The 57,671-nt window shown below is 69.2% G+C and carries 49 protein-coding genes and 1 riboswitch (1 of these 50 running past the window's edge); of the genes, 36 read left to right on the forward strand and 13 right to left on the reverse strand.

Annotated features, from left to right (window positions below; all coding sequences use genetic code 11):
- The 5 genes from GVN21_RS00005 to proB all read left to right on the forward strand — a co-directional run.
- Positions 1–1,696, forward strand: a 1,696-nt coding sequence (locus GVN21_RS00005) for a DNA translocase FtsK (protein WP_166572643.1), incomplete at its 5' end; no start/stop codon positions are given.
- 72 nt (positions 1,697–1,768) lie between these two features.
- Positions 1,769–2,407: an outer-membrane lipoprotein carrier protein LolA gene (locus GVN21_RS00010; protein WP_166572644.1), complete on the forward strand. Its 639-nt coding sequence runs from the start codon at positions 1,769–1,771 to the stop codon at positions 2,405–2,407.
- Between the two features lie 278 nt (positions 2,408–2,685).
- Entirely contained in the window at positions 2,686–3,744 is a 1,059-nt protein-coding gene (gene obgE, locus GVN21_RS00015) for a GTPase ObgE (protein ID WP_166572645.1), read from the forward strand.
- 15 nt (positions 3,745–3,759) lie between these two features.
- Positions 3,760–4,182 carry a hypothetical protein gene (locus GVN21_RS00020; RefSeq protein ID WP_166572646.1) on the forward strand — a complete coding sequence of 141 codons (423 nt, stop codon included), beginning with the start codon at positions 3,760–3,762 and terminating at the stop codon, positions 4,180–4,182.
- Positions 4,182–5,291 (forward strand): glutamate 5-kinase, encoded by a 1,110-nt coding sequence (gene proB, locus GVN21_RS00025; RefSeq protein WP_166572647.1) that lies wholly within the window; start codon positions 4,182–4,184, stop codon positions 5,289–5,291. Before GVN21_RS00020 ends, proB begins: the two co-directional genes overlap by 1 nt.
- On the opposite strand, the gene GVN21_RS00030 is transcribed toward proB, so the two are convergent.
- Positions 5,288–7,087 carry a monovalent cation:proton antiporter-2 (CPA2) family protein gene (locus GVN21_RS00030; protein ID WP_166572648.1) on the reverse strand — a complete coding sequence of 600 codons (1,800 nt, stop codon included), beginning with the start codon at positions 7,085–7,087 and terminating at the stop codon, positions 5,288–5,290. The genes proB and GVN21_RS00030 overlap by 4 nt on opposite strands.
- A 143-nt stretch (positions 7,088–7,230) precedes the next feature.
- On the opposite strand from GVN21_RS00030, the gene GVN21_RS00035 reads away from it, so the two are divergent.
- The 3 genes from GVN21_RS00035 (at position 7,231) to GVN21_RS00045 (ending at position 9,568) form a co-directional block, all read left to right on the forward strand.
- Entirely contained in the window at positions 7,231–7,941 is a 711-nt protein-coding gene (locus GVN21_RS00035; RefSeq protein WP_166572649.1) for a CoA transferase subunit A, read from the forward strand.
- Positions 7,941–8,573 carry a 3-oxoacid CoA-transferase subunit B gene (locus tag GVN21_RS00040; protein WP_166572650.1) on the forward strand — a complete coding sequence of 211 codons (633 nt, stop codon included), beginning with the start codon at positions 7,941–7,943 and terminating at the stop codon, positions 8,571–8,573. Before GVN21_RS00035 ends, GVN21_RS00040 begins: the two co-directional genes overlap by 1 nt.
- 212 nt (positions 8,574–8,785) lie before the next feature.
- Positions 8,786–9,568: an SDR family NAD(P)-dependent oxidoreductase gene (locus GVN21_RS00045; protein WP_166572651.1), complete on the forward strand. Its 783-nt coding sequence runs from the start codon at positions 8,786–8,788 to the stop codon at positions 9,566–9,568.
- Between the two features lie 113 nt (positions 9,569–9,681).
- Here GVN21_RS00045 and GVN21_RS00050 read toward each other — a convergent pair whose 3' ends face one another.
- Positions 9,682–10,620 carry an XdhC family protein gene (locus GVN21_RS00050; RefSeq protein ID WP_346764191.1) on the reverse strand — a complete coding sequence of 313 codons (939 nt, stop codon included), beginning with the start codon at positions 10,618–10,620 and terminating at the stop codon, positions 9,682–9,684.
- Positions 10,621–10,743: 123 nt separating this feature from the next.
- Here GVN21_RS00050 and GVN21_RS00055 point away from each other — a divergent pair, with 123 nt between their 5' ends.
- From GVN21_RS00055 to GVN21_RS00065, 3 genes are read left to right on the forward strand one after another with little or no spacing between them, the layout of a single operon-like run.
- A complete protein-coding gene (locus tag GVN21_RS00055; RefSeq protein WP_166572653.1) occupies positions 10,744–11,793 on the forward strand; it encodes a hypothetical protein in 1,050 nt (349 codons plus the stop codon).
- Positions 11,790–12,665, forward strand: coding sequence for a bifunctional regulator KidO (locus GVN21_RS00060; RefSeq protein WP_166572654.1), 876 nt, complete (start codon positions 11,790–11,792; stop codon positions 12,663–12,665). Before GVN21_RS00055 ends, GVN21_RS00060 begins: the two co-directional genes overlap by 4 nt.
- A 38-nt stretch (positions 12,666–12,703) precedes the next feature.
- Entirely contained in the window at positions 12,704–13,405 is a 702-nt protein-coding gene (locus tag GVN21_RS00065; RefSeq protein WP_166572655.1) for a glycosyltransferase family protein, read from the forward strand.
- Positions 13,406–13,548: 143 nt separating this feature from the next.
- On the opposite strand, the gene GVN21_RS00070 is transcribed toward GVN21_RS00065, so the two are convergent.
- Positions 13,549–15,384 carry a TonB-dependent receptor gene (locus GVN21_RS00070; RefSeq protein ID WP_166572656.1) on the reverse strand — a complete coding sequence of 612 codons (1,836 nt, stop codon included), beginning with the start codon at positions 15,382–15,384 and terminating at the stop codon, positions 13,549–13,551.
- Between the two features lie 127 nt (positions 15,385–15,511).
- A riboswitch (cobalamin riboswitch) is annotated at positions 15,512–15,714 on the reverse strand.
- A 91-nt stretch (positions 15,715–15,805) separates the two neighbouring features.
- On the opposite strand from GVN21_RS00070, the gene GVN21_RS00075 reads away from it, so the two are divergent.
- A complete protein-coding gene (locus tag GVN21_RS00075) occupies positions 15,806–16,135 on the forward strand; it encodes a hypothetical protein (protein WP_166572657.1) in 330 nt (109 codons plus the stop codon).
- A gap of 42 nt (positions 16,136–16,177) precedes the next feature.
- On the opposite strand, the gene GVN21_RS00080 is transcribed toward GVN21_RS00075, so the two are convergent.
- Complete coding sequence (locus GVN21_RS00080) at positions 16,178–16,999, reverse strand: LytTR family DNA-binding domain-containing protein (protein ID WP_166572658.1); 822 nt, start codon at positions 16,997–16,999, stop codon at positions 16,178–16,180.
- On the opposite strand from GVN21_RS00080, the gene GVN21_RS00085 reads away from it, so the two are divergent.
- The 18 genes from GVN21_RS00085 to GVN21_RS00170 all read left to right on the forward strand — a co-directional run bounded on the left by GVN21_RS00085 (position 16,988) and on the right by GVN21_RS00170 (position 37,491).
- Complete coding sequence (locus tag GVN21_RS00085; RefSeq protein ID WP_166572659.1) at positions 16,988–17,503, forward strand: DUF2141 domain-containing protein; 516 nt, start codon at positions 16,988–16,990, stop codon at positions 17,501–17,503. The two genes, GVN21_RS00080 and GVN21_RS00085, sit on opposite strands and share 12 nt — an antisense overlap.
- 23 nt (positions 17,504–17,526) lie before the next feature.
- Positions 17,527–18,990, forward strand: coding sequence for a carotenoid oxygenase family protein (locus tag GVN21_RS00090; RefSeq protein WP_166572660.1), 1,464 nt, complete (start codon positions 17,527–17,529; stop codon positions 18,988–18,990).
- A gap of 38 nt (positions 18,991–19,028) precedes the next feature.
- Positions 19,029–19,721, forward strand: a complete 693-nt coding sequence (locus GVN21_RS00095) for a TetR family transcriptional regulator (protein WP_166572661.1) — start codon at positions 19,029–19,031, stop codon at positions 19,719–19,721.
- A 249-nt stretch (positions 19,722–19,970) separates the two neighbouring features.
- Positions 19,971–22,235, forward strand: a complete 2,265-nt coding sequence (locus GVN21_RS00100) for a TonB-dependent receptor (protein ID WP_166572662.1) — start codon at positions 19,971–19,973, stop codon at positions 22,233–22,235.
- A 74-nt stretch (positions 22,236–22,309) separates the two neighbouring features.
- Positions 22,310–23,608: an MFS transporter gene (locus GVN21_RS00105; protein WP_166572663.1), complete on the forward strand. Its 1,299-nt coding sequence runs from the start codon at positions 22,310–22,312 to the stop codon at positions 23,606–23,608.
- 169 nt (positions 23,609–23,777) lie between these two features.
- Complete coding sequence (gene sucC / locus GVN21_RS00110) at positions 23,778–24,971, forward strand: ADP-forming succinate--CoA ligase subunit beta (protein WP_166572664.1); 1,194 nt, start codon at positions 23,778–23,780, stop codon at positions 24,969–24,971.
- Positions 24,971–25,534 (forward strand): hypothetical protein, encoded by a 564-nt coding sequence (locus GVN21_RS00115; RefSeq protein ID WP_166572665.1) that lies wholly within the window; start codon positions 24,971–24,973, stop codon positions 25,532–25,534. Before sucC ends, GVN21_RS00115 begins: the two co-directional genes overlap by 1 nt.
- Positions 25,531–26,142, forward strand: coding sequence for a hypothetical protein (locus GVN21_RS00120; RefSeq protein WP_166572666.1), 612 nt, complete (start codon positions 25,531–25,533; stop codon positions 26,140–26,142). The genes GVN21_RS00115 and GVN21_RS00120 overlap by 4 nt, the downstream gene beginning before the upstream one ends.
- 119 nt (positions 26,143–26,261) lie before the next feature.
- Complete coding sequence (locus GVN21_RS00125; RefSeq protein WP_166572667.1) at positions 26,262–26,840, forward strand: hypothetical protein; 579 nt, start codon at positions 26,262–26,264, stop codon at positions 26,838–26,840.
- Between the two features lie 8 nt (positions 26,841–26,848).
- Positions 26,849–27,733 (forward strand): succinate--CoA ligase subunit alpha, encoded by an 885-nt coding sequence (gene sucD / locus GVN21_RS00130; protein WP_166572668.1) that lies wholly within the window; start codon positions 26,849–26,851, stop codon positions 27,731–27,733.
- 208 nt (positions 27,734–27,941) lie between these two features.
- Positions 27,942–30,905, forward strand: a complete 2,964-nt coding sequence (locus tag GVN21_RS00135; RefSeq protein WP_166572669.1) for a 2-oxoglutarate dehydrogenase E1 component — start codon at positions 27,942–27,944, stop codon at positions 30,903–30,905.
- Between the two features lie 42 nt (positions 30,906–30,947).
- A complete protein-coding gene (gene odhB / locus GVN21_RS00140; RefSeq protein WP_166572670.1) occupies positions 30,948–32,168 on the forward strand; it encodes a 2-oxoglutarate dehydrogenase complex dihydrolipoyllysine-residue succinyltransferase in 1,221 nt (406 codons plus the stop codon).
- A gap of 25 nt (positions 32,169–32,193) precedes the next feature.
- Positions 32,194–32,844 (forward strand): hypothetical protein, encoded by a 651-nt coding sequence (locus tag GVN21_RS00145; protein ID WP_166572671.1) that lies wholly within the window; start codon positions 32,194–32,196, stop codon positions 32,842–32,844.
- Positions 32,845–32,975: 131 nt separating this feature from the next.
- On the forward strand, positions 32,976–33,587 hold the full coding sequence (locus tag GVN21_RS00150) for a sigma-70 family RNA polymerase sigma factor (RefSeq protein ID WP_276608469.1): 612 nt from the start codon (positions 32,976–32,978) through the stop codon (positions 33,585–33,587).
- 67 nt (positions 33,588–33,654) lie between these two features.
- A complete protein-coding gene (locus GVN21_RS00155; protein ID WP_166572673.1) occupies positions 33,655–34,323 on the forward strand; it encodes a hypothetical protein in 669 nt (222 codons plus the stop codon).
- A gap of 163 nt (positions 34,324–34,486) precedes the next feature.
- Entirely contained in the window at positions 34,487–34,891 is a 405-nt protein-coding gene (locus tag GVN21_RS00160) for a hypothetical protein (protein ID WP_166572674.1), read from the forward strand.
- 79 nt (positions 34,892–34,970) lie between these two features.
- Positions 34,971–36,368, forward strand: a complete 1,398-nt coding sequence (gene lpdA, locus GVN21_RS00165) for a dihydrolipoyl dehydrogenase (RefSeq protein WP_166572675.1) — start codon at positions 34,971–34,973, stop codon at positions 36,366–36,368.
- 205 nt (positions 36,369–36,573) lie between these two features.
- Entirely contained in the window at positions 36,574–37,491 is a 918-nt protein-coding gene (locus GVN21_RS00170; protein ID WP_166572676.1) for an alpha/beta hydrolase, read from the forward strand.
- Here GVN21_RS00170 and GVN21_RS00175 read toward each other — a convergent pair.
- A complete protein-coding gene (locus GVN21_RS00175) occupies positions 37,488–42,335 on the reverse strand; it encodes an NAD-glutamate dehydrogenase (RefSeq protein WP_166572677.1) in 4,848 nt (1,615 codons plus the stop codon). The genes GVN21_RS00170 and GVN21_RS00175 overlap by 4 nt on opposite strands.
- 337 nt (positions 42,336–42,672) lie before the next feature.
- On the opposite strand from GVN21_RS00175, the gene GVN21_RS00180 reads away from it, so the two are divergent.
- Positions 42,673–44,223, forward strand: a complete 1,551-nt coding sequence (locus GVN21_RS00180) for a hypothetical protein (RefSeq protein ID WP_166572678.1) — start codon at positions 42,673–42,675, stop codon at positions 44,221–44,223.
- A gap of 7 nt (positions 44,224–44,230) precedes the next feature.
- Here GVN21_RS00180 and GVN21_RS00185 read toward each other — a convergent pair whose 3' ends face one another.
- The 7 genes from GVN21_RS00185 to rsmI all read right to left on the reverse strand — a co-directional run bounded on the left by GVN21_RS00185 (position 44,231) and on the right by rsmI (position 50,180).
- On the reverse strand, positions 44,231–45,799 hold the full coding sequence (locus tag GVN21_RS00185) for a YifB family Mg chelatase-like AAA ATPase (protein ID WP_166572679.1): 1,569 nt from the start codon (positions 45,797–45,799) through the stop codon (positions 44,231–44,233).
- 10 nt (positions 45,800–45,809) lie between these two features.
- A complete protein-coding gene (locus tag GVN21_RS00190; RefSeq protein ID WP_166572680.1) occupies positions 45,810–46,529 on the reverse strand; it encodes a hypothetical protein in 720 nt (239 codons plus the stop codon).
- Positions 46,530–46,724: 195 nt separating this feature from the next.
- Positions 46,725–47,021, reverse strand: coding sequence for a hypothetical protein (locus GVN21_RS00195; protein ID WP_166572681.1), 297 nt, complete (start codon positions 47,019–47,021; stop codon positions 46,725–46,727).
- Positions 47,022–47,074: 53 nt separating this feature from the next.
- Complete coding sequence (gene gshB, locus GVN21_RS00200; protein WP_166572682.1) at positions 47,075–48,022, reverse strand: glutathione synthase; 948 nt, start codon at positions 48,020–48,022, stop codon at positions 47,075–47,077.
- An 89-nt stretch (positions 48,023–48,111) separates the two neighbouring features.
- Positions 48,112–48,927, reverse strand: coding sequence for a transglutaminase family protein (locus tag GVN21_RS00205; RefSeq protein WP_166572683.1), 816 nt, complete (start codon positions 48,925–48,927; stop codon positions 48,112–48,114).
- A 7-nt stretch (positions 48,928–48,934) separates the two neighbouring features.
- Entirely contained in the window at positions 48,935–49,312 is a 378-nt protein-coding gene (locus tag GVN21_RS00210) for a YraN family protein (RefSeq protein ID WP_166572684.1), read from the reverse strand.
- A gap of 1 nt (position 49,313) precedes the next feature.
- Complete coding sequence (rsmI, locus tag GVN21_RS00215) at positions 49,314–50,180, reverse strand: 16S rRNA (cytidine(1402)-2'-O)-methyltransferase (RefSeq protein WP_166572685.1); 867 nt, start codon at positions 50,178–50,180, stop codon at positions 49,314–49,316.
- A 76-nt stretch (positions 50,181–50,256) separates the two neighbouring features.
- Here rsmI and GVN21_RS00220 point away from each other — a divergent pair, with 76 nt between their 5' ends.
- From GVN21_RS00220 to GVN21_RS00240, 5 genes are all read left to right on the forward strand, one after another.
- Positions 50,257–50,901: a hypothetical protein gene (locus tag GVN21_RS00220; RefSeq protein WP_346764192.1), complete on the forward strand. Its 645-nt coding sequence runs from the start codon at positions 50,257–50,259 to the stop codon at positions 50,899–50,901.
- A gap of 78 nt (positions 50,902–50,979) precedes the next feature.
- Positions 50,980–53,793: a [protein-PII] uridylyltransferase gene (locus GVN21_RS00225; protein ID WP_166572687.1), complete on the forward strand. Its 2,814-nt coding sequence runs from the start codon at positions 50,980–50,982 to the stop codon at positions 53,791–53,793.
- An 80-nt stretch (positions 53,794–53,873) separates the two neighbouring features.
- Complete coding sequence (gene murJ, locus GVN21_RS00230; protein WP_346764193.1) at positions 53,874–55,544, forward strand: murein biosynthesis integral membrane protein MurJ; 1,671 nt, start codon at positions 53,874–53,876, stop codon at positions 55,542–55,544.
- A 134-nt stretch (positions 55,545–55,678) separates the two neighbouring features.
- Positions 55,679–56,710: a tryptophan--tRNA ligase gene (gene trpS, locus GVN21_RS00235; RefSeq protein WP_166572689.1), complete on the forward strand. Its 1,032-nt coding sequence runs from the start codon at positions 55,679–55,681 to the stop codon at positions 56,708–56,710.
- A gap of 33 nt (positions 56,711–56,743) precedes the next feature.
- Entirely contained in the window at positions 56,744–57,640 is an 897-nt protein-coding gene (locus GVN21_RS00240) for an NAD(P)/FAD-dependent oxidoreductase (protein WP_240902686.1), read from the forward strand.
- Here GVN21_RS00240 and GVN21_RS00245 read toward each other — a convergent pair.
- A protein-coding gene (locus GVN21_RS00245; RefSeq protein WP_166572690.1) for a cytochrome P450 crosses the window boundary here: on the reverse strand, positions 57,637–57,671 show its 3' end. It continues 1,228 nt past the right edge of the window; 35 of the gene's 1,263 nt are visible here — the last part of the coding sequence; its start codon lies off the right edge, out of view; its stop codon occupies positions 57,637–57,639. The genes GVN21_RS00240 and GVN21_RS00245 overlap by 4 nt on opposite strands.

Here is a 57,671-nt window from a genome sequence, read left to right on the forward strand (position 1 = left end):
GTCCTGGTCGGGCTGGACCTCGACCTGGTCGCGCCCGGCCCCCGCCGCGCGCGCCCAGGTCGAGGTCCAGCCCGACCAGGACGAGCCGCAGGTCGCCGCGCCCGAGCCCAAGCTGGCCATCCGCCAGCCCAAGGTCCCGGCCCGCAACTCCACCCGCGAAACCCGCGAACGCCAGCCGGCCTTCGACTTCGACGGCGGCGAGGACGGCTTCCAGCTGCCTGAGCTGTCGATGCTGGCCCAGCCGAAGCCGCGCGCGGCCACCTTCGACGAGGCGGCCCTGCGCCAGAACGCCCGGCTGCTGGAAAGCGTGCTGGCCGAGTTCGGCGTCCGCGGCCAGATCGACCAGATTCGGCCAGGCCCCGTGGTCACCCTCTACGAACTTACCCCCGCCGCTGGGGTCAAGAGCGCCCGCGTGGTGGCCCTGAGCGACGACATCGCCCGCTCGATGAGCGTCGCCGCCTGCCGCGTGGCGGTGGTTTCCGGCCGCAACGCCATCGGCATCGAGCTGCCCAACGCCAGGCGCGAGACCGTCTATCTGCGCGACCTGCTGTCCTGCCCCGACTATGAAAAGCCCGGCACCATCCTGCCGATGGCGCTGGGCGAGGGCATCGGCGGCGAGCCCTACATCGCCGACCTGGCCAAGATGCCCCACCTCTTGATCGCCGGCACCACCGGCTCGGGCAAGTCGGTGGGGGTCAACGCCATGATCCTGTCGATCCTCTATCGGCTGCCGCCGGACCAGTGCCGGTTCATCATGATCGACCCCAAGATGCTGGAGCTCAGCGTCTATGACGGCATCCCGCACCTGCTTGCGCCGGTGGTCACCGACCCGAAGAAGGCCATCGTGGCGCTGAAGTGGACCGTCCGGGAGATGGAGGACCGCTATCGCCGGATGTCGAAGATCGGCGTGCGCAACATCGGCGGCTACAACGAGCGGGCCCGCGAGGCGCTGGAAAAGGGCGAGCACTTCGAGCGCACCGTCCAGACCGGCTTCGACGACGCCGGCCGCGCCATCTACGAGTCCGAGAAGATTCGGCCCGAGCACATGCCTTACCTGGTTGTGGTCATCGACGAGGTGGCCGACCTGATGATGGTGGCCGGCAAGGACATCGAAGGCGCTGTCCAACGGCTGGCCCAGATGGCGCGCGCCGCCGGCATCCACCTGATCATGGCCACCCAGCGCCCGTCGGTGGACGTGATCACCGGCACCATCAAGGCCAATTTCCCGACCCGGATCAGCTTCCAGGTCACCTCCAAGATCGACGCCCGCACCATCCTGGGCGAGCAAGGCGCCGAGCAGCTGCTGGGTATGGGCGACATGCTCTACATGGCCGGCGGCGGGCGCACGACGCGCCTGCACGGCCCGTTCGTGTCCGACGGCGAGGTCGAGGCCGTGGCCAAGTTCCTGCGCGACCAGGGCGAGCCCCAGTACCTGGAGGAAGTCACCGCCGGCGAGGACGAGGACGGCGAAGGCGAGGGGGCCGTGGCCGCCGACGGCTCGGGCGGCGATCTCTACGACCACGCCGTGGCCGTGGTCACCCGCGACCGCAAGGCCTCGACCAGCTACATCCAGCGCCGCCTGCAGATCGGCTACAACCGCGCCGCTTCGCTGATGGAGCGGATGGAGCGAGAAGGCATCGTCGGGGCCGCCAACCACGCGGGCAAACGCGAAATCCTGGTGGGGCCGCCGCCCTAGCGCAGCCTCCTTTTCGCCCCTTGGACGCGTCACCTTGCAACCCGAAGGACGACCAACGACTTTAGGGCCGACATGACCCAGACCCTCGACCGCCGCGCCGCCCTTGCCGGGCTGATCGCGCTTCCCGCCGCCTCGCTGCTGGCGTCGCCGGCCCTCGCGGCCCTGTCGGCCGCCGACAAGGCGCTGGTCGACAAGGCGACCGCCTATCTGCAGGGGCTCGACGCCGCCAAGGGACGGTTCATCCAGACCGATCCGCGCGGGACCGAGAGCCAGGGCGCCTTCTACCTGCAGCGCCCGGGCAAGGCGCGGTTCGCCTATGACGCCCCGGTCAGCAAGCTGCTGGTCAGCGACGGGCGGTTTGTCTCCGAGGCCGACACCCGGCTGAAGACCGTCAGCCGCTATCCACTGGGCCAGACGCCGCTGGCCCTGTTCCTGGCGCGGGAGATCCGGCTGGACCGGGGGGTGGTGGTGACGCGGGTGTCGAAGCTGCAAGGCGGCTTCTCCCTGACCGTCCAGGATGGGCGCAAGCAGACGCGCGGCAGCCTGACCCTGAATTTCGCGGACTCCCCGATGTCGCTGATGGGTTGGACCATCAGCACGGTGCAGGGCTCGACCCGCGTACGACTGACCAATCTGGAGCGGGCGTCCGGCCTCGACCCCAAGCTGTTCGCCACTCCCTATCCAGAGCCCAGGAAGACCGGCCGACCTTGATCCGGACTGTGTCGAACCCGACACAGCCAAGGTTTCACGGAATTGTCGTTGACGTTTCCCGGCTTAAGTTGTTCTAATGCAACACATGGCGGTTGGCGCGTCCGACCTCGCGCCGCCGCGGACCGTGCCGGAAACCTATCCCCTCCCGGCGGCGGCATGAGAGACAACTTTTCCCCGCCCGGCGCTTAACAGCGTCGGGCGTTTTTCTTCCGGCCTTGGGCACGGCGCCTGGCAGCGTCGGGCTTTTTTCTGTCGCCCTTCTCCCGCATAAGGCCCCGATGAAGTTTCTCGACCAGTGCAAGATCTACATCCGCTCCGGCAACGGCGGCGGCGGCGCCGTGTCGTTCCGGCGCGAGAAGTACATCGAGTACGGCGGCCCGGACGGCGGGGATGGCGGCCGGGGCGGCGATGTCTGGATCGAGGCGGTCGAGGGGCTGAACACCCTGATCGACTACCGCTACCAGCAGCATTTCAAGGCCGGCACCGGCATCCACGGCATGGGCCGCAACCGCCACGGGGCGGCCGGCGAGGACGTCGTGCTCAAGGTCCCGGTCGGCACCCAGGTGCTCGAGGACGACAAGGAAACCCTGATCGCCGACCTGGACGAGGCGGGGACCCGCATCCTGCTGGCCAAGGGCGGCAACGGTGGCTGGGGCAACGACCGCTTCAAGGGGCCGATCAACCAGGCGCCCAAGCACGCCAATCCCGGCCAGGAAGGCGAGGAGAAGACCATCTGGCTTCGCCTCAAGCTGATCGCCGACGCCGGTCTGGTCGGCCTCCCCAACGCCGGCAAGTCGACCTTCCTGGCGGCGGCCAGCGCGGCGCGGCCGAAGATCGCCGACTACCCCTTCACCACGCTGGCCCCGAACCTCGGCATGGTCGATCTGTCCGTCGGTGAGCGGTTCGTGCTGGCCGACATCCCCGGTCTGATCGAGGGCGCCTCGGAAGGCCAGGGGCTTGGCACCCGGTTCCTGGGCCATGTGGAGCGCACGGCGGTTCTGATCCATCTGGTCGACATCACACAGGACGACATCGTCGAGGCCTGGAAGACGGTGCGCACCGAACTGGAAGCCTATGGCGAGGGCTTAGGCGAGCGGCACGAGATCGTCGCCCTCTCGAAGATCGACGCGGTCGACGAGGAAACGCGCGGCTGGCGCGTCGAGGAGTTCCGCGAGGCGACAGGCATCACCCCCCGGCTGGTCTCCGGCGTCTCCGGCGAAGGGGTGCGCGAACTACTGCGCGAATGCTGGAAGCGGGTCCGGCGCGAGCGCGGCGAAGTCGTGGATGAAGACGAGGCGGACGACACCTCGCAAGACGCCCCCTGGTCGCCGGTCTAGCGTAAGGTCGTGTCCATGATCGCTCCCCTGCTCTCCGCCCTGCTGTTCCTCGTGCAACCTGCGGCGCAAGCCTCCCCGCCCGCTGCTCCGCCGCCGGCGGCCAAGCCGGCTGAAGCGCCGCCGCCCTCGGCTCGGCTGGAAGCCGCGCTGGGCGAGCTGAAGGGCAAGCCGACGACCGCCTTCACGGCCCGGCTTGGCCCGGCCGGCAGCATCCGTCAGGCCACCGACGGCCAGGTGCTGTTCTGGACCATCAACCTCCCCGGCGAGACCGTCTGCGGCGGCGGCCCGGCCGGCGATCTGTCCTGCCGCCGAGAGGGCGGTGGCGACTGCCTGGTCGCGGTGGCGTTCAAGGCCGATGGCGCGGCGTCGGTCTGGCGGACCAGCGGCGTCCCCGCCGCCTGCGAGAAGGCCGCTGACCAGTTGAAGCCCGCCGGCTGATGCTGCGGGGGGCGCGGCGGATTGTCGTCAAGGTCGGCTCGGCCCTGGTCGCCGACGCCGCCACCGGCGCGGCCGACCGCGCCTGGCTGGCCGCTTTCGCCGCCGACGCCGCCGCTATCGCTGAGGCCGGAACTCAGGTGCTGGTGGTCTCTTCCGGCGCCGTGGCGCTGGGCCGAGGCCGGCTGGGTCTGGGAGCGCGGAAGCTGACCCTGCCGGAAAAGCAGGCCTCGGCCGCCGCCGGCCAGTCGCTGCTGATGCGGGCCTGGGAAGAGGCGTTCGAGCCGCACGGCCGCGCCGTCGCCCAGATCCTGATGACCCGCGACGACACTGAGGTGCGCCGCCGCTGGCTCAACGCCCGCGCCACGACCGAGACTCTGCTGGCCCTCGGCGCCATCCCGGTCGTCAACGAAAACGACACCGTGGTCACCGAGGAAATCCGCTACGGCGACAATGACCGCCTGGCCGCCCGCGTGGCCCAGATGATCGGCGCCGACCGTCTGGTGCTGCTGAGCGACATCGACGGCCTCTACACCGCCGATCCGCGCCGCGATCCGTCGGCCGTGCGACTGGAGCGGATCGAGACCCTGACGCCGGAGATCGTCGCCATGGCGGGCGGCGCCAACGCCGGCGCCGGGGTCGGCACCGGCGGCATGGCCACCAAGCTGGCGGCGGCCAGAATCGCCCAGGCGGCGGGCTGCGCCACCATCATTACGCTCGGCAAGCGCGTGCGGCCGCTGGCGGCCCTGGGTGAAGGCGCGGAGGCGACCCTCATCGAGGCTGGGACGACACCTTCGGCAGCCTACAAGAGTTGGATCGCCGGCAGCCTGTCGCCGGCCGGGGTGCTGACCGTGGACGCCGGCGCCGCCGCCGCCCTGAGCAAGGGCAAGAGCCTGCTGGCCGCGGGGGTGCGCGGGGTGGCCGGCCGCTTCGGCAAGGGCGACGCGGTGCGCATCGTCGGCGAGGACGGCGCGGAGATCGGCCGGGGCTTGTCCCGTTACGACGCCGAGGACGCCGAGAAGATTGCCGGCCTGAGGTCGGACGCCATCGAGGCAGCGATCGGCTTTACCGCCGGGCCGATGGTGCATGCGGACGATCTAGTGAGGGGCTAGGCCTTCTCTTCCGTCTCCGGCTCCGCATCCTTCTGCTTCCTGGCCGGGAACAGCGGGGCCGGGACCGGGGCGTTGCCGTACAGCACGCCGACGCCGGCATAGATGCCGCCGGCGATTTCCAGGTCGAAGCGGTCCTGGTCGCGTTGGCGGATGTCCTCGAGGGTCTCGGCCACCTCATGGTCGTCGAGGCCGAGGTGTTCCAGGGCCGCCGCGCCGAAGGTCAGGGCGGACTCGAAGGTCTCGCGGATCTGATAGGCGACCTCCTTCTTCACAAGGTCCAGCGCGTGACCCCGGTCGAAGGCGCGGACCATCAGCTCGGCCTGGGGGAACTCGGCCTGGCAAAGCTCGACGATCTTCTCGGCGGCGTCCCGCTTGTCGACGCAGACGGCGATCAGCCGCGCCTCGGCGGCGCCGGCGGCGCGCAGGATGTCCAGCCGCGTGCCGTCGCCGTACCAGACCTTGAAGCCGAAGGGCTCGGCGTTGCGGATCCGGTCGGCGTTGATGTCCATCAGGCTGACGTCGACGCCGCGCGCCAGCAGCATCTGACAGGCCACCTGGCCGAAGCGGCCAAAGCCGATGACCAGCACCTTGCCGGTGAGGCCGTCCGGCGCCTCGACGCCGTCCAGGTCCTGCTTGGGCTTCGGCAGCAGTCGGTCGGTGATCATCAGCACGAAGGGCGTGGCCAGCATCGACAGGATGACGGCGGCCGTCATGATGGCGTTCTGGCGGCCGTCGATGACCCCGGCCATGGCGGCGGCGCTGTAGAGGACGAAGGCGAATTCGCCGCCTTGAGCGAACAGGGCGGCCCGCTTGGCGGCCTCCAGCGGCGCGGCCTTGAACAGCCGGGCCACCATGAAGATGCCGAGCGCCTTGGCCGCCATCAGCGACGCGACCAGCAGGGCCAGATAGCGCCAGTCCTGGATCACCACGGCGATGTTCAGCGACATGCCGACGGCCATGAAGAACAGGCCGAGCAGGATCGAGCGGAAGGGGTCGATGTCGGCTTCCAGCTGGTGTCGGTAGGCGCTTTCGGACAGCAGCACCCCGGCCATGAAGGCGCCCATGGCCATGGACAGGCCGCCCGCCTGCATGAACACCGCCGCCCCCAGCACGACCAGCAGGGCAGCGGCGGTCATCACCTCCCGCGCCTTGGCTCGGGACAGCAGCCGGAACATCGGGTTAAGCAGCCAGCGACCGACCACATACAGCCCGACCAGGGCGGCAATGGCGATGCCGAATGACAGCCAGCGGCTGGGCGCATTGTCCTGCACCGGAGCCATCAGGGCCACGATCGCCAGCAGCGGCACGATGGCCAAATCTTCCAGCAGCAGGATGGCGATCGACCGCTGGCCGGCCGGCTTGGCGATCTCGCCGCGCTCCTCCAGGGTCTGCATGATCACGGCGGTCGAGGAGAGCACGAAGCCCATCGCCCCGATGAAGGCGGCGGCCAGCGGCACGCCCAGCCCATAGGCCACCCCGGTCATCAACAGGCCGCAGCCGACCACCTGGGCGGCGCCGAGCCCGAAGATGTCCTTCTTCATGCTCCACAGCCGCTTGGGCCGCATCTCCAGCCCGATGATGAACAGGAACATGATCACGCCGAGCTCGGCGATATGCAGGATGGTCTCCGGCTCTGTCAGAACTTTAAGCCCAAACGGCCCGATCAGCATTCCGGCGACCAGGTAGCCGAGGATGGAGCCGAACCCCAGCCGCTTGAACAGTGGCCCGGCCACCACCCCCGCGCCGAGGACGGCCACCACCTGCAGAAGGTCCACGCCGCCCGATTCCGCCGCCATCTACCCCGACCTTTCCCTCAACGCCTGTCGCGGCGTCACCGCCTCATGCTAGCCTGCATGAAGCCGAACCGCGAATTTCATCAATAGTTGAATTTCGCGCCGATCCGGGCCAAACGACCCCGGAAATTCAGTCAGGAGCGATCATGGCCGACAAGGTCCGCAAGGACGCCGCCGCAGCCCTCGAAGGGGTGTTGTTCGACGGCATGACCATCATGGCCGGGGGCTTCGGCCTCTGCGGCATTCCCGAGAACCTGATCGCGGCGATCCGCGAGACGGGGGTCAAGGACCTGACCGTAGTCTCCAACAACTGCGGCGTGGATGGGTTCGGCCTCGGCATCCTGCTGGAGAACCGGCAGATCAAGAAGATGATCAGCAGCTATGTCGGCGAGAACAAGCTGTTCGAACAGCTCTATCTCTCCGGTGAACTGGAGCTGGAATTCAATCCGCAGGGCACGCTGGCCGAGCGTATCCGGGCCGGCGGGGCGGGCATCCCCGCCTTCTTCACCAAGACTGGTGTCGGCACCCTGGTGGCCGAGGGCAAGGAAGTCCGTGAGTTTGATGGCGAGGAATACGTTATGGAGACGGGGCTGAAGGCCGACCTCTCCATCGTCAAAGCCTGGAAGGCCGACCGCGAAGGCAACCTGATCTATCGAAAGACCGCCCGGAACTTCAATCCGATGATGGCCACGGCGGGCAAGGTTTGTCTCGTCGAGGTCGAGCAAATTGTAGAAATTGGCGACCTCGACAAGGACAACATCCACACCCCCGGCATCTATGTGGATCGCGTCTTCAAGGGCGCGGTGTTCGAGAAGCGCATCGAGCGCGTCACCACCCGCCAGAAGGAAACCGCCTGATGGCCTGGACCCGCGACGAGACCGCCGCCCGCGCCGCCCGCGAACTGCAGGACGGCTTCTATGTGAACCTCGGCATCGGCATTCCGACGCTGGTGGCCAACTACATCCCCGAAGGGATGCATGTGACCCTGCAGAGCGAGAACGGCATGCTGGGCATGGGCCCCTTCCCCTATGAGGGGGAGGAGGACGCCGACCTGATCAACGCCGGCAAGCAGACGATCACCGAGCTGGCCTCCAGCAGCTATTTCTCCAGCGCCGACAGCTTCGCCATGATCCGCGGCGGGCACATCGACCTCTCCATCCTCGGCGCCATGCAGGTGGCGGCCAACGGCGACCTCGCCAACTGGATGGTGCCGGGCAAGATGGTCAAGGGCATGGGCGGGGCCATGGACCTGGTGGCCGGGGTCAAGCGGGTGGTGGTGGTCATGGACCACTGCGAAAAGACCGGCGCGCCGAAGCTCCTCAAGGAATGCACCCTGCCGCTGACCGGCAAGGCGGTGGTCGACACCCTGATCACCGACCTGGGCGTCTTCAGCATCGGCCGCGGCGCCGGGGTGAAGCTGCTGGAACTGGCGCCGGGCGTGACCCTGGACGAGGTGAAGGCCAAGACCGAGGCGGACTTCGAGGTCTAGGGGACCGGTTGGCGCTGTAGACTTTCCAAGGCGCGATCCAGACGGTTTGCGCGACGCGTCTGGAGCCAGCCTGACTTGCCCGCCGGCGCTGACCGGGGACAGGTAGGCGCTGCGCGCCAACCCGTCCCCCAACGGCGCCTTACGCCACGTGAATCTTTCCAACGGCGCCGCGACGTGCTGGCCTTCCCAAAACGTCAAGGGAAGGACACACCATGGATCTCAGCAACGCATCGGCGCTCGTCACCGGCGGGGCCGGCGGTTTCGGCGGCGCCACTGTCAGGCGCCTGGCCCAGCGGGGGGCGCGGGTGGTGATCGCCGACGTCCAGGCCGAGCGGGGCGAGGCCCTGGCGGCCGAGGTCGGCAACGGCGCGGTCTTCGTCAAGACCGACATCATGAGCGAGGACAGCATCGCCGAGGCGGTGGCCAAGGCGGTGTCGCTGGCCCCGCTGCGGGCGGCGGTGGTGGTCCATGGCGGCCCGCCCGCCCCCGGCGCCACGGGACCTGCCCGCACCGTCAACCGCGAGGGCAAGCGCCTGCCGCTGTCGCAGTTCATGCATACGGTGAACGTCTATCTCAACAGCGCTTTCGCGGTGACCAGCCAGGCGGCCGAGGCCATGGCCGCCAACGAGCCGCTGGAGTCCAACCAGCGGGGGGTGATCATCAACACCGCCTCCATCGCCGGCTATGAGGGCCAGCCTGGGCAGGCCGGCTATTCGGCGGCCAAGGGCGGCATCATCGGCATGACCCTGACGGTGGCGCGGGACCTGGCGCCGCTGGGCATCCGGGCCATGGCCATCGCGCCGGGCACCTTCCTGACCTTCGCCTATTCCTCGCGGATGACCGACGAACAGGCTCAGGCCCACTGGGGCCCGATGGTCCCCAACCCCAAGCGGATGGGCGATCCCGACGAATACGGCATCCTCGCCGCCCACATCGTCGAGAACGACTTCCTGAACGGGACCACCATCCGCCTGGACGGCGCGCAGCGGTTTTAGGTGCTTGGGGACCGGGTGGCCGCATCGCGGCCTCCCTGTCCCCGGTTTGCGCCCACTGAAAGATCATGCGCGCTCCAGACGCGCTCGCGCGAACCGTCTGGATCGAGGTTGGGTTAGCCGCCGGCGCTGACCGGGGACAGGTAGGCCGCTTCGCGGCCAACCTGTCCCCCTTTGTGCTTCAACGCCACCACCTCGCCGACTACCGCCACGGCGATCTCCCAAGGAGCCTTCCCGCCGAGGTCCAAGCCGATTGGCGCACGCAAGCGGGCGAGGTCGCGGTCCGAGACGTCGGCGGCGCGGAGGCGGTCGAGCCGCTCGGCCAGCCGCCGACGGGCGCCGAGCAAGCCGACATAGGGGGCGGGGCTGGGCAGGGCGGCCAGCAGGGCGGCGTGGTCCAGGTCGATATCGTGGCCGCAGATGGCGACAGCCGTCCAGGCGTCTAGGGCGGCGAGGGCCGTGGCGGGTTCGTCGCGACGGTAGGCGACGCCCGCCAGCGGGCAGGCGAGGGGTCCGCGCGGGCGGACCAGGGTGGTCTCGAATCCGGACTGGGCGGCCAGGGTGGCGGTGGCGAGCGCGGTCGGGTCGGCGCCGAGCACCACCATCCGCCAGGCCGGATCATAGTTCAGGGTCAGGCCGGCGGCGGTGGTCCAGCTCGCCGGGCGACGCTCGTCCATGGCGGCCAGCAGGGCGCCGATGGCGGGGTCGTCCGGGGCGATCCGCTCGACCTCGATCTCGATCCGCGCCCCGCAGAGCAGGCGGATATCCGGCCAGGGACTGCCCTCGCCATAGACTAGCCGGCGCGGGGCTCCGTCCTCCAGGCAGGCGGCGGCGTGAAGGGCCACATCGCCTTCGACGCAGCCGCCTGAAAGGAAGCCGCTCACGAAATCGCGGCCGAACACCATCTGCGCTCCGACCGGTCGGGGGCCACCGCCGCTTAAGCCCGCGATGGTGGCCAGCACGGCCGGCTCACCCGCCTCGCGCATCTTTCGCAGGGCGGGCCGCTGGTCGTCGGCGAGGCCAAAGAGGGGCCAGTCGGGGAGGTCCTGCGTCACGCCGACCAGATTAACGCCGGCGCAACCGTCCCGATACCGGTTCCTTAAGGTCTTGCCCGGCATGCTTACCGCCGGCTTCACCATGACGTGGCGCCGACCTGAAGTTCCCGCGGAGCCGGCGCCATGCCCCAGGCCGCCTTTGTCGCAGACCCCTTCCCGCGCCGGCCGCTGGCCCGGCCGACGGCCAGCGGCTGCCGGCTGACCGACGAGGACGGCTGCGTCCGCATCGATTTCGACATGGCCGGCGGCGCGGTGCTGCTGGGCCATGCCCATCCCCGTATCGAGGCAGCGGTGTCCGAGGGCGGCGCTGACGCCACGCGAGCCGCCGCCGCCCTTTCGGCCCTGTTGCCGCGCAAGCCGGCCGTCGCCTTCTGCGCCGCCGAGGGCCAGGCGCTTCCCGCCGCCGTGGCGGCCGCCCGCAAGGTCACCGGCCGCAAGCGCATCGCCGTATGGGAGCCCCGCGAGGGCGTCTGCAACGGCGAGACCGACCTGGCCGCGGTGCTGGCAGACCCACTCGGCATGACCCCGGCCCAGCTGCGCGCCGCCCGCAAGGCGGCCAGCGCGGCCGGCGCCGTGCTGATCTTCGACGAGGGGGCCAGCGGCTTCCGTGTCCACGCCCAGGGCGCTCAGGGCCTGACCGGCGTCAAGCCAGACCTCGCGGTGTTCGGCGCCGGCCTGGCCAACGGCCGTCCGATCGGCGCCATCGCCGGCTCCAAAGACCTGATCGCCGCCTTGGACCCCGCCGACCTGCCCCCGCCCCGCGCCGACAGCCTGGCCGCCGCCGGCGCCACGCTCGACTTCCTGGGCCAGGCCGCGGTCGCCGCCCACCTGCAGGTGCTGGGCGCCGAATTGCAGACCGAAGTCGAGGGCCTGGTGGCGAAGGCCGGGGCCGGCCGCCTGTTCACCCTGGCCGGCGATCCCACACTGCCGACCCCGCTGTTCGCCGCCCCCGTCCTCGAAGGGCTGTGGATGCGGGAGATGATCAGCCGCGACCTGATTGTGGTCGGTCCCCACGCCTTGAGCTTCGCCCACGGCGAGCCTGAGCTTTCCGCCCTCATCGACGCCTACGCCGCCGTGCTGCCGGCGATGATGGCCCGCAGCATGGCCGAGATCTTCGCCCGGCCCCGCCCCGAGTACGACCCGTATCGGTCCGCATCCGAAGGACGCGCATGAGTTTCCCCCTCACCAAGCTCGGCCTCAGCGCCGCCCAGTTCGGACTGGGCGGCAACAGCGGCCCGCGCTCGCGCCCCCCGGAAGTGGAAGCGCGCGACATCCTCTCGATCGCCGCGCGCGGCAAGCTGTCGGTGCTCGACGCCTCGGGCGTCTATGGCCGGGCCGAACAGATTCTCGGCGACCTGATTCCGCGCCCGTCCTCCTTCCGCCTCACGCTGAACAGCGTCCGGGCTGATCGCGGGCCCGACTTCGTCGAGCAGGAAGCCCGCAACTCCCTGCGCCGCATGGCCGTGGAGCGGGCCGACGCCATCGTGGTGCCGTCCGTCGGCGAGCTGTTCGGCCCGCACGGCATGGCCCTGTGGGACCGGCTGCAACAGCTGAAGGCCGAGGGCCTGTTCGCCCGCATCGGCATCTCGGTGCACGCCTCGGACGACCCGTTCGGGGTGGCCAAGCGCTTCAAGCCGGACCTGGTCCAGGCGCCGGCCTCCCTCCTCGACCAGCGCCTGCTGGCCGATGGCGCCCTGGCCCGCATCGCCGGGGCGGGGATCGAGGTGCAGCTGCGATCGATCTTCCTCAACGGCTTGCTGTTCCTGCCGCCAGACCGGGTGCCCGCCACCTTGAAGGGCGCCGCCGGGCGCCTGTCGCGCGTGCGCCGGATGATCGCCGAGGGCCGCAGCGATCCGCTGCAGGCGGCTCTGGGCTTTGCCCTGTCGCGCCCGGAGGCGACCGCCGTGCTTGTCAGCCCCACCACCGCCGCCGAGCTGTCGGCCATCATTGCCGCCGCCGCCAGCCCGCCGCCCGACCTCGACTGGGACGATATGGCCCTCGATGACCCGGTCGCCCTGGATTCCGGGAGCTGGGCCGCCGCCTAGACCCATCTCATAGGCCCGCTCAGAAGGAGCTCTTGCCGATGATCCTCGCCATCCTCCAGTCGCGGATGACCTCTCGCCGGCTTCCCGGCAAAGCCCTGGCCAGCCTGGCCGGTCAGCCGATGGTGCTGCGCCAGATCGAACGCCTGCGCGCCGCCCGCACCCTGTCAAAAGTTGTGGTCGCCACCAGCGTCGAGGCGGCCGATGACCCGCTGGCCGCCTTCCTGGTGTCCCGTGGCCAGGCGGTCTATCGCGGCGCGCCGGTCGACCTCCTCGGTCGCTTCGCCCGCTGCGCCGAAGTCGCCGGGGCCAGCCATGTGGTTCGGATCAAGGGCGACGCCCCCTTCGTCGACCCGGCCATCGTCGACAAGGCCGCCCGCATCGCCCTGGAGAGCGGCGCCGACTACGTCCACAATCGCGGCTGGTTCGGCTTTCCCAAGGGGCTGGAGGTGGAGGTGATCCGCACGCCCGCCCTGATCGCCGCCGCCGAGGCGCCGCGCGATCCGGCCGCCCGCACCTCGCCGACCGCCTTCCTGCGCGCCGACCCGGCCCGGCACAAACAGGCCAGCTTCGCGGCTCCGCGTGATCTATCGGGGCTGGACTGGAGGGTGAAGACCCACGCCGACCTGGCCTTCGCCCGCTCGGTCTACGCCGCCCTGCACCCGGCCGACTCGGCGTTCGCCATGCGCGACGTCCTGGACCTGACCGGCGGCGGTCAGGACATGGCGCAGTACGCGGCTTAGTTGAAGGGCTGGAAACAATTGACCCCGCCGGCGGGGGGGATGGGCCGGCGGGGTCTTTTGTATTCGAGGCGCCCGGGTTTCGGGGGGGCGTTTTCGGACGCCTCGGAGAAATAAATGCCGATCGCCCCAGTCGGTTCCGGGTCTTACGGGCGGAATCTGAATCCGATGAAGGCGGCGCGGCCGGTCTCCCCGTAGCCGAGGCTTTCCTGATAGTTCTCGTCGGTCAGGTTCTCGATCCTCAGGGTCAGTTCGACCGCCTCGGTGATCTTGAACCCGCCCGCCACATCGGCGGTAACGAAGCCGTCGCGGACCTCCGGGCTAAAGGTCGAGGGATTGCTATCAGCCTGCTCGCCCTCGGCCCGCACGGTGAAGCGGCCGGTGAGCCGCTCGCCTTCCCAGCCCAGGCTGATCCGGCCCGAATGTTCCGGAACCCGCAGCAACCGCGCGCCGGTCGTGTCGTCCACCGCGTCGGTATAGGCATAGCCGGCGGAGAGCACGACGTTGCCGAACACCGCGTCGCCCGACAGGGTGAAGCCGTCGGTGCGGGTGCGGTCGATGTTCACATAGCGGCCGGTCCCGTAGGAAATCTGGTCCTCGACCTCCAGCCGGTAGGCGACGGCCTGGACGAAGAAGCGATCATCGGCCGAGCGCCAGGAGGCGCCCAGGTCCCAGCCGTCGGCGGATTCCGGCTTGAGGCCGACAGAGGGGCCGGCCGGGAAGCAGAAGTCGCAGACCTGCTGGCTGATGGTCGGGGTCTTGTAGCCCTGGCCCCAGCTGGCCTGCAGCGCAAAGCCGCCGCCGACCGCCCAGGTCGCCGACAGGCGGGCGGTGGTCTTGGAGTCGAACTCGTCCGGCGCGTCGTGGCGCAGGGCGCCAGTCAGAACCAACGCTTCGATGGGCGCGTAGCGCAACACGCCGAAGGCCGAGGTCGAGCCCAGGTCGTAGGCCGCGCCGGTACTGACCGTGGCCTCGGTGTCGTCGCGCTCGATCCCGGCGATGAACGACAGAGGGTCCTTCGCGCCTCCCCTGCCGGCCGTGTAGCGCCAGGTGGTCCGTTGGGCCTCGTAGGTCGAGGAGAAGGCGGAGATGTTGTCGCGCGAGAGGTCATAGGCGCTAAACGTCAGGCTGTGGTCGAGGCCGATCAGGTCGTTGGCGCGCAGGCGGGCGTAGCCGCTCCAGGACTCCGATTCGGCCCGGTCTGCGGTGTCGCCGAAGGCGAAGAAGGCGTCATAGCCGTCGATATCGACCTGGAATCTGTTGTAGCGGACGCGTCCGTCGAGGGTGACCTTCTCGCCCAGCGCCACGCGGCCGCCGAGGCTGGCGGTCCAGCTTTCGAAACCGTCGTCCTCGGTCCCGTTGGCCGCCTTGGAGACCCCGTCGGTGCGATAGGCCGCCACCGAGCCGCCGACCGCGAACCGCTCCTGGGAGACGCCGCCGGACAGGTTGGCGCGAGCGGTCCCATGACTGCCGCCCTCCACGGCCAGGCGGACGCCGTTCGGCTCGCGGGTGGTGAAGCTGATTACCCCGCCGATGGCGTCCGAACCCCAAAGGGAGCCCTGCGGCCCCTGCAGGATCTCGATCCGCTCGATGTCCCCCAGGTCGAATCCGGCGAAGTCGAAGCCGCCATTGGGGCTGGAGGCGTCGTTCTGGACCATTCCGTCGACCAGGACGAGGGTCTTGTCCCCCGCCGCGCCGCGTATCCGCACCGTGGTCACGCCGCCGAAGGCGCCGTTGCGGCTGAGCGACAGGCCGGGCACGTCGCTGAGGATGTCGGCGGCGAACACCGACTGACGGGCGTCGATCTCCTGGTCGGTGATGACCGTGAGGCCGAGCACCGTCTCCGGTTCGCTGGGCAGGCGGGTGACAATCACCGAATCGACGTCCGCCGCGGCATCATCAGCAAGAGAGGGGGCGGCAAGGGCGGCTGTGGACAGCAGGGCGAGGCCGCTGGTTGCGGCAAGCAGGGTGGCGATACGCATGCGCGTACTCCTCAACAAAGGAGCCCGCGCGGCGCCGCGTGGCGGGAAGGGTCAGCGACAACATCGGCGCGCCGGCCGACGGTCGCTTCAACGGGTTCCCCCGCGCCATCAGCCTGGACCCGGGCTGCGGACGAACGACTGCGGCGGCAGGTCTCCTGGCTCACGGGTCGTCGGGTTCGCGCCGTCGCCTTCCCGGTTTCCCAGTGGCGCTCTCCGTGAAGAGGAGAGACCGACGCGGCCCTCGCCGCTTACAGTTGCGGGCACAGCCGGGGTTTCAAACCCCGTTCCCTCTTGGCCCCCGGGGGGGGGACCGCCTGGCGCGGCTCATGCCGCGTTGCAGCACGCTTGGCAAGTCCGACGGGTGATGTAGGGTTCGCCCCCAACGGCCGTGTGGGCCGGCTTTGTTTTGGGGGAGGCCGCCATGGCCCATTGGAAATCGTTCGCCGCCATTGCCGCGGTCACCCTGCTGGCCGTCGGGCCCGCCGTCGCCCAGACCGCGCCCGCCAAGCCGCCGGCCCGCAACACCAAGCCCTACCCGGCCGAGTTCAAGTCCAACTTCATGCCGGCCTGCACGAAGGACGCCGTTCTCAACGAGGCTCAGTGCGGCTGCATCCACCGCAACATAGAGCGGGAATTTACCGAGGCGGAGTACATCGAGATGGACAAGGCGGCGATGGAGGGCAAGGAGCATCCGAGCAACACGCGCCTGAAGGAAATCGTGGTCGCCTGCTACACCAACCCCGGATACTAGGGCTCTCCACGGGCGGGTTTGAGCCCACTTGTCGGAACGGGCCTAGTACCAGCCGGCGGCGCGCAGCGCCCCGGCATAGGCCCGGCTGACCGGCGCCACAGCGCCGCCCTTGAGGGTCAGGCTAGCGCGTCCGTCTCCGCGACGGGCGGCCTCCACGGCCCCCTTCGCCACCCACCAGGAGCGATGGGTGCGGGCGCCCTCGATGCCTTCCAGCTCGGCGACCGCGTCGGACAGGCGCATCAGGATCAGGTCCTGGCCCTTGCTGGTGTGCAGGCGCAGGTAGTGATCCTCGGCCTCCACCGCATAAAGCTCGGCGCCGCGCAGCTTGGGCGGCAGGCGGTCGAGGAACCGGGGCGGGCCTGACCCGGTCGGCTGGGCGTGGGTCTCCTGCGGTTGCCGCTGGACGACATAGTTCAGGGCGGTCAGCGCCGTGGTGACGATCAGCACCGGCAGGGCGTAGTGGATCATCCGGCCCGGCCTCAGTCCACCGTTCAAGAGCAGGTCGGTGACCAGCCAGACGAAGACGATCAGGACGGGAGTGAGCGCCAGGGCGATCACCGCCCCCTGCACCCAGGGCCGCTCCTCCAGCCAGCCGGTGCGATCTATGACGGCGGAGATGGCCACCCCCACCGCCGATCCCGTCGCCATCAGGATGGCCCAGTAGACCAGTCGGGTGGGGAGCGGCACGCCGCCGGTCTCGAAGGCGCCCGTCAGGGCCAGGAACACCCCGGCGATCAGGGCGATCACCGTGCCACGCACATGACGGTTGGCGAGCGTCCCCGCTACTGGCGAAGCGTGAACGGCGCCGCCTGTCCGTCCACGAACGGGCGGCGTCGGCTCGCGGCTTTGCGGATGCGGGCTCATCGGTCGGACCCTAAGCCCTGGGTCATCGACAACCGCAACGATGAGCACACCACCATGATCTCCCGCACCACCCGCCTCGCCCTCCTCACCGCCGGGCTGCTGAGCTTCGCCGTAGTGAACGCCGGTCGCGCCCAAGCGCAAGAGCCGGGCGATTTGAGCGTCACCTTTTCCGGCCTGACCGCGCCCACCGGCGCCCTCTATGTGGGCGTCTATGACAGCGAGGCCGCGTTTGGCGGCGGCAAGCCGGTGGCCGGAGAGCGGGTGGCGGTCAACGGCGCCACGGCCAGCCTGACGCTCAGTGGCCTCAAGCCCGGCCGCTACGCCATCAAGGTGTTCCACGACATCGACGGGGATGGGCGGATGAACACCAACCCCTACGGCATCCCGCTGGAGCCCTACGCCGCCTCCAACAACGCCCCGGCCAACATGGGCCCGCCCCGCTGGTCCGATGCGGTGTTCGACGTCACCGCCGAGGGCGCGGTCCAGGACATCACCATCCAATAGCTTAGCGACCCCGGAGAACGACCATGGACCGCCGCGCCCTGATCACCGCCTTCGCCGCCCTGCCGGCGGCGGCCATCCTCACCCCGGAGGCGGCCTTTGCCGCTTCCGCCCGGGCCAACCCGGCCTGGGCGCCGGCGGTGGGGGATGTCGAGACCGACATCGCCCCCCGCGCCCTGCGGCGGATCCATGGGCGGGCGCCCAAGGGGCTGGCCGGAACTCTGTTTCGCAACGGCCCGGCCAAGTTCCGCCGGCCGGGGGGAGACGCCGGTCACTGGTTCGATGGCGACGGCCTGGTGCGGGCCTTCCGCATCCGTGACGGCAAGGCCAGCCTCGCCGGTCGCTTTGTCGACACCTTCAAGCGCCGCCAGGACACGAAGGCCGGGGCCATGGTCAGCGCCGGCTTCGCCCAGGTCCCCCGCCCGGACGCCGTGGTCCGCCACGCCGATGACGCCAACGCCGCCAACACCGCCCTGCTGCCCATCGGCGGCGAGCTCCTGGCGCTTTGGGAGCAGGGCTCGCCCTATGCGATCGATCCGGTCACGCTGCAGACCAAGGGCCTGAAGACCTTCCGCCCCGACCTGGCCCACATGCCCTTCCTGGCCCATCCGCGCATCGAGCCGGACGGCCGGGTGTGGAACCTGGGGGTAGCCGGCCGCAAGGCGCTGGTCTGGACCCTCAGCCCCGATGGTTCGTTGGCCGGCACGGCGATGATCGATCTGCCCCGCGCCGCCTATATCCACGACTTCACCGCCACGCAGCGCCATCTGGTCATCGCCCTGCAGCCCTGGATCCAGGACCGCCGCGCCCAGCCCTTCGTCGCCAGCATGAGCTGGCGGCCGGAGCAGGGGACTCAGGTGCTGGTCATCGACAAGGACGATCTGACCAAACGCCGGATCTTCGAACTGCCGGCCTTCTTCGCCTTCCACTTCGGCGACGCCTGGGAGGAGGCGGACGGGACCATCCGCTTCGACGCCTGCGTCAACGCCGAGCCGACCTTCGCCGCGCGTGGTGGCAGCGAACTGATCGCCTACAAGTCGCCCACTGACCATCAGGACACCCGCCTGGCCCTGATCACCCTGCGGCCGGGCGGCAAGGCCGAGCTGCAGTCCACCGGGCTGACCGCGGAGTTCCCCCGCTCGGACCCCCGCTTCGCCGGCAAGGCGCGGAGCAAATCGGTGATCAACACCGTGGGCGGCGGCGCGGACCTGCCCTTCCTGCGCGGGGTGGCGGTCAGCGACTGGCGCACCGGCAAGGCCGACGTCTTCGACTTCGGCCCCGATCACTGCGTCGAGGAGATGCTGTTCGTCGCCCGGCCCGGCTCGACCCGCGAACTCGACGGCTGGCTGGTCGGAACCAGCCTGAACCTCAAGGCGCGAGCCACCGAGCTGCATGTGTTCGACGCCAAGGCGGTCTCGGCTGGACCTGTATGCAGCTGGCGCGCGGACGTCCCGTTGCCGGTCGGCTTCCACGGCGCCTGGATGGGCTAGCTTGCCTATTCTGCCCGGCGCGGCCTATCGATGCCCCGATGACTGCAACACGGGGTCGGCCGCGCAAAGACGGGCGGGGGCGGCCGAGCAAATCGTCCGGCATCGACATGCGCCAGGCCATCCTGGACGCCGCCGAAGGCCTGTTTGCCCGCCATGGCTTCTATGGGGTGACGACCCGCCAGGTGGCCTCCGAGGCCGGCGTCGACACCGCCCTGATCCACTACTATTTCGGCGCCAAGCGGGAGCTGTTCGACGCGGTCTTCCTGCGCCGGGCGGAGATCCTCAACCACGACCGCAAGGCCTCGATGGACGCCTACGAGTCGGCCCATCCCGGGTCGATGACCACGCTGGGGGTGATCACCGCCTTCATCGATCCGCTGATCGAACGGTCGCTGACCGGCGGCCAGGGGTGGAAGAACTACTTCGCCCTGGTGGCCCAGGTGAACAACACCCCGACCTGGGGCGGGGAGACCATGCACCGGTTCTTCGACCCGGTCGTCCACCAGCTGGTCGACACGATCAAGCGGGCCAACCCCGAGGCCGAGCTGACCGACCTCTATTGGTGCTACCAGTTCCTGACCGGCTCGATGATGCTGGCCCTGTCGGAGACCGGCCGCATCGACCAGCTGTCCGAGGGGCTGTGCCACTCCAGCGACCTGGAGGCGGTGCGTGCCCGCCTTTATCGATATTGCGCCGCCGGTTTCGAGGCCCTGGTCAGCCCGGCAGCCTGAGGCGGGCTTCCCCGATTTGAGGGGCATTTCCGACACCAGCGACAAAACCCACACCCAGACTGTGGCGCCATTTCACCAATCGATGAAAAAAGGCCGAAACCGGGCGACCGGGCCGTTGCGCGCGGCGGAGCTCTAAATCAGAGTGGGCTAAATTCGCGTTTCGGTGAATTTCTTGTAATCAACAGCGTCCGCCAAACGGACCGGGACCCCTCAAGGTCCGCGCGCGACGCCGCCAGGGAGGGCGACCCGATGAAGACCATGTGGAAGGCCATGCTGCTGGCCGGTGCGGCCTGGAGCGCCGCGTCCGCCGCCGCCTATGCTCAGGACGTTCCCGCCGAGGATACGGCCGTCGACGAAGTCGTCGTGACCGCCCGCCGGCGCGAAGAAAACCTGAAGGACGTTCCGGTCGCCGTCTCGGCCGTCAGCGAGGCCGCCCTGGAGCGGACCGGCGGGACCGACCTGACCATCATCCAACAGATCACCCCCAACGCCACTGTCCAGGTCGCCCGGGGCTCCAACTCCACCCTGATCAGCTTCATCCGCGGCGTCGGTCAACAGGATCCGCTGTGGGGATTCGAGCCCGGCGTCGGCCTCTACATCGACGACGTCTACGTCGCCCGCCCGCAGGGCGCGGTGCTGGACGTGTTCGACATCGAACGGATCGAAGTGCTGCGCGGCCCGCAGGGCACCCTGTACGGCCGGAACACCATCGGCGGCGCCATCAAGTACGTCACCAAGCGCCTGGGCAACGAGCCGACCGTGACCCTGAAGGGCGCCTACGGCTCCTTCAACCAGATCGACCTGATGGCGTCGGGCTCGGTCCCGATCGGCGAGACCTTCGCCATCGGCGGCGCGATCGCCCGCTACACCCGTGACGGCTACGGCGAGAACCTGACCACCGGCGCCGAGCACTACGACAAGGACGTCACCGCGGCCCGCATCTCGGCCGAGTGGACCCCGAGCGAGAGCCTGTTCTTCCGCCTGGCCGGCGACTGGGTGCAGGACGACAGCTCCCCCCGTCACGGCTACCGTGAAGTCCAGGCCCTGAACGCCGGTGGCGTTCCGATCGCCGGCGGCGCCCCCCTTGGCGACGTCTACGACACCCTGTCCGGCGCCGGCGACAGCAACGACGTCCGCACCCGCGGCCTGTCGTTCACCGCCCAATGGGACATCAATGAGGTCCTGACCTTCAAGTCGGTCACCGCCTACCGCGACGGCGACACCGAGACGGTCATCGACTTTGACGGCCTGCCCGCCGCCATCCTCGACATCCCGGCCTACTACGCCGACGACCAGTTCACCCAGGAGTTCCAGCTGCTGTTCAACGGCGAGCGGTTCCAGGGCGTCGCCGGCCTCTACTACCTCGACGGCCATGCCGAAGGCGCCTTCGACACCATCCTGTCGCAAGCCGGGATCGTGATCGGCACCGCCGGATCGGTGGACACCAAGTCCTTTGCCGCCTTCGCCGACTTCAGCATCGACATCACCGACCGCTTCAAGGTCTCGGTGGGCGCCCGCTGGACTCGCGATGAGAAGGACGGCGAGGTGTTCCGCGCCAACTACCTGGGCGCCACGCGCAGCCCCCTGCTGGGCGGCACGCCGCGCGCCCCGATCCTGCTCCGCTCGGATTACTCCAACAGCAAGTCGTTCGAGAAGGTCACCCCCCGGATCAGCCTCAGCTACGACCTGACCGATGACCTGACCACCTACATTTCCTACGGTCAGGGCTTCAAGTCGGGCGGCTTCGACATGCGCGGCGATGTCATCCTCACGCCGCAGACCGTCAACGGCTATGAGCCGGAAACCGTCGACAGCTACGAGATCGGCCTGAAGGGCAGCCTCTACGACGGCCGGATCACCTTCGCGACCGCCCTGTTCAAGGCCGAATACAAGGACCAGCAGGTCACCACCCAGGTGCCGTCGGGCGCCAGCATCGCCAGCTTCGTCGACAACGTCGGCAGCTCGGAAATGTGGGGCTGGGAGTTCGAGGGCCGGTTCCGGTTCACCGACAACTTCAGCGCCGGCCTGACGCTCGGCTACATTGACGCGGAGTTCAACGAGTTCTTCCGCTTCTACCCGGCCGGCTCGATCAACCCGCTGACCGGCGCCGTGGTGCCGGTGGGTGGCGTGACCCTGAACATCGCCGACCTGGCGGTGTTCCAGAACACCCCGCCCTGGACCGCCAACGTCAACGCGACCTGGACCTTCGACGTGGCCGACGGCACGCTCGCCATCACCCCGATGGCCAGCTTCCGCGACAGCTTCTCGATGTTCGAGTTCGCCGCCCCGCTGCTCGACCAGGAATCCTACTGGCTGTACGACCTGTCGGCCTCCTGGACCGCCCCCAGCGGTAACTGGAAGATCGTCTTCACCGGCAAGAACCTGACCGACGAGCGCTACCGCATCGGCGGCTACAACTTCCCGCAGTCGGCCGGCGTCCTGTTCGGCAACTCGGTCACCGGCTTCTACGGCCCGCCCGCGACCCTGACCCTCGGGGCCGAGGTGAAGTTCTAAGAGACTCGGTTACAGACGGGGGGCGGTTCGGAAACGGACCGCCCCTTTTTCTTTTGCGTATACGGGGAGACGCCATGACCGCCGCATCGACCGCGAAGTCCGGCTCCGGCTATCGGATCTACGTCCTGGCGATCCTGATCGTCGTCTACACCTTCAACTTCCTGGATCGGCAGATCCTCGGAATCCTGGCCGGGCCGATCAAGGCCGAGCTCGGCCTGACCGACAGCCAGCTGGGCCTGATGGGCGGGCTGGCGTTCGCCCTGTTCTACACGGGCCTGGGCATCCCGGTGGCCTGGCTGGCCGACCGCTGGAGCCGCAGCTGGATCATGACCGGCGCTTTGACGATCTGGAGCGGCTTTACCGCCGCCTGTGGCCTGGCCACCGGCTTCTGGAGCCTGTTCCTCTGCCGTATGGGCGTGGGCGTTGGCGAAGCGGGCGGCACGGCGCCCGCCTACAGCCTGATCGCCGATTATTTCCCGCCGAACCAGCGGGCGCGGGCGCTGGCCGCATACAGCTTCGGCATCCCGATCGGAACCGCGGCCGGCATCATCTTCGGTGGCCTGATCGCCGCCGCCATCGACTGGCGGATGGCGTTCATCGTGGTCGGCCTGGCCGGGGTGCTGATCGCCCCGATCTTCAAGCTGACCGTCAAGGATCCCCGGCGCGGCGGCGCCTTCACAGCCGAGGGCCAGCCCGTCGACGAGCCGCTCGCGGCGCCGCCCAAAGCGCCCGGGATGGGCGAGGTGATGGCCACCCTGCTGCCCAAGGCCAGCTTCTGGCTGCTGTCGCTGGGCGCCGCCGCCTCAAGCGTCTGCGGCTATGGCATCGCCTTCTGGCTGCCGAGCTTCTTCGAGCGCAGCCTGGGCCTGGGTCTGGTCGATCGCTCCCTCTACCTCGGCGCCCTGGCCCTGGTCGGCGGCGTGGCCGGCGTGTGGGCCGGAGGCTGGCTGGGCGACCGGCTGGGCGGCAAGTCCAAGCGGGCCTATCCGATCGTGCCGGCCATCGCCTTCCTGATCGCCCTGCCTTGCTTCTTCCTGGCCATTAACGTGACCAACCTGTGGCTGGCCTTCCTGCTGTTCCTGATTCCCCAGGGGCTGAACCTGGTGTGGCTGGGCCCGATCATCACCTCGATCCAGCACCTGGTGCCCGGCCGGATGCGCTCGACCGCCAGCGCCGCCTTCCTGTTCGTCAACAACCTGATCGGCCTGGGCCTGGGCACCTACTATTTCGGGGCCGTTTCTGACGCCCTGACCCCGATGTTTGGGGCCGAGGCCCTGCGCTATTCGATCTACAGCGGCCTCTGCTTCTATCTGGTCAGCGCCACCCTGTTCTTCCTCGCCAGCCGCAAGCTGGAGCGGGACTGGGTCGACTAGACCCCCGAGGCCCGCAGGGCTGAGCATCCCCAACCCCGCCGACCCTGTCGGCGGGGTTGTTTCTTTCGCCTGTTTCCCACGCCTTGCCTGCCCCAAGGTGCGGCCCCTATAACGCCTGCGGCCCGCGCTGCGGCGGGCGCAATTTCCGCCAGGCGAGCTCTTTTCAGCGATGAACATCCACGAATACCAGGCCAAGGCCGTCCTCGCCGAGTTCGGCGCCCCGATCTCGCGCGGCTTCCCCGCCATGACGCCCGACGAAGCCGCCAGCGCGGCCGAGAAGCTGGGCGGTCCGCTCTATGTGGTGAAAAGCCAGATTCACGCCGGCGGCCGCGGCAAGGGCCGCTTCGAGGGCCTGGGCCCTGACGCCAAGGGCGGCGTCCGCCTGGCCAAGTCGGTCGAGGAAGTCCGCAAGCACGCCGAGGAGATGCTCGGCCGGGTTCTCGTGACCCACCAGACCGGTCCCAAGGGCAAGCAGGTCAACCGCCTCTACATCGAGGACGGCTCGGACATCGACAAGGAATTCTACCTCTCCCTGCTGGTCGACCGTGAGACCAGCCGCGTGTCGGTGGTCGCCTCCACCGAGGGCGGCATGGACATCGAGCAGGTGGCCCACGACACGCCCGAGAAGATCTCGACCTTCTCCATCGACCCGGCCACCGGCGTCATGCCGCACCACGGTCGCGCCCTGGCCAAGACGCTGGGCCTGACCGGCGGCCTGGCCAAGGAAGCGGGCGTGGTGCTGGGCCAGCTCTATGCCGCCTTCACCGGCAAGGACATGGAGATGCTGGAGGTCAACCCGCTGATCATCACCGCCGACCAGCACCTGAAGGTTCTGGACGCCAAGATCAGCTTCGACGGCAACGCTCTGTTCCGCCACGCCGATATCGTCGCCCTGCGTGACGAGACCGAAGAGGACGAGAAGGAAATCGAGGCCAGCAAGTACGACCTGTCGTACATCGCGCTGGATGGCGAAATTGGCTGCATGGTCAACGGCGCCGGTCTGGCCATGGCCACCATGGACATCATCAAGCTGTACGGCGCCGAGCCGGCCAACTTCCTCGATGTCGGCGGCGGCGCCAGCAAGGAGAAGGTCACCGCAGCCTTCAAGATCATTACCGCCGACCCGAACGTCAAAGGCATCCTGGTCAACATCTTCGGCGGCATCATGCGCTGCGACATCATTGCCGAGGGCGTGATCGCCGCGGTGAAGGAAGTCGGGTTGCAGGTCCCGCTGGTGGTCCGCCTGGAAGGCACCAACGTCGATCTCGGCAAGAAGATCATCACCGAGAGCGGCCTGAACGTGATCGCCGCCAACGATCTTTCCGACGGCGCCGAGAAGATCGTCAAGGCGGTCCGGGGCTGATGCTCCGCCCCCTGGCCATCCTGGCGGCATGGGCGCTCGTCGCCCTGCCGGCGGTCTCCCAGGCCGCCGACAGCCCCCGCATGGCCGAGTTCCGCCGCCTCTGCGTCGAGACGGGGGCCGACCTCGAAGCGGCCCTGGCGATCGCCGATCGGAGCGGCTGGAAGAGCACGGGTTCCGAAGCGAAGCCGACCGGCGAGGGCATTGATCGCAGCGACAGCCGGATGATCATGGACGCCGACGGCGCCCGGATACTCATGCTCGGTTCAGGCGACGTGCGCGGGCAGTTCAAGGGCCATATGTGCGCCTTGGGTGTTCAGACCGAAGACCCCGCCCTCATCCAGGAAGTGGTGGCCTTCGCCGGCGTCCCGGCTCATGCCGGCCTGTCTGCGGAGGGCACGACCGTCTACCTCTACGCCGGCTCCGGTGCGAACCGGCGCAACCTGGCGGCGCGGAGTGAGGCGGAGATCGAAGCGATTGCGGCGAGGGAGCCGGTCTACATGGTCGCCGTTGGCCAGGACGAAGGCCTGGTCATGATCGCCTACGCCGTGTTGGGCGCCCAATGATCGGCCGGAGCGTCCTGATCCTCGCTCTGGCGCTGATCGGGGCGCCGGCGCTTGCCGCGCCCGCTCCCGCGGCCGACCCGCGCCTGGACGCGTTCCGCGCCGCCTGCATGCCCGAGCACCGGTCGCCGGAAAAGCGGCCGGCGGTGTTCCGGCGCGAGGGCTGGGTCCCGGCGGCCGATGATGAGAGCCCGATGCTGGCCGGGGTGCTGAAGCTGTCCCGCGCCTACATCGAGGAGAGTAAGGCGGACGGGGTGAACGGCGATCTTTCGGTCTGGCGCAAGGAGGTCGGCGGGCGCACCGCCTTCCTGGTCATGACCACCGTGAGCGCCAAGTCGGTCGATGTGACCGGCTGCTATGTCTATGACTTCGGCGCGCTGAACGGCATCGACCCGGCCCTGGTCACGGCCTGGCTGGGCGAGGCGCCGGCCCAGACCGTCGATCGCGCCGGCATCGCCGCCCAGATCTGGAACGCAGAGGGCATCGAAGGCGTGGTCGAGCTGCAGAACGGCCTTGTCGCGCCCAACAGCCAGGCCGCGAAGATCCTCGGCTTCCACGGGGTCTCGATCAAGGTGACCTCCGGCGTCGAAGCCGCGAAGGATCCGTCATGATGGAGCTGCGGGTTTATATCGACGGACCCATGCGGCGGGGGTACTGCGACGAGGACGAGGCCACGTCGATGATCATCAATTTCCGGCCGATCACGGCCGAGAAGACCTAGGAGCCAACGATGCGTAGGACCGCCTTTCTCACCGCCCTGGTCGCCAGCGTCATGCTGGCCCTGCCGGCCGCCGCCGCCGACAGCGCGCTGATGGTCATGTTCAAGGACATGTGCGTCAACACCCGCGCCTCCATGGACCCCGCCCTGGCCAAGGCCGACGCCAAGAGCTGGGCGACCCTGCCCAAGGAGATGTTCAGCGGCTCCGAATTCAAGGAGATGGAGAAGTTCGAGGCCCGCTATTCGGCCGAGGGCGGCGGCATCAAGATGCTGTTCGTAGGCGTCGGCAACATCGACACCGAGTGGGGCAAGACCAAGGTCGACATCTGCTTCGTCGCCGACTCGGCGGCCGACGCCGACGCCCTGCTGAAGGAAACCCAGGCCTTCGCCGGCGTGCAGCCCGCCACCGGGGCCGGCGCCGCCAACCAGACCATGTGGGCCTACATCCAGGGGCCCAAGGGCAACGTGACCGCCGCCGGCATGAGCGACGCCGATACCGCCGCTGCCGCCAAGGCCGGCACCGCCCGTATCCTGCTTCACCAGAAAGAAACCGGCCTCACCATGGTCGGCTACGCCATCCCCCGTATCTAGAGAGCTGCATGTCCATCCTTATCGACAAGAACACCAAGGTCATCTGCCAGGGCATCACCGGCAGCCAGGGGACCTTCCACACCGAACAGGCCATCGCCTACGGGACCCAGATGGTCGGCGGCGTCACGCCCGGCAAGGGCGGCACGACCCACGTCGGCCTGCCGGTATTCGACACCGTGGCCGAGGCCGTGGACCGCACTGGCGCCGACGCCAGCGTGATCTATGTCCCGCCGCCCTTCGCGGCCGACTCGATCTGCGAAGCGATCGACGCGGAAATGCCGCTGATCGTGTGCATCACCGAGGGCATCCCGGTGTCGGACATGGTCAAGGTGAAGCGCAGCCTGCAGGGCAGCAAGTCCCGGCTGATCGGGCCCAACTGCCCCGGCGTGCTGACCCCCAACCAGTGCAAGATCGGCATCATGCCGGGCGGCATCTTCTCTGAAGGCAGCGTGGGCGTGGTCTCGCGGTCGGGCACCCTGACCTATGAGGCGGTGTTCCAGACCACCAACGTCGGCCTTGGCCAGACCTCGGCCGTCGGCATCGGCGGCGACCCGGTCAAGGGCACCGAGTTCATCGACATCCTCGAAATGTACCTGGCCGATGAGGCGACCAAGTCGATCATCATGATCGGCGAAATCGGCGGCAGCGCCGAAGAGGACGCGGCCCAGTTCATCGCCGACGAGAAGAAGAAGGGCCGCTGGAAGCCGATGGTTGGCTTCATCGCCGGCCGCACGGCCCCTCCCGGCCGCCGCATGGGCCATGCCGGGGCGATCATCTCCGGCGGCAAGGGCGGCGCCGAGGACAAGATCGCGGCCATGGAAGCGGCCGGGATCGTGGTCTCGCCGTCTCCGGCCAAGCTTGGCGAGACGCTGGTGGGCGTGCTCAACGGCTAAGCCTTTCGCAGGCTGAACGCCATGACGCCGGCGGGTTTTGCGACCCGCCGGCGTTGTGCTGCCTGGGGATATAGCCCTCGGTCATGGCAGACACCCGAAAAACTCAACAAATCCGCGCCCTTTATCTCCCCTTTCACAGGTGGGGGGCCTATATGAGGCCCCATTCGAACGACCGGCAGCGGGGCCGGTGCAATCTGGCGCGAGTGCAATGGCCGACGACGCGGGTCTCATCAATCAGGTCCTGACCGAAACCTCCTTCCTCTACGGCGGCAACGCCGACTACGTCGAAGACCTGCACGCGCGCTGGGCCGAGAATCCGGCTTCCGTCGATCCCTCCTGGCAGGCCTTCTTCGCCAGCCTCTCCGACCAGGCCGCCCAGGTGAAGGCCGCCGCCGCCAAGCCGGCCTGGACCCCGAACCGGCCGGGAGCGCCCCGCCCCGACTGGCTCCCGGCGCTGGACGGCCAATGGCCCGCCGCCCCGGCCATCGAGGCCAAGATCGGCAAGGCCGTCGAGGGCCGCTCGCCCGCCGCGTCCCAGGAGGCGGTGCGCGCCGCCACGCTGGACAGCCTGCGCGCCATCATGATGATCCGCGCCTATCGGATGCGCGGCCATCTGCGGGCCAACCTCGATCCCCTGGGCATCGCCATCCCGCCCGGCGACGCCAGCGAGCTGGACCCGGCGAGCTATGGTTTCACCGAAGCCGACTACGACCGGCCGATCTTCCTCGACTATGTGCTGGGCCTGGAGACGGCCACCCTTCGCGAAATCCTCGACATCGTCCGCCGCACCTACTGCGGCAGCGTCGGGGTGCAGTACATGCACATCTCCAATCCGGCCGAGAAGGGCTGGATCCAGGAGCGGATCGAGGGCCGCGACAAGGAGATCGTCTTCACCAAGGAGGGCAAGGTCGCCATCCTCAAGAAGCTGATCGAGGCCGAGGGCTTCGAGCGCTTCCTGCACAAGCGCTTCCCCGGCACCAAGCGGTTCGGCCTGGACGGCGGCGAGGCGGCGATCCCGGCTCTGGAACAGATCATCAAGCGCGGCGGCGCCCTGGGCGTGCGCGATATCGTGCTGGGCATGCCGCACCGGGGGCGCCTGAACGTCCTGGCCGCGGTGATGGGCAAACCCTACCACGTCATCTTCCACGAATTCCAAGGCGGCAGCAGCCTGCCGTCGGACATCGAGGGCTCGGGCGACGTGAAGTATCACATGGGCGCCAGCTCCGACCGCGCCTTCGACGGCAACAACGTCCACCTGTCGCTGACCGCCAACCCCAGCCACCTGGAAATCGTCAACCCTGTGGTGCTGGGCAAGGCCCGCGCCAAGCAGGCCTTCACCCTGCGCGAGCAGCCGGACGCCGGCCGTGGCCACGTCCTGCCGCTGCTGCTGCACGGCGACGCCGCCTTCGCCGGCCAGGGCGTGGTGGCCGAATGCTTCGCCCTGTCGGGGCTGAAGGGCTATCGCACCGGCGGGACGATCCATTTCATCGTCAACAACCAGATCGGCTTCACCACCGCGCCGCACTACAGCCGCACCAGCCCCTATCCGTCGGACGTGGCGCTGATGGTCGAGGCGCCGATCCTGCACGTGAACGGCGATGACCCGGAAGCGGTGGTCTATGCCGCCAAGGTGGCCACCGAGTACCGGCAGCAGTTCGGCAAGGACGTGGTCATCGACATGTTCTGCTACCGCCGGTTCGGTCACAACGAGGGTGACGACCCGACGATGACCCAGCCGCAGATGTATGCGCGCATCAAGGGTCACCCCTCCACCCGCGAAATCTACTCGACCCGCCTGATCGAGGAAGGCGTGGCCACCCAGGCCGAGGTCGATGGCTGGCTGAAGGAGTTCGACGACTTCCTCGACGCCGAGTTCGAGGCCGGCAAGGCCTACAAGGCCAACAAGGCCGACTGGCTGGACGGCAAATGGGCCGGCCTGACCCTGCCGGGCGACGAAGAGCGTCGGGGCAAGACCGGCGTGCCGATGCAGAAGCTGGCCGACCTGGGCCGCAAGATCACCGCCATCCCCGACGGGGTGGACGTGCACAAGACCGTCAAGCGGATGGTCGAGAACCGCCGCGCCATGATCGACGCCGGCGAGGGCATCGACTGGGCGCTGGCCGAGCACCTGGCCTTCGCCACCCTGCTGGACGAGGGCTATCCGGTGCGCCTGTCCGGCCAGGACAGCGTGCGGGGCACCTTCACCCAGCGCCACTCCGACCTGATCGATCAGACGACGGAGGAACACTACACCCCGCTCAACAACCTGCGCCCGGGCCAAGGCAACTACGAGGTCATCGATTCGGCCCTGTCCGAAGAAGCGGTGCTGGGCTTCGAGTACGGCTTCAGCCTGGCCGACCCCAAGACCCTGACCCTGTGGGAAGCCCAGTTCGGCGACTTCGTGAACGGCGCCCAGGTGGTGATCGACCAGTTCATCAGCAGCGGCGAACGCAAGTGGCTGCGGATGAGCGGCCTGGTCATGCTGCTGCCGCACGGCTACGAGGGCCAGGGGCCCGAGCACAGCTCGGCCCGCCTGGAGCGCTTCCTGCAGTCCTGCGCCGAGGACAACATGCAGGTGGTCAACTGCTCGACCCCCGCCAACTATTTCCACGCCCTGCGCCGCCAGCTGCACCGCGAATTCCGCAAGCCGCTGATCGTCATGACCCCCAAGAGTCTGCTGCGTCACAAGAAGGCGGTGTCCAACCTGGCCGACATGGGGCCGGAAGGCAGCTTCCACCGGGTGATGGTCGACGGGGCCGAGGCCGGCTGCGATGTCGGCGGCGTGACCCTGAAGGCGGACGACCAGATCCAGCGGGTCATCGTCTGCTCGGGCAAGGTCTACTTCGACCTGGTCGAGGCGCGGGCCAAGGCCGGGCGCGACGACGTCTACATCATGCGGATCGAGCAGTTTTATCCCTGGCCGATGAAGTCGGTGATGCAGGTCCTGCAGCGCTTCCCGAACGCCGAGCTGATGTGGGTTCAGGAAGAGCCGAAGAACATGGGCGGCTGGACCTTCGTCGATCCCTGGCTGGAACTCACCCTCGACCGGATGGACATCAAGGCCAAGCGGGCCCGCTACGTCGGCCGCCCGGCCAGCGCGTCCACAGCCGCCGGCCTTATGAGCCGCCACATGAAGGAACTGGAAGCGTTCCTCACTGATGCCTTCGCCTAATCATTCAGCCGACTGACAAAAATAGAAATCGAGTAAGGATCCATGGCCGACATCATGACCCCCGCCCTGGGCGAATCCGTCACCGAAGCGACGGTCGCCAGCTGGAAGAAGAAGCCGGGCGAGGCGGTGAAGAAGGACGAGATCCTCGTCGAGCTGGAAACCGACAAGGTCAGCCTGGAGGTCGCCAGCCCGGCCGACGGCGTGCTGGAGAGCATCGCCGCCAATGACGGAGACACCGTCACCCCCGGCGCCGTACTGGGCGTAGTCAGCGCCGGCGGCGCGGCCGCCGCGCCGAAAGCCGAGGCTCCCAAGGCCGAAGCCGCCCCGGCGCCCAAGGCCGAGGCTCCGAAACCCGCCCCGGCTCCAGCCGCCAAGCCTGCGGACGACAAGCCGCTGGCCCCCAGCGTGCAGCGCATCGTCAGCGAGACAGGCCTCGACCCCAAGGGCGTCACCGGCAGCGGCAAGGACGGCCGGATCACCAAGGGCGACGCCCTGGCCGCGTTGGACGCCCGCGCCTCGGCCCCGGCGGCGCCCGCCGCCCCCGCCGCCCCGCGCGCCATCCATGAGCGCGAGGAGCGGGTCCGCATGACCCGCCTGCGCCAGACGATCGCCCGCCGCCTGAAGGAGGCGCAGAACACCGCGGCCATGCTGACCACCTTCAACGAGGTGGACATGAGCGCGGTCATGGCGCTGCGCAATCAGTACAAGGACGTCTTCGAAAAGAGCCATGGGGTGAAGCTCGGCTTCATGAGCTTCTTCGTCCGCGCCTGCGTCGCGGCCCTGAAGGCCATTCCGGACGTCAATGCCGAGATCGACGGCCAGGACCTGATCTACAAGAACCACTACGACATCGGCGTGGCTGTCGGCACCGAGAAGGGCCTGGTGGTTCCGGTGGTGCGCGACGCGGACGCCATGAGCCTGGCCGAGATCGAAAAGGAGATCGGCGCCCTGGGCCGTAAGGCCCGCGACGGCCACCTGGCCATCGAGGACATGCAGGGCGGCACCTTCACCATCTCCAACGGAGGGGTCTACGGCTCGCTGATGTCGACCCCGATCCTCAACGCCCCGCAGTCGGGCATCCTGGGCATGCACAAGATCCAGGAGCGGCCGATGGTGGTGAACGGTCAGGTCGTCATCCGGCCGATGATGTACCTGGCGCTCAGCTACGATCACCGCGTGGTCGATGGCCAGGGCGCGGTGACCTTCCTAGTCAAGGTCAAGGAAGCCATCGAGGATCCGCAGCGCCTGCTGCTGGACGTCTAGGTCGGGGTCTGCGCATCCTCCGCCCATGGCGGAGAGCAAGCCCACCAACGTGCAGTCGGCCAAGGCCCGGTCCGCGCCGATCGTCGAGCCGGGCGGCGTCGCCTGGCCGTGGTCGCGCGGCGGTCGCGACCTCGACATCGGTCGGGCCGCGCTCGACAAGGGCGTGACCTTCCGCAGCGACACGGTGGAGAGCGGTCCGCCCCGGCCGACCAAGGTCGCCAGACGACCAGCGGGCGCCCTAGCCCCGCGCAAGGACACCCTGCTGGCCGGTGTGGCCAGGCCGATCATCGCCCTGCTGCTGGCCTTTCACCTGGCGCCGCATCTGGCCGACACATTCGGACTGGGCTTCCTGGTCCGCCTTGCCGGGCTGCTGCCGTTCGGCGACTTGGTCGAGCCGGCGATCCGGTCCTGGGCCTTCCAGCCGACAGGAATCTGGGTGATCGCCCTGATCCTTCGGTTCGTGGGGCTGAACATCGCCAAGAAGGAGCCGATAGCCGGCTTGGTCCTGGCCCTGCTGGCGTTCGGACTGGACGCCGTCTCCTGGCTGTTCATCGGCCGGCCGCTGGGCGGCGACGGCGCGCTGCGCACCCTGTTGTTGGCCGAGGCGGCGCTGCTGGCCGTGCCGCTGGGCTTGGCCTGGGCCATGGCCCAGGCGCGTCGGCGAGATGTCGGGTAGACGACATTAGCCTTTGTTATGTCGTTGAATAGACATATGATTTTCGCGGGAACCGATCTCGTAACCTGACATTTGATCCAACGGGCCCGCACGGACGGGCGGCCGAATTTCGGGATCATGCAATGTCAGCGATGGATACCGCGGACGTCGGCTCCTGGCCGAGTAGCTCAAACAGCGACTTCAGAGAGCAACTCCTTGCGCTCGTCCCGGCCATGCGCGCCTTCGCCCGCTCCCTGAGCCGCGATCGGGAGGAAGCCGACGATCTCGCCCAGGAGGCCCTCTATCGCGCACTGGCCAACTGGCGAACCTTCCGGCCCGGCACCAACCTCAAGGCCTGGGTCTTCACCATTCTGCGCAACCGTTTCTACAGCCTCCGCCGTCGCAGCGTCAGGGAGACGAGCCTCGACCAGGAGTTCGCCGAACAGATCCCCGCCGCCTTCGGCGATCCTCTCGCCAGCTTCGAACTCGACGTCGTTCGCCTGGGCCTGAACCAGCTTCCCGCCGAGCAGCGGGAGGCCATCATGCTGATCTGCGCGGCGGGCCTCAGCTACGAGCAGGCCGCCGTGGTGGCCGACTGCCCGATCGGCACCATCAAGAGCCGGCTCAGCCGCGGCCGGACCAGCCTGGTCGCCCTGGTCGATACCGGCGCCGTCGGCGCCTCTGACGGCGCACGCCCATCACTGGCCCTCGATCGGCTGATGCAGGACGCCAGCCGGATGGCTGCGGCGGGCGCCCAGGCGTAGACCCCCGAGCGGGGTGACCCGCGCCCGCCATTGGTGCATCCTCGCCGCGTGGCCAGCGGGGGCGGGCATGACAGACAGGCGGGATTCACCGATCATCCAGGGGCCGGAACCGTCTGGTTGGGCCATCTGGTGGAAGCGGCTCAGGGAGGCGCTCGCGGCCCTGCGCCGGCCGAAGGCGGATGCTGGGCCCCGCCCCGCCCACGCGAAAGCGGGGGCCGTCCCGCGCGCCGCCGAGCGCAAAACGGATAAGGCCGCGCTGAAGGCCTGGCGTGAGGTTCACGGTCGGCCGGCCATCTGGATGGCGCCCTTCTTCCTGGTCTTCGCGATGCTCTTCGCCTTGCCGCACCTGGCCCAGGTCATCCAGCCCCAGGCGCCGCGCAGCCTGATCACCGCCTTGGTCGCCGCCTTGCCGGACCCGGCCCAGCCGCTGTCGCCGATGATCGCCGGCTGGCTTTGGGCGCCTTGGTGGCTGGGGCTGATTGCCCTGTTGCTGCGCCTGCGGGCCGCCTGGACGGCGGGACGGGCCATTCTCGATGCCGTGGGCTGGGCCATGGCGGCCCTGGTCGTGGAGGGGGCAGCCTGGCTGTATTTCGGCCGCAAGGCGCTGGAGACGGGCTTCAGCCCGGCGGAGCGGTCGGGGGCCTGGCAATTGCTGGTCGCCGAGTTCGTCTTCCTGTTCCTGACCGCCGTGCTGTTTGCGCCGACCAAACGGCAACGAATCCGGTTCGAGCAATAGGCAAAATCGAAGACCCCAGCGCGAGCTTTTCAACTTGAGCGGAAGAAGGCCGAGTCCGCCCGCGCCGCCCTGGTCCTGTTGATCCCTGGCGCTCTCTAGACGCCGGAAGTGGGTCATGATCGATTGCCGGCATGCATTGTTCAAACATCCCGCGACAGCGACCGTGACCCCTGCGGAAGGCTTGCAGATTCTGGCCTGGATCGCCCGGTTCGTCGGAGCCTGGTACCTGTTCAACGGGGCGGTGGCGCTGAACGTCTGGCGGCGCACCATGGTGAACCGGCGGCCGGAGACCGGGGTGGAGCATGTGCGCGCCTGGACCGTGCTGGCGGTGGCCAACCTGACCCTGCTGGGCGGGCTGCTGCTGTTGTTCCTCAGCCCGATGGCGCCGCACGTCTTCCTGGCTAGCTGCGCGTTTCAGGGCGCCTATTTCGCCTGGGCGCGCAAGGCGCTGCCGGCCCGGGACGAGGCCGGGCGGCGGGCTCGGCGGGTCTCCTTCACCGGCTTCATGGTCTACGTCGCGGTGACCCTGTTCGTCCTCGGCTGTAGCGAAGCAGGTCTGCTGGGCTGAAATCTCCCGCGCGCCCTCGCATCCGGCGGCGGGATTTGCCATATGCAGCGCACAGCGAACGCAAGGGAAATTCAGGCCCATGGCCCAGTACGACGTTGTCATTATCGGGGGCGGCCCCGGCGGCTACAACGCGGCGATCCGCGCCGGGCAGCTCGGGCTGAAGGTGGCCTGCGTCGAGGGGCGCGGCGTCCTGGGCGGCACCTGCCTGAACGTCGGCTGCATGCCGTCCAAGGCCCTGCTGCATGCCTCGGAAATGTACGACCTGGCCAACAAGGACTTCGCCACCCTGGGCATCGAGGTGGCGCCCAAGCTGAACCTCGGCCAGATGATGAAGCAGAAGGCCGAGAGCGTGACCGCCCTGACCAAGGGCATCGAGTTCCTGTTCAAGAAAAACAAGGCCGACTACGTGAAGGGCTGGGGCCGCATCGCCGGGCCCGGCAAGGTGGCCGTCAAGGGCGAGGACGGCGCCGAGAGCATCCTCGAAGCCAAGCATATCGTTATTGCCACGGGCTCCGAACCGACGCCGCTGGCCGGGGTCGAGGTCGACCAGAAGCGTATCGTCGATTCTACCGGCGCCCTGTCGCTGCCCGAGGTTCCCAAGTCGATGGTGGTGATCGGGGCCGGCATCATCGGGCTGGAGCTGGGCTCGGTGTGGCGGCGGCTGGGCGCCGAGGTGACGGTGGTCGAGTACCTGCCGCGCATCACCCCCGGGATGGACGAGGAAACCGCCAAGACGTTCCAGCGCGCCCTGACTAAACAGGGCATGAAGTTCGAGCTCGGCGCCAAGGTGACCGCCGCCAAGGTCGGCAAGAAGGATGTCGAGCTGACCATCGAGCCGGCCGCCGGCGGCGAGGCCAAGAGCCTGAAGGCCGACTATGTGCTGCTGGCCATCGGCCGCCGGCCGTTCACGGATGGCCTTGGCCTGGAGACGGTGGGCATCACCCCCGACAAGCGCGGCTTCATCGAGACCGACCACTTCAAGACCTCGGCCGAGGGCGTCTGGGCGATCGGCGACGTGATCCACGGCCCGATGCTGGCCCACAAGGCGGAAGAAGACGCGGTCGCCTGTATCGAACTGATCGCCGGCAAGGCGGGTCATGTCGACTACGACCTGGTGCCCAGCGTGGTCTACACCTATCCGGAGGTGGCCTGGGTCGGGAAGACCGAGGAAGCGCTGAAGGCCGAGGGCGTCGCCTACAAGGCCGGCAAATTCCCCTTCACCGCCAACAGCCGCGCCAAGATCAACCACGAGACCGACGGCTTCGCCAAGGTCCTGGCCGACGCCAAGACCGACCGCATCCTGGGCGTCCACATCGTCGGCCCGCAGGCGGGCGAGATGATCGGCGAATACTGCGTGGCCATGGCCTTCGCCGCCGCCTCGGAAGACATCGCCCGCATCTGCCACCCCCACCCGACCCGCTCCGAAGCCGGCCGCCAGGCCGCGATGGGCGTCGAAGGCTGGACGATGCAGGCGTAACCCACCGAAGTTTACCACCCCTCCGTCATCCTCGGGCTTGTCCCGAGGACCCATTTCTCCGCGCGCACGGACAGCCAGGGTGGGGTCGCGGCCGCGGCCCCAACGGCAAGCGCTCGCGGCGGCCGAACCCTGGGTCCTCGGGACAAGCCCGAGGATGACGGCAGTGGGGTTGGGACCTAAGTTGGGTGAATCAGCGGAGGGAACAATGGCCGACGATATCCAGTGGCGCGATCCGGAGATCGGCCAGGTACGGGCGCTGCTCGCCGCCCTGCGGCCGCCGACGCAGACCAAGCCGACCTGGGCTGAGCGCCGCGCGGGCCTCGACGCCTTCGGCGCGATGGCGGCCCTGCCGGACGGGACGCTGGTCATACCGGTGGATATCGAGGGCCTGCCCGCCGAAGGGCTGGTCCCGCCGGGATCGGACGAGAGCCGTCAAATTCTCTACCTGCACGGCGGCGGCTATTGCGCCGGCAGCCCGACCAGTCACCGGCCGGTCGCTGCCCGGATCGCCGCAGAGGCCGGCTGTCCGATCCTGGTCATAGACTACCGTCTGGGCCCGGAAAGCCCGTTCCCGGCCGCCGTCGACGATGCCGTGAAGGCCTGGTGCCACCTGCTGGAGGCCGGGATCGACCCGGCCCGCATGGTCATCGCCGGCGACAGCGCCGGGGGTGGCCTGGCTCTCGCCACGGCGCTTGCCCTGCGCGACGCCGGCCTTCCGCAGCCGGGCGGGCTGTTCTGCATCAGCCCCTGGGCCGACCTGCGCCAGGTCGGCGCCGCCTATGAGCGGCTGGCCCACCTCGACCCGATGATCAGCGCCGAGGGACTGAACGATTTCGCGCAAGCCTATCTGAACGGCGCCGACCCCTCCCACCCCCACGCCTCGCCGGCGCTTGGCGACTACAGCGGCATCGCCGCGATCCTGATCCAGGTCAGCGGCGCCGAGGTGCTGCTGTCCGACAGCCTGGCGGTGGCCCAAGCCGCCGGCCTGGCCGGGGTCGAGGTCAAGCTGGAGATCTGGCCGGAGATGCTTCACGTCTGGCACGCCTTCTTCGGCCAGTTGGGCGCCGCCCGCCGGGCCATCACCGGCGCGGCGGGGTGGATCCGGGAGAAGACGGGCGCTTAGGCGCTCCGGCTTGCCGCCGCTTCAGCCAGTTCCCGAAGCGCCGCGTTGACGATGGTCAGCTTGGCGAAGGTCCAGCCGCCGCCGGCCGACTCGATCTCCTCGACGGTGCGGCGCACAGTGCGGCCCGGGCCCGAGTGCATGGCGGCCCAGGACTTGACCGTGGCGGCGGCCTGTTCCGGGGTCTCGCCGCCCTGGGGGCTGGCCGCATAGGTCATCACCGCGCGGGTCACCTGGGTCTGTTCGACCAGCATGTCCTCGATCAGCCGGCGGACGGCCATCCGCTCATAGTGGTCGCCCCCGCGCTTCTCGCCGGCGGCGGCCCGCAGCTTGTCGAAGCTGAAGGCGGCTCCGACCTGGTGATACAGCCGGGCGGCGGCCGGGGCCGGCCAGTTCATCGAGGCGGCCAGGTCCAGCAGGTCTGCCGCGGTGGTCAGCGGTTGCAGGGCCGCCACCGCCGTGGCCAGGGCTTCCGGCGCGCCGTCGGCGGCGAAGGCCTTGGCGCGGCGGGCGACCGCCTTCTGCTCGAAGGACGAGAGGATGGCGGGGCTCAGGGCCGCCAGCTCGGCCGTGGCCGGCTTGTAGCGATCAACCAGCGCCTGGACGCTCTCTCCGGTCTTGGCCCGGCGGGCCATCCAGAAGGTCTGGCTGCGGATCAGGTGGGCCAGGGCCCGGAACAGCGACAGCTGGCCGGCGGCGGCCACCTTGCCATCCAGCGCGGCGACCTCGTCCCACAGGTCATCGACGCCCAGGATGCGGCGGCCGGCCTCGAACCCGACCACCAGGGCGGCATCATCGGCGCCGGCGGCGGCCTTCAGGCGGCTGGCGAAGGTGGGGCCGCAGCGGTTGACGATCTGGTTGGACAGCACCGTGGCGATGATCTCCCGCCGCAACCGATGCTGGTCCATCTCCGCGTCGTAGCCGCGCACGCCTTCGGGGAAATAGCCCTCCAGCGTGTCGCGGAAGGCCGGATCGTCCGGACCCTTGCCGCCAATCATGTCGGAGAACAGGTCGAGCTTGCCATAGGCCAGCAGCACGGCCAGCTCCGGCCGGGTCAGCCCCTGGCCGGCCTTGGCCAAATCCTGCAAAGTGATGGCGTCAGGCAGGCCCTCGACCTTGCGGTCGAGTTTGCCGTCGTGTTCCAGCTCGGCGATGAATCGGGCGTGGCTGTCCAGCTCGGCGGCGGCGTCCTGCTGCAGCAGGGAGAGCGCCAGCGTCTGGTCGTAGTTGTGGGCCAGCACGTGCTCGGCCACGTCGTCGGTCATCGAGGCCAGCAGCTTATCGCGCGCCGGGCGGTCCAGCTTGCCGGCCCGTTCGACCATGCCGGTGAGGATCTTGATGTTGACCTCATGGTCGGAGCTGTCGACCCCGGCCGAGTTGTCGATGGCGTCGGTGTTGATCCGGCCGCCCGCCCGGGCGAACTCGATCCGGCCGGCCTGGGTGAGGCCCAGGTTGGCGCCCTCGCCGACCACCTTGACCCGCAGGTCCGTTGCGTCGACGCGGATGGCGTCGCTGGCCTTGTCGCCGGCGTCGGCGTGGGTCTCGCGCTTGGCCTTCACATAGGTGCCGATGCCGCCGAGGTAGAGCAGCTCGGCGCGGCTCTTGAGAATGGCGGTCATCAGCTCGTTGGGGCTGAGGCTATCGGCCTTGATGTCGAGCGCCGCCTTGACCTCGGGCGAGATCGGGATGGTCTTCAGGGAGCGGGCGAAGACGCCGCCGCCCTTGCTGATCTTGCTCTTGTCATAGTCGTCCCAGCTGGAGCGGGGCAGCTTGAACATCCGGTCCCGCTCATCCCAACTGGTCGCCGGGTCCGGATCGGGATCGAGGAAGATGTGGCGGTGGTCGAAGGCGGCCAGCAGGCGGATCTGCTTCGAAAGCAGCATGCCGTTGCCGAACACGTCGCCGGACATGTCGCCGACGCCGACCACGGTGAAGGGTTCCTTCTGGATATCCTTGCCGGCCTCGCGGAAGTGGCGCTTGACCGCTTCCCAGGCGCCGCGGGCGGTGATGCCCATGACCTTGTGATCGTAGCCGGCCGAACCCCCGGAAGCGAAGGCGTCGCCCAGCCAGAAGCCATAGGATGCGGAGATGCCGTTGGCGATGTCGCTAAAGGTGGCCGTGCCCTTGTCGGCCGCGACCACCAGGTAGGGATCGTCCGGCTCATGGGCGATCACCCCGGCCGGCCGGACCACATCATTGTTGGCGTCGATGTTGTCGGTGATGTCCAGCAGGCCCGACAGGAAGACGGTGTAGGCGGCGATGCCCGCCGCCCGCGTCTGGTCCGGCGTGCCGCCGCGCGGCAGCTGCTTGGGATAGAAGCCGCCCTTGGAGCCGACCGGCACGATGACCGCGTTCTTGACCTGCTGAGCCTTCACCAGGCCCAGCACCTCGGTGCGGAAGTCGTCGCGGCGGTCGGACCAGCGCAGCCCCCCGCGCGCCACCGGTCCGAAACGCAGGTGGACGCCCTCGACCATCGGGCTCCAGACGAAGATCTCGCGGAAAGGCTTGGGAGCCGGCAGGTCGTCGAGCTCGCGGCTGGCGACCTTGAAGCTGATGTAGGGCTTCGGCTGGCCGGCCTCGTCCTGCTGATAGAAGTTGGTCCGCTTGAGCGCCATGACCAGCAACGCCAGGCGGCGCAGCACCCGGTCGGCGTCGAGGCTCTCGACGTTCTGCAGAGCGGCGACGATCTCGCCCATCACCGCTTCGGCCTGCCGTTGGCGGGCGGGGATGTCGGCGGTGATGGCCGGGTCGAACTTGACGCGGAACAGGTCGAGGATCAGCCGGGCCACGCCCGGATTGTCGCGCAGGGCCTCTTCCTGCACCGCCTGGCTGGGGTCCAGCCCCGACTGCTGGCGATACTTGGCCAGGGCCCGCACCAGGGCCGCCTCGCGCCAGGAGACGCCCAACTCCAGAACCAGGCGGTTGAACCCATCGCTCTCGGTCTGGCCGAGCCAGACGGCGGTGAACAGGGCCTCGAAGGCGTCCTTCACATCGGCGAACACTAGGTGCTCGCCCGCCCGGTCCTCGAGCAGGAACTCATGGACCCAGACGGTCTCCTTGCCGTTCGCCCCGACCGGCGACAGCTCGAAGGCGTCTTCGATTAGCGCCCGCAGGCCCATGTTCTCGAGAATCGGGGTGACATCGGCCAGCGGCACGTGCTCGCCTCGCCGATAGAGTTTGAACCGAAACCGTACGGCGCTGTCACCGACCTGGCGGAAGGCGCGGGCTCGGAACTCGTCGTCCGGCCCCATGGCGTCGACCTCGGCCAGGTCAGCCATCGCCTCCTCGGCCGGGTAGAAGTCGCGGTAGCCGCCACTGAACGCCTCGGACCAGCGGCCAAGCGTGGGGGTGGTCGGCAGGCCGGAGGCCCGCACCGCGGCCTCGAACCGGTCGCCCCAGGTGCGGGCGGTCTCGGCGACCTCGGCTTCCAGTTCGGCCAGGTCCGGCTCGGCGTGGTCGCCCGGATTGACCCCGATGATGTAGTGGACCCGGGCCAGGGGCGCGTCGGAGAAGCTGGGATAGTAGGCCGAGACCCGGCCGTTGTAGGCCGCCGCGATCAGCCTGCCGGCCCGCTCGCGCACGCCGCTGTCGTAGCGGTCTCGCGGCACATAGAGCAGCACCGAGATGAACCGGTCGAAGGCGTCCTTGCGGGCGAACAGCTTCAGTCGCGGTCGGTCGGTCAGGTGCAGAATGCCCATCGCCTGTTCGAGCAGTTCGTGCGCGTCCAGTTGGAACAGCTCGTCGCGCGGATAGCTCTCGATGACGTGGCGCAGCCGCTTGTCGTTGTGGCTGCCGGGCGTCACATGCGCCTCTTCGAGGGCCAGGCGAACCTTGCGCCGGATCAGCGGCACCTCATTGGCCGGGGTCTCGTAGGCCTCTACGGTGAACAGGCCCACGAAGCGGACCTCGCCGGAGGGCAGGCCATCGGCCCCGTACCGCTTGACCCCCACGTAGTCCATGTAGGCCCGGCGGTGGACCGCCGAGCGCAGGTTGGATTTGGCCACGGTCAGAACCGGGCCTGCTTCCAGGTGGCGACGCACCTGCTTGGACAGGATGGCCGGCTCGCTGGCCCGGCGCAGCACGGCGCGGCTCTGATCACGCAGGACGCCCAGGCTGCCTTCCGGCTGGTAGAGCGGCTCCTCGGCCGCGTAGCCGCCATCGGCGGTGCGGGGATACTCGTAGGTACGGGCCCCGAGGAAGACGAAGTGGTCGCCCTCCAGCCACCTCAAGAAGGCCAGCTGCTCGGCCCGCTCGTCGGGATCGGCGTCGCCCAGGTCGGTGGCCTCGAGCTCCTCGATGGTGCGGCGCACCAGGCTCTTCATCACATGGAAGTCGTCGACCGCCAGCCGCACGTCGGCCAGGGCTTTGGTCAGCGCATCCAGCAGCCCGGCGACCCGATCCTCGCCGATCGGATCGAGATGCACCTGGATCAGGGATCGAGCCTCTCCGCCGACGCTGCAGATGGGGTGGAACATCGCCCGCACCGCCAGGCCCGCGTCGGCCACCTGGCCCATGATGCTGTCGACCAGGAAGGGCCGGTCGTCCTGCACGATTTCCAGCAGGTCGCGGCCCAGGTCGTCGCCGGTCGGGCTTACCCAGCGGCGCAGGCGGATGGCCGGATCCTGGCCCTTGGCCTGTTCGGCAAACCGCCAGAAATCGGCGAACATCGCGCCCAGGTCTTCATCGGAAACCGCCGGCAGCTCCTCGGCCTGCAGGTCGCTGGCCACCTGGGCCAGGAAGGCGGCCTCGTCGGCGCCGGGCGCCTGGCGCCCCAATCCCCCCGCGAAAGTCTTGGCCAGGGCGTCCGCCTTGGCCTGCATCGCCGGGTCGTTTTTCGCGCCGCTCATCCCGTTTTCCTCGAGAATTTTATCGTTTGGACGTGTGTGGCGGTCGCTTTAGCCTGATTTCGAGCGGCTAGCGCCCAAAATCGACCCCAGGTCGCCGAAATTCCGCAAGGTCAGTCTAGCCCGGCCGACGGAGCGGCTGAACCCCAGACCGATGTCCTTTCGTTGCGAAGGTCATGCCCCGACGCCAAACCTCAAAGGCGAGGATCGATCGGCTCGCTCTCCATGGCCAGCAGCGCCAGAGCGACCAAGCGGGACCATGCCTCGCCTGATGTCGGCCTTGCCGCCCCGAATTGAGTAATTGTAGTCTACCCGACAGTAGATTGGGGGGCGTGGGGTGATGGAGGACTATCGCGCGGCCGCTTTGAAGGTCTGCCTCGACGATGTGGCGCGACTGACGCGGTTCGATGCCGACGATCTGGTCCAAGAGGGCGGGCTGGTCCAGGCCTTCGCCGTCGCCGTGCACCAGACTTATCAGGTCACGGTGGATACGGTGACTCAACGGGTTCACGGCGAGTCGAGCGGCGCCGGCCGCTCGGTCGGTTCCAGCAGTGGCTGGCAGGAGGCGATCTCGGCGCTTCGGGCGGAGGCGCTGGCCGCGCCCCGGTTGACCGAGGGCGTTCTGGCGACGGTCAGCGCCGCGCCGTTTGCCGGCAAGATGCAGGGATGGTCCTTGGGCACACACGGCCGCTCGGTTTATTGGCGGCAGACCTGCAGCGGCTGTCGCGGGCGGGGCCGGGTCACCTGCACCGCCTGTGGGGGCAGTCGCCAGACCCGGTGCGCCATGTGCGGCGGCGCTGGACGGACCAAGTGCAGTCCATGCTGGGGGGCGGGCGGCAGCTCCTACACCGTGACCGAAGGCTATCCGCCCAATGAGCGGCAAGTAAGCCGCTGGCAGACCTGCATCCACTGCGGCGGCGCGGGGGAGAACGCCTGCCACAGTTGCGGCCAGCGCGGTTGGGTCAGCTGCTCGGCCTGCGGGGCCAGCGGCGAGGTGACTTGCGGCGACTGCGGTGGCACAGGATCGGTTACCGATATCGCCAGCTTCAGGCTGGTGGTGACCCCGACCCTGGCTTTCGGGGCTGTAACGCCGGAGGACAGTCGAGCGCGTTCGCTGATCGTGGGACGGATCGGCATCGGCGGGCTGGCCGCCGTGGCTTCTCAGGAGACCACCGACTGGGAGCGATCCGAAAGCGGCGCGCGGGTTACGGGGCTGAGCCGATTTGAGGTGCGGGGATGCGAACTGGTCCTGCGGCGCGGGGACCGGGTGTTCAGGCCCTACGCCCTGGGGCCGGCTGCGACGATCTGGGACTATGACGGGGTGGTCGAAGATCTGCTGGAGGCGGATCTGACGGCCCTTGAGGCGGCCGCTCCGGCGCTGGCGCTGATCCCGGAGAAGGCGGAGCCGGCGGCCTTTGGCGTTGTGCGGGCCTTCTGCGAAAACGAGGCGAACCAGGCGCTACTGGCCGCGGCGCGGACGGCGCAGAACCCAGTTCAGCTGAAGGAGGCGATCAAGGGGACGGTGTCCGTCGCCTATGCGGAGCGGGTGACCAAGGCGATGAGCGTGTTCGTCGCCCGGCTGACCCGACGCCACATGGCGGTGGGGCTGGGGCTGGGAACGGCCGCGGCGGTGCTCACCGCGGCGGTCTGGGCCTTGCTGTGGTGGGGCCTGCGGCCGACCAGCTTTGGCCAGGACTGGGAATTGCTGGGCTGGCTGGCGCCGACCGGCTGGCTGCTTGGGGCGGCGACCGGCTGGCTGACGGCGTCGGCGCGGCTGAAGGGGTTGGGCGGCGAGCCGCTGAAGGCGTTCACCAAACGCAAGGACCTTGGCCTCGGGGGCCGCCTCAAGCTCGGCTGGAGGCGCAAGAACAGGGGTGAGGCGACTGACTGATCCGGCGTCAGATCGCCAGCCGGTGGAACCCCGGCGCCGGCGGCGCCGCAACCCCATCTTCAGCGCCCGGCGTCACGCGGCGATAGACCAGGGCCTCGGCCACATGGATGCGCTTGACCGATGGCGCCTGGTCAAGGTCGGCGATGGTGCGGGCCAGGCGCAGGGTGCGGGTCCAGCCGCGCGCGGTCAGCCGGCCGGCCTCGGCGGCGCGGCTCATCAGGGCGCGGGCCGCCGGGTCGAGGTCCAGGGCCTTCTCCAGGAAATCGCCGTCGGCGCGGCTGTTCAGCGTCGGGGCGTCGGCGCCCGCCTTCTCCGCCCGTTCAGCCTGCAGGGCGCGAGCGGCCGCCACCCGCGCGGCGGCCTCGGCGCTGCCCTCGATGGGCGGCGGCAGGGCCAGGTCGGCGGCGGTCACCGAGGGCACGTCGATGGCCAGGTCGATCCGGTCCATCAGCGGCCCCGAAACCCGCCCCTGATAATCGCGCTGACAACGCGGGGCCTTTCCACAGGCGCCTTTGCCGGCCCCGCCATGGCCGCAGCGGCAGGGGTTCATGGCGGCGACCAGTTGAACCCGGGCGGGGTACCGGATGTGGAAGTTGGCGCGAGCGACCATCACCTCACCCGTCTCCAGGGGTTGCCGCAGGGAATCCAGTGCCTGGACGCCAAACTCGGGCAGTTCGTCGAGGAACAGCACCCCATTGTGCGCCAGGCTCACCTCGCCGGGCTTGGCCTTTATGCCTCCGCCGGTCAGGGCGGCCATGCTGGCGCTGTGGTGGGGCGCACGGAAGGGCCGGTCGCGGGTCAAGGTCCCCTTGGCGATGAGCCCGGCTACCGAATGCACCATGCTGGTTTCCAGCAGTTCCCCGGCGGTCAGAGGCGGGAGGATGCCCGGCAGCCGCTGGGCCAGCATCGACTTGCCCGACCCCGGCGGGCCGCAGAGCAGCAGGTTATGCCCGCCAGCGGCGGCGATCTCCAACGCTCGCTTGGCCTGCTCCTGACCGCGCACATCGCGAAGGTCCGGACCGCCGGTGGTTTGGACCACATCGCCGGCGCGGGGCGCGGCGATGATCTGCGTGCCCCGGAAATGGTTGAGGAGGCTGATCAGCGAGCGGGGCGCCAGGATGCGGGTGTCGCCCGCCCAGGCCGCCTCCGGCCCGCAGGCCTCCGGGCAGATCAGACCCAGCCCCATGGCTCCCACCGCGATGGCGGCAGGCAGGGCGCCGGCCACCGGTGCGATGCTGCCGTCCATCGACAGCTCGCCCATCGCCGCCCAGCCATCGAGAGCATCGAGCGGGATGATTCCCATGGCCGCCAGCAACGCCAGCGCGATCGGCAGATCGTAGTGGCTGCCCTCCTTGGGCAGATCAGCGGGCGCGAGGTTGGCGATCAGCCGGCGGGAGGGCATCGACAGTCCCATCCCCGCGAAGGCGCCCCTCACCCGTTCCCGGCTCTCCCCGACCGCCTTGTCGCCCAGGCCCACGACAACGAAGGCTACGGCGCCGCCGGTCAGCTGAACCTCGACGTCCACACGCCGGGCCTCGACTCCCTGAAAGGCGACCGTGACGACCTTTGCGACCATGGCGGCCCCCTCAGAACGCGCGCCGCTGGCCCGTGGCCGTGCAGAGTCCCCGGGCGACCTCGCGGCCATCGTTCGACTGACGGGCGATGGCGCCGGTCTGCCGGTCGATTCGATAGGTATCCGGGGCTGAACCGAGCCGGAAGGTGGCGCCCGCCGCGTTCAATGACTTGCGGCCGACGGGCTTGCGCGCGCCGTCCAGCACATCGCCATAGTAGTCATCGAAATAGAGCTCCAGTCGCTTCCCATCGACCTCGCAGCTGACCGGGATCGGGGTGGACAGGATGCGCGCGTGAACTGCCGGTTCAAACCGGATGAGCACCATCTCGGTCTCGACCTCACACTCGAAGGTCGCGATCGTGGATCCCAGATCCCATTGCTCGAGCTGGAAAGTCGCATCGAACCCGAAGTTCCGAACAAGCTCCGCGCGGCGGACAGGCTGGCCGAAGGCGCGGCCGAGCCATGCGCGCGACGCCCTGCAGGCGCCGGGCGCATCCCCCGAGCCTCTCAAAAGTACAGCCACCTGGCTCGGGTTGGCCTTGGTCACCGTGATCAGCATGTCGTAAGTCTGATCCCCGGCGCGGACCCCGCTCTTCCGGCGCTCGCCATTCTCGCCCTCGGTCGTGTCACGCCACAGAGGCTTGGACTCGATCTGTCCCCACTGGAAGCTCCGCCAGGCATCGGGCGATGACCAATGATCCTGGGCCAGCGCCGGACTCGACAACAGCGCCAAGCCCAGGGTGGCCGCCGTAATGAGACCGCGACCTGCCCGTCTTCCGCCATTCATCCGCTAACCCCTTGAGTTACCCCACTTATCCACAAGACCAGCACGGGTTGAGGCTCAAAGCAAGAACAAATATAGAACTAGATGAGAAGTTCAGTGCTTACAGTCATATAGCTGTCACAAGTTCAGCCGGTGTGACCGCGCTCAGTCGAGGTAGCTGGTGGTGATCTCGTACTGGCGGCCGCGCTCCAGGCGCTTGCGGCGCTCGAACATCGCCACCCAGGCCGAGCCTCCGAGCCAGACGATCACGCCGCAGAACCACGGGAACGCCGTCTTGGTGACCAGCACCACACCCGCCATGGCCATCAGGCAGCAGAGGACCACCGGCGTCACCAGCCGCCGCCCATACCAGCAGGCGACCAGGGAGGGGACGATCGCCGCCAGAGCCGCGGCGGCGAGCATGAACTCAAGATCGAGGGTGACAGGGGGCTGAACGACCATGGGCCCATCCTGCCGGGCCGTGGTTTCCAGGCCGTTCAGGCCGGGACGAAAAGTCAGCCGGCGCGGATCGCCTCGATACGGTCCCACATCGCCACGGTTACGTCCGGCCCGCCGAACCGCTTCAGCTGCTGGGCGCCGGTGGGGGAGGTGACGTTGATCTCGGTCAGGTAGTCGCCGATCACGTCGATGCCGACGAACAGCAGGCCCCGGCGTTTCAGCTCCGGCCCGATGATGGCGCACAGCTCGCGGTCGCGGGCGGTCAGCTCGACCGCCTCGGCCCGGCCACCGCGCGCCAGGTTGGAGCGAACCTGGCCCTCGGCCGGCACCCGATTGATCGCCCCGACCGGCTCGCCGTCGACCAGCAGCACCCGCTTGTCGCCCTTGGAGACGGCCGGGATGAAGGCCTGGGCGATCACCTGTTCACGGCCGATCAGAGCGTGCAGTTCCAAAAGGGCGTCGAGGTTCGGATCGCCCTTCATCAGCCGCACCACGCCCGAGCCGCCGCCGCCGTAAAGGGGCTTCAGCACGATGTCGCCGAACCGCTCCTGGAAGTCATGGATGGCCTCCACGTCGCTGGTGATCAGGGTCGGCGGCTGAACGCCGGGAAAGCTGGTGACGAACAGCTTCTCCGGGGCGTTGCGCACCTCGGTAGGATTGTTCACCACCAGGGTCTTCGGGTGGATCGCATCCAGGAAGTGGGTGGCGGTGATGTAGGCCATGTCGAACGGCGGATCCTGGCGCATCAGGACCACGTCGATGTCCTCGGCCAGATCCAGCACCACTGGATCGCCGGCGGTGACATGGTTGCCCTTCTCGCGCCGGATGGTCACCGGGATGGCCCGGGCCAGGACCCGGCCTTCCGACAGGCTGAGCTTATCGGGGGTGTAGACCCAGAGCTTGTGGCCACGCTCCTGGGCGTTCTCCATCATCAGGAAGGTGGTGTCGGTATCGATGTTGATTCCCTGGACGGGATCCATCTGGACGGCGACGCGCAGGGTCATGGGGGCTCTCGGGATGATGTGACGCTAACTTGAGGCGCGGCGGTGGCTTTCGCCAGGGGGCGGGCCGGCGGTTTTACGTGGGCGGGCTTTCAGTTCAGCTGCATCCGCACCCGTTCCCTGGCGGCGCGGGCGGCGATGGCCGCGCCGCCGTCGAGGATCTGGGCGCGGCTCAGGGCCTCCTGGGCGCCGACCAGGGCCCCCTGGCCCTCGCGGGCGCGGGCGACATCCAGCCAGGGGCGGTGGTCGGCGGGGTTGAGCAGGGCGCGGCGGATGGCGCTGCGCTCGGCGGCCGGCCAGTCGGCCCGCTGCTGGGCGCGGGCAAAGATGTTGTTCTGCAGCCGGATCAGCACCGCCCGGTCGCTGACCGGCGCCATCAGCGCCTCCAGGCGGCTGGCCACGTCCGGCGTCAGGCCGGCGCGCAGGGCCCGGCGGCTGAGCTCCGACGGCAGGACGATCCGCCCTTCGCTGAACGGGTCCAGCGCCATCGGCCCTTCGCCGGTCTCGATGCGCAGCAGGAAGTGGCCGGGAAAGTCGACCCCATGCACCTGCAGCTTACAGCCGCGCGCCGCATGGATGTAGATCACCCCCAGCATCACCGGCAGGCCCTTGCGCCGGTCGGCCAGGGCGATCAGGTCGGCATTGTCCGGATCGTCATAGGTGAGGACATCGCCCTCCAGCCGCAGGTCGCCGGCCATGGCCTCTGCGATGGCCTCCTCCGGGCTTTCGCGATCCAGCCGGGCGGCCAGCCGCTCGACCGCATCCTTGCCCAGCTGCAGGGCCGCGGCCGCGTCGCGGTCGGGCTCCTCATGGATGGCGCAGGCCAGGGCCGCCTCGAACAGGGGGAAGGCCTCGTCGGCCGCCTGGCCTGCCTCCGCCAGCATCCGTTCGGCGTCCTGTCGGGTCATGAATCCCCTAATAGCTGTCCGGCCAAGCGTCGGGAATATGACATGGCCATTTGCCCGGAGAGAGGGCGATGAGGTCGAGCCGCACCGTAACGCCCTGAAGCGCCGGCCGGTTCGCCGCCAGCTGCGCCCCCGCCCGCCGCAGCCGCTCGCGCTGCTCGATGTGGACCGCTTCCAGAGCGGCTTCCGGGGTCGTGCGGCTCTTGACCTCGACCACCGCCAGCACCCTGCCCTTGAGCGCCAGGAGGTCGATCTCCCCCTGCGGCGTCCTCAGGCGAAAGCCCAGGATCCGGTAGCCGCGCAGCATCAGGGCCAGGGCGGCGAACACCTCGGCCCGGCGGCCGGACTGGCGCGCCGCCCCGCCGCGCAGCCGGCGCGCCTCGCTCACCTCAGGCGTCCTTCATCGCCAGGGCGCGGCGATAGAGGTCGCGGCGATTGACGCCCAGGGCCTTGGCCACCTCCGACGCCGCCTCGCCGGGCGGCAGGCGGGTCAGGGCCTCGCGCAGGGCCGCCTCGGCGTCGGCCTCGGTGGCGACCTCGGCTTCGCCGGGGCCGACCAGGACGACAATCTCACCCTTGGGATCGTCCAGAGCGGGGTTGGCGGCCAGTTCGGACAGCCGGCCGCGCACGCAGGTCTCGTGAAGCTTGGTCAGCTCGCGGCAGACCGCCGCCGGCCGGTCGCCCAACACGTCAGCCATGTCGGCCAGGCTGGCGGCCAGGCGGGAGCCGCCCTCGAAAAAGATCAGGGTGGCCCGCACCGGCGCGAACTCCGCCAGGAAGGTCTTCCGCGCGGCGCTCTTGGGCGGCGGGAAGCCTGCGAACAGGAAGCGGTCGGTGGGCAGGCCCGCCAGGGTCAGGGCCGCCAGGGGAGCCGAGGCGCCGGGGATGGGAATTACCGGATGCCCCGCCACGATGGCCTCGGTGGCCAGCCGATAGCCCGGATCGCTGACCAGGGGGGTGCCGGCGTCGCTGCACAGGGCGATCCGCTGCCCTTCGGCCAAGGCGGCCAGGGCGCGTGGGCCGGCGCGGGCCGCCGCGTGCTCGTCATAGCGTTCCAGCCGCTTGGACAGGCCATAGGCGGTCAGCAGCTTGGCCGTGACCCGGGTGTCCTCTGCCAGCACCAGGTCGCAGCCGTTCAGCACGTCCAGCGCCCGCAGGGTGATGTCCCGCAGGTTTCCGATCGGGGTGGCGACCAGATAGAGGCCGGGGTCTAGCGGGGCCTGGGACAAGGCCGGCGGCGGCGGACGGGACGACATGGGCGCCAGAGCGCCTTGCCGGGGGCCTCGCGTCAAGGGATAGAAGGGCGTCCGTAACGCGCCGATGGAGCCGCCGGTGAAGAAATTCGTCCTCTGGCTCGTCCTGATCGCCATCCTGGCGCTCGCCGGCCTGTTTGCATGGTGGTGGTTCGACGTGCGCTGGCAGCCCAAGACAATCACCAAGAAGCCCGCCGAGATCGCCAAGATCCTCGAGGCCAGCGGCTATGTCTCGCCGGGGCTGGGCGGACCGAAGGCCTATGTGATCGTGTTCCGCGGCTGCCCCGACTGCGTGCGGTATGTGACCGAGGAATTCCCCAAGCTGCATGAGGCGGGGGTCGATACCCGGGTCATCGCCGTTGCCCGCGCCGACGTCGGCGGCCAGCCGAAATCCACGCCGGTCGAGCGCGCGACGGTGGCCGAACTGTGGATCAACCGCAGCTGGCCGCTGTGGGAACAGTGGAACGCTTCGAGCGTCGAGGCCTGGACCGCGCCCGGCCTGAAACCCGCCGACGGGGACATGGCCCGCGGCGCGGTCGTGGAAATCTCACGCAAGGCGGTGGCGGACCTCAAGCCCCTCCTGGCCGCCAACGGCGTGCAGGTCGGCGAGGATGGGGTGAAGTACCCGACCCTGATCTGGTGGACCAAGGACGGGGCGATGAAGGCCTGTGTCTGCGAGGATCCGCGCAGCTACCGCTTCGTGCGCAAGGATCTGGGGGCATAAGAGGCAGGTTCGGGAAACTCTTCCGCGGCGCGGTGGGAGAGTTGCGCCGCCCTCCGTCGCAGCGCACATAAGGCTCCCATGCCTCCCCGCCTTCGCCCCACGCGCCTGGAACACGTCGTAGACGGCGAAGCCCTGCGGGCCCGGCTGTCGGCCGCCGCCCTCGATGCGTTGGGTGACGAGGCCGAGCAGCGCCGCCGCGCGCTGGAAATCCTCAAGCAGGCGCTGTTTCGCGGGCGGATGATCGCCAAGGAGCGGCTGGAGAACGGCGCGGGCGGGATCGAGACGGCGCGGCTGCTCTGCGGAGTGACCGACGAGGTGGTCACCGCCCTGTACGACTTCACCACGGTGCATGTGTTCCGGGCGCGAAACCCGACCGAGGGGGAGCGGCTCTGCCTGCTGGCGGTAGGGGGATACGGCCGGTTCGTGCTCAGCCCCTACAGCGATCTCGACCTGCTGTTCCTGCGCCCCTGGAAGCAGACGGCGCATGCCGAGAGCGTCATCGAATACATGCTCTACGCCCTGTGGGACCTGGGCTTCAAGGTCGGCCACGCCAGCCGGACGGTCGAAGAGTGCATCAAGCTCTCCAAGAGCGACTTCACCATCCGGACCTCCCTGCTGGAGGCCCGGCGCCTGTCCGGCGACGAGGCCCTGGCGGCCGAGCTGCGCAAGCGCTTCCAGGCCGAGGTGATGCGGGGCACCGGCCCCGAATTCATCGCCGCCAAGCTGAAGGAGCGGGACGAGCGCCACGCCCGGGCGGGAACCAGCCGCTACATGGTCGAGCCCAACGTCAAGGAAGGCAAAGGCGGACTTCGCGACCTGCACACCCTGATGTGGATCGCCGAGTACCTCCACCCCGTGGAACGGCCAACCGACATCTTCCGCCTGTCGCTGTTCGCCCCGCGCGAGGTACGGGCCTTCACTCGCGCCTTCGACTTTCTGCATGCGGTGCGGGCCCATCTGCACTTCACCACCGGCCGGCCCGAGGAACGGCTGACCTTCGACGTCCAGCCGGAGATCGCCCGCCGCATGGGCTATGGCGACCGGGCCGACAATCCGGCGGTCGAGCGCTTCATGCGCCACTACTTCCTGATCGCGCGGGAGGTCGGGGCCCTCACCCGCGCCTTCTCGGCCAAGCTGGAGGCCGAACAGCTGAAGCAGGAGCCGCGCGGCCTGTCGCGCTTCCTGCCCGGCCGGAGCAAGATCAAGCGCCGGGGGCTCGACTACCCCGGCTTCCACGAGGAGAACGGCCGCCTCAACATCGAGGGGCCGCAGGTGTTCGCCCGCGACCCGGTCGACATCATCCGCATGTTCCGCATCGCCGACGTGCTGGACCTGGACCTGCATCCGGACGCCTTCACCGCCGCCACCCGCGCCCTGCCGCTGATCGGTAGCAAGCTGCGCCGCGATCCCGACGCCGCCGAGGCCTTCCTCGACATCCTGGCGCGGGGCAAGAAGCCCTACCGGACACTGACCCTGATGAACGAGGCCGGCGTGCTGGGCAGGTTCCTGCCGGAGTTCGGCCGGGTCGTGGCCCAGATGCAGTTCAACATGTACCACTCGTTCACCGTGGACGAGCACACCCTTCGGGCCATCGGCATCATCAACGATATCGAGCATCACCGGCTGGAGGACGACCATCCCCTGGCCACCTCGATCATGCCGCTGATCGACGACCGCGAAAGCCTGTTCCTGGCCATGCTGCTGCATGACACCGGCAAGGGCGGCGTGGGCGGCCAGGAGAAGGCCGGGGCCCGTTCGGCGCGTTCGGCCACCGAGCGGCTGGGCCTCGACCGGGGCAAGATCGAGCTGATCGCCTGGCTGGTCGAGCATCACCTGGTGATGAGCGATTTCGCCCAGAAGCGGGACGTGGCCGACCCCGCCACCGTGGCCGCCTTCGCCCGCATCGTCGAAAGTCCCGAGCGGCTGCGCCTCTTGCTGGTGCTGACCGTGGCCGACATCCGGGCCGTGGGGCCGGGGGTTTGGAACGGCTGGAAAGGCCAGCTGCTGCGGGAGCTCTATGCGGCCACCGAGGCCACCTTCCGGGGCGGGCGGGGCAGCGATCCGGCCGCCTCGGCCCAGCGTCATCTCGAATCGGCGGCGCAGCAGGCCCGAACCGCCGTCGCCGGCGAGCACCCGGAGGCCGCCGACTGGGCGGCGAGCATGGAGAACGCCTACTTCAGCGCCTTCTCCAGCGCCGAGATCGCCGAGCACGCGGCCCTGGCCCAGCGCGCCGCCGCCCAGGGCGGAGCCGCCGCCGGCGGCCGCATCCGCGCCGATCGCAACACCGCCGAGGTGGTGGTCGCCGCCCGCGACCGCCGGGGGCTGTTCGCCGACCTGGCTGCCGCCCTCTCCGGCCTGGGCGGCAATGTGCTCGGCGCCCGGGTGTTCACCTCCCGCGGCGGCCAGGCTCTGGACGTCTTCCAGGTGCAGGACGCCACCGGCGCCCCCTACGGCGCCGAGAACCCCCGCGCCCTTCGCCGGCTGGCCGACGCGCTGGAGGCCGCCGGGCGCGGCGAGCCGGTGGCGCCGGAGAGCCGTCGAAGCGACCTTGGCCGCGCCGCCGCCTTCGCCATCGTGCCCACCGTGATGCTCGACAACGAGGCCTCGACCGAGGCGACCGTGGTGGAGGCCTCCGGCCGGGACCGACCGGGCCTGCTGCACTCCCTGGCGCGGGCGATCTCCGAGGCGGGCCTCAGCATCGTCTCCGCCCATATCGACAGCTACGGCGAGCGCGCCGTCGACGCCTTCTACGTGACCACCGCCGCCGGCCAGAAGGTCACCGACCCGCGCAAGCAGGCGGCGCTGAAGGGCGAATTGATGGCGGTGCTCGAGGCCGGGGAGGTCGAGACCAAGGGCCGGCTGCAGCGGGCGCGCGCCTCGGTGGCGCGTTGAGGCCCGTCTGCGCCAAATGATCGCTGTTCCTCCACGCGGCCCCGCTTGACCCCTGAATGGGGCGGGCGCAGAAGCGCCGCGTGAGCGACGAGACCCTGCCCTCCCCGACGCCGGACCAGCAGACCACGCCCAAGGTCCCGCCGGGAACGCCAGAGTCGCAAAAGCCCGAGCCCAAACGGCCGAGCATCATCAAGTCGTCGCTGATCTTCTCAGGCCTGACCCTGGTCAGCCGGTTCATGGGCCTGGCCCGCGACCTGGTGATCACCGCCCGCCTGGGCGCCAGCCAGACCATCGCGGCCGACGCCTATTACACGGCCTTGAGCTTCCCCAACCTGTTCCGCCGCATCTTCGCCGAGGGCGCCTTTGCGGCCGCCTTTGTGCCGGCCTACAGCCGCAAGCTCGCCGCCGACGGCGAGCGCAGCGCCGACGAACTGGCCACCGACGGCATGGCGGCGCTGGCGGCGGCGACCATCGTGCTGACCGTCCTCTGCATGCTGACGATGCCGTGGCTGATGTTCGTCATCAACCCGGGTTACGCCGACGAGCCGGACAAGTTCCGGCTGGCCTGGATGCTGACCATCGTCACCATGCCCTACCTGCCCTGCATGGCGATCACGGCGCTGTTGTCAGGGGTGCTGAACGCCCGTGGCCGGTTCATCCTGTCCGGCGCCGCGCCCACGGTGCTCAACGCTGCCATGCTGGTGGCGGTGATCCCGGTGAAGGACCCGGTGGCCGCGGCCTGGGCTGCCAGCTTCGGCGTCCTCGGCGCGGGCTTCGTCCAGGCAGGCCTGCTTTGGTGGGGCGCGCGGAAATCCGGGGCCATCCTCCGTTTGACGCTGCCGCGCCTGACGCCGGATGTGAAGGCCCTGATCCTGCTGGCCATCCCCGGCGCCATCGCCGCGAGCGCCACCCAGATCAACATCTTCATCTCCGGCATGCTGGCCAGCCAGATGACCGGCGCTCGCTCCTGGCTCAACGTGGCCGACCGGCTCTACCAGCTGCCGCTGGGCATGGTGGGCGTGGCCATCGGTGTGGCCCTGCTGCCCCGGCTTTCCCAGGCGCTGGGCAAGGGCGACGCCAAGGACGCCCAGGAGAGCACCGACCTGGCCATCGTCGCGTCGCTTGCCCTCGCCCTGCCGGCCGCCGCCGGGATGATGGCGGTGCCCCACTATCTGATCGACGGCCTGTTCACCCGCGGCGCCTTCACCGCCTTCGACGCCGAGCAGACGGCCCTCGCGTTGTTCCACTACGGCTGGGGCACGCCGGCCTTCATCCTGGCCCGCGTTCTGTCGCCGGTCTTCTTCGCCCGCCAGGACACCAAGGCGCCGATGCGCTTCGCCCTGATCTCGGTGGCGATCAACATCGTGCTCGGCCTGGCCCTGTTCCACTGGATCGGCTTCCAGGGGATCGCCGCGGCCACCGCTGTGGCCAGCTGGTTCAACGTCGGCCAGATGGTCTTCGCCCTTCACAGATCCGGCGACTACCGGCCCAGCAAGCAGGCCTGGGGCAAGATCGCTCGGCTGGCCATCGCCAGCGCCATCCTCGGCGCCCTGCTGGTCTATGCCGGCCTCAATCGGGCCTGGATCGAAGCGCCGCTGGCCGGCATCCATTTCCTTGGCCTCGGGGCCAAGGAGATCGGCATCCTCAGCCTCTTCCTGGTCGCCTCGGCGGTCTATCCGGTGCTGGTGCTGGGCACGGGCGGCATGACCCTGGCGGAGATCAAGGGCCTAGTCCGGCGGCGGCGCGCTTGAACCTTCCGGCGTGCTCGCCTATTGCCGTGGTCATGGTCCAGCTCACTCAGCGATGGCGCAGCCTCTGATCGTCCGCTAGAGCCCCGCGCGGGGATGATCCCGCGCGCCGACCGACCTGCCTTTCGAGTATCTCCATGACCGACACCGACATCCAATACGCCGGCCCGCAACGCGTGCTGTCCGGTGTCCAGCCCTCCGGCGCCCTGCACCTGGGCAACTATCTCGGCGCCCTGGTGAAGTTCGCCAGGCTGCAGCACGAGATCGACACTTTCATCTTCGTCGCCGACATGCACGCCATCACCGTGTGGCAGGAGCCGGCCCAGCTGGCCGCCCAGACGAGGGAGATCGCCGCCGCCTACCTGGCCGCCGGCCTCGACCCGGCCAAGGCCACCATCTTCCCGCAATCGGCCGTGCCCGAGCACGCCGAACTGGCCTGGATCTTCAACTGCGTCGCCCGGCTCGGCTGGCTCGACAAGATGACCCAGTTCAAGGAGAAGAGCGGCAAGCACAAGGAACGCTCCTCGGTCGGCCTCTACACCTACCCGGTGCTCCAGGCCGCCGACATCCTGGTCTACAAGGCCACCGCCGTGCCAGTCGGCGAGGACCAGAAACAGCACCTGGAACTGGCCCGCAACATCGCCCAGAAGTTCAACCACGACTTCGCCGCGCCCGGCTGCTTCCCCCTGCCCGAACCGCTGATCCAGGGGCCGGGCGCGCGGATCATGAGCCTGCGCGACGGCTCTGCGAAGATGAGCAAGTCAGACCCGTCCGACCTGTCGCGCATCAACCTGACCGACGACGCGGACACGATCGCCAGCAAAATCCGCAAGGCCCGCTCCGACGCCGACGTGCTGCCCGAGACGATGGAGGGGCTGGAGGGCCGCGCCGAGGCCCGCAACCTCGTGGGCATCTACGCCGCCCTGGCCGGGGAAACCAGCGAGGCGGTGCTGGCCAAATTCGCCGGTCAGGGCTTCGGCGCCTTCAAGCCGGAGCTGGCCGATCTGGCCGTCGCCAGCCTGGCCCCGGTCAGCGACGCCATGCGCCGTTACCTGGCCGATCCGGCCGAGATCGACCGCATCCTGGCCGCCGGCGCCGCCAAGGCCCGCGAGGCCGCCGCCCCCACGGTGGCCGAGGCCAAGAAGCTGGTCGGTTTCTGGGGGACCTAAGGGCCGCCCATGCGTTGCGGGCGGATGACCGACATGCTGGACGCTCTCATCGTCGGCGGCGGGCCCGCGGGCCTGACCGCCGCCATCTATCTTGGCCGCTACAAGCGCCGCTTCGCGGTGATCGACGCAGGCGACAGCCGCGCCGCCTGGATTCCCATCACCCACAACCATCCAGGCTGGCCGGACGGCATCAAGGGCACGGACCTCCTGGCCCGCATCCGCCAGCAGGCGGAGATCTATGGCCCCGACATCCGCGAAGGCATGGTCGAGGCGATCAAGCCCATCGACGGCGGCTTCGAGGTCACCATCGATGGCCGCACGGTGACCGCCGCCAACGTCCTGCTGGCCTGCGGGGTCAAGGACAACGACCCGCCCCTGCCCGGCGTCGAGGACGCCATCCGCAAGGCGCTGATCCGCATCTGCCCGATCTGCGACGGCTATGAGGTCAGCGGCCAGGCCGTCGGGGTGCTGGGTGACGGCCCGCTGGGGGTGCGCGAGGCCCTGTTCATCCAGACCTGGACCGACGACATCACCCTGGTCCACGTCGGACCGCCGGACGCGCTCTCGGCCGAAGACCGCGACAAGCTCACGAAGGCGAACATCACCCTGATCGAGACCGCCTGCGAAAGCGTCGTACTCGAGAACGACACCCTGACCGCCCTCTGCTTCGGCCCTGACCACACCCTGCGCTTCGACGCCCTCTATGCGGCGCTCGGCTGCACGGCGCGCTCCGACCTGGCCATCCAGGCCGGCGCCCGGCTGGACGACGCCGGCCGGCTGTTCGTCGACGACCACCAGCAGACCAGCATCCCCGGCCTGTTCGCCGCCGGCGACCTGGTGCGTGGCCTCAACCAGATCACCACGGCGGAGGGCGAGGCCTCGATTGCGGCGACCGCGATCCATAATCGGTTGCGAGGGGTGCTGCCTTAGGCCCGCGCCGGAATGACCACCGGCAGCCGTT

It is taken from the genome of Caulobacter sp. SLTY, from assembly GCF_009905535.1.
Classification (GTDB): domain Bacteria; phylum Pseudomonadota; class Alphaproteobacteria; order Caulobacterales; family Caulobacteraceae; genus Caulobacter.

Bases quoted from the DNA above. Each gene is read 5' to 3' on its own strand.
- GVN21_RS00135 (WP_166572669.1), top strand. From the start codon at position 27,942: ATGGCCGACGACGCGGGTCTCATCAATCAGGTCCTGACCGAAACCTCC.
- GVN21_RS00195 (WP_166572681.1), bottom strand. From the start codon at position 47,021: ATGGTCGTTCAGCCCCCTGTCACCCTCGATCTTGAGTTCATGCTCGCC.
- GVN21_RS00105 (WP_166572663.1), top strand. From the start codon at position 22,310: ATGACCGCCGCATCGACCGCGAAGTCCGGCTCCGGCTATCGGATCTAC.
- GVN21_RS00085 (WP_166572659.1), top strand. From the start codon at position 16,988: ATGCGGGCTCATCGGTCGGACCCTAAGCCCTGGGTCATCGACAACCGC.
- GVN21_RS00170 (WP_166572676.1), top strand. From the start codon at position 36,574: ATGGCCGACGATATCCAGTGGCGCGATCCGGAGATCGGCCAGGTACGG.
- GVN21_RS00045 (WP_166572651.1), top strand. From the start codon at position 8,786: ATGGATCTCAGCAACGCATCGGCGCTCGTCACCGGCGGGGCCGGCGGT.
- sucC (WP_166572664.1), top strand. From the start codon at position 23,778: ATGAACATCCACGAATACCAGGCCAAGGCCGTCCTCGCCGAGTTCGGC.
- GVN21_RS00030 (WP_166572648.1), bottom strand. From the start codon at position 7,087: ATGGCGGCGGAATCGGGCGGCGTGGACCTTCTGCAGGTGGTGGCCGTC.
- gshB (WP_166572682.1), bottom strand. From the start codon at position 48,022: ATGACCCTGCGCGTCGCCGTCCAGATGGATCCCGTCCAGGGAATCAAC.
- GVN21_RS00035 (WP_166572649.1), top strand. From the start codon at position 7,231: ATGGCCGACAAGGTCCGCAAGGACGCCGCCGCAGCCCTCGAAGGGGTG.
- trpS (WP_166572689.1), top strand. From the start codon at position 55,679: ATGACCGACACCGACATCCAATACGCCGGCCCGCAACGCGTGCTGTCC.
- sucD (WP_166572668.1), top strand. From the start codon at position 26,849: ATGTCCATCCTTATCGACAAGAACACCAAGGTCATCTGCCAGGGCATC.
- GVN21_RS00145 (WP_166572671.1), top strand. From the start codon at position 32,194: ATGGCGGAGAGCAAGCCCACCAACGTGCAGTCGGCCAAGGCCCGGTCC.
- GVN21_RS00075 (WP_166572657.1), top strand. From the start codon at position 15,806: ATGGCCCATTGGAAATCGTTCGCCGCCATTGCCGCGGTCACCCTGCTG.
- GVN21_RS00115 (WP_166572665.1), top strand. From the start codon at position 24,971: ATGCTCCGCCCCCTGGCCATCCTGGCGGCATGGGCGCTCGTCGCCCTG.
- odhB (WP_166572670.1), top strand. From the start codon at position 30,948: ATGGCCGACATCATGACCCCCGCCCTGGGCGAATCCGTCACCGAAGCG.
- GVN21_RS00055 (WP_166572653.1), top strand. From the start codon at position 10,744: ATGCCCCAGGCCGCCTTTGTCGCAGACCCCTTCCCGCGCCGGCCGCTG.
- GVN21_RS00150 (WP_276608469.1), top strand. From the start codon at position 32,976: ATGGATACCGCGGACGTCGGCTCCTGGCCGAGTAGCTCAAACAGCGAC.
- obgE (WP_166572645.1), top strand. From the start codon at position 2,686: ATGAAGTTTCTCGACCAGTGCAAGATCTACATCCGCTCCGGCAACGGC.
- GVN21_RS00180 (WP_166572678.1), top strand. From the start codon at position 42,673: ATGGAGGACTATCGCGCGGCCGCTTTGAAGGTCTGCCTCGACGATGTG.
- GVN21_RS00020 (WP_166572646.1), top strand. From the start codon at position 3,760: ATGATCGCTCCCCTGCTCTCCGCCCTGCTGTTCCTCGTGCAACCTGCG.
- GVN21_RS00240 (WP_240902686.1), top strand. From the start codon at position 56,744: ATGCTGGACGCTCTCATCGTCGGCGGCGGGCCCGCGGGCCTGACCGCC.
- GVN21_RS00185 (WP_166572679.1), bottom strand. From the start codon at position 45,799: ATGGTCGCAAAGGTCGTCACGGTCGCCTTTCAGGGAGTCGAGGCCCGG.
- rsmI (WP_166572685.1), bottom strand. From the start codon at position 50,180: ATGTCGTCCCGTCCGCCGCCGCCGGCCTTGTCCCAGGCCCCGCTAGAC.
- GVN21_RS00090 (WP_166572660.1), top strand. From the start codon at position 17,527: ATGGACCGCCGCGCCCTGATCACCGCCTTCGCCGCCCTGCCGGCGGCG.
- GVN21_RS00125 (WP_166572667.1), top strand. From the start codon at position 26,262: ATGCGTAGGACCGCCTTTCTCACCGCCCTGGTCGCCAGCGTCATGCTG.
- GVN21_RS00100 (WP_166572662.1), top strand. From the start codon at position 19,971: ATGAAGACCATGTGGAAGGCCATGCTGCTGGCCGGTGCGGCCTGGAGC.
- GVN21_RS00120 (WP_166572666.1), top strand. From the start codon at position 25,531: ATGATCGGCCGGAGCGTCCTGATCCTCGCTCTGGCGCTGATCGGGGCG.
- GVN21_RS00205 (WP_166572683.1), bottom strand. From the start codon at position 48,927: ATGACCCGACAGGACGCCGAACGGATGCTGGCGGAGGCAGGCCAGGCG.
- GVN21_RS00010 (WP_166572644.1), top strand. From the start codon at position 1,769: ATGACCCAGACCCTCGACCGCCGCGCCGCCCTTGCCGGGCTGATCGCG.
- GVN21_RS00155 (WP_166572673.1), top strand. From the start codon at position 33,655: ATGACAGACAGGCGGGATTCACCGATCATCCAGGGGCCGGAACCGTCT.
- GVN21_RS00175 (WP_166572677.1), bottom strand. From the start codon at position 42,335: ATGAGCGGCGCGAAAAACGACCCGGCGATGCAGGCCAAGGCGGACGCC.
- GVN21_RS00095 (WP_166572661.1), top strand. From the start codon at position 19,029: ATGACTGCAACACGGGGTCGGCCGCGCAAAGACGGGCGGGGGCGGCCG.
- lpdA (WP_166572675.1), top strand. From the start codon at position 34,971: ATGGCCCAGTACGACGTTGTCATTATCGGGGGCGGCCCCGGCGGCTAC.
- GVN21_RS00060 (WP_166572654.1), top strand. From the start codon at position 11,790: ATGAGTTTCCCCCTCACCAAGCTCGGCCTCAGCGCCGCCCAGTTCGGA.
- GVN21_RS00070 (WP_166572656.1), bottom strand. From the start codon at position 15,384: ATGCGTATCGCCACCCTGCTTGCCGCAACCAGCGGCCTCGCCCTGCTG.
- GVN21_RS00080 (WP_166572658.1), bottom strand. From the start codon at position 16,999: ATGAGCCCGCATCCGCAAAGCCGCGAGCCGACGCCGCCCGTTCGTGGA.
- proB (WP_166572647.1), top strand. From the start codon at position 4,182: ATGCTGCGGGGGGCGCGGCGGATTGTCGTCAAGGTCGGCTCGGCCCTG.
- GVN21_RS00065 (WP_166572655.1), top strand. From the start codon at position 12,704: ATGATCCTCGCCATCCTCCAGTCGCGGATGACCTCTCGCCGGCTTCCC.
- GVN21_RS00225 (WP_166572687.1), top strand. From the start codon at position 50,980: ATGCCTCCCCGCCTTCGCCCCACGCGCCTGGAACACGTCGTAGACGGC.
- GVN21_RS00040 (WP_166572650.1), top strand. From the start codon at position 7,941: ATGGCCTGGACCCGCGACGAGACCGCCGCCCGCGCCGCCCGCGAACTG.